The organism is Faecalibacter macacae, assembly GCF_003687725.1.
GTDB classification, from domain to species: Bacteria; Bacteroidota; Bacteroidia; order Flavobacteriales; family Weeksellaceae; genus Empedobacter; species Empedobacter macacae.
Genome location: NZ_RDOJ01000014.1, coordinates 1 through 57,671 on the forward strand (window position 1 = coordinate 1; position 57,671 = coordinate 57,671).

The 57,671-nt window shown below is 30.4% G+C and carries 47 protein-coding genes and 1 tRNA gene (1 of these 48 running past the window's edge); 24 read left to right on the plus strand and 24 right to left on the minus strand.

Annotated features, from left to right (window positions below; genetic code table 11):
* The 6 genes from EAH69_RS10130 to EAH69_RS10155 all read left to right on the plus strand — a co-directional run.
* Positions 1 to 745 (plus strand): FAD:protein FMN transferase (locus EAH69_RS10130; protein WP_147439129.1); only part of this gene is annotated, 745 nt, incomplete at its 5' end.
* Positions 746 to 784: 39 nt separating this feature from the next.
* Positions 785 to 1,234 carry a GNAT family N-acetyltransferase gene (locus EAH69_RS10135; RefSeq protein WP_121935093.1) on the plus strand — a complete coding sequence of 150 codons (450 nt, stop codon included), beginning with the start codon at positions 785 to 787 and terminating at the stop codon, positions 1,232 to 1,234.
* Between the two features lie 58 nt (positions 1,235 to 1,292).
* The gene (gene radC, locus EAH69_RS10140; RefSeq protein ID WP_121935094.1) at positions 1,293 to 1,994 is read left to right on the plus strand and encodes a RadC family protein; all 702 of its coding nucleotides are present in this window, start codon (positions 1,293 to 1,295) and stop codon (positions 1,992 to 1,994) included.
* Between the two features lie 104 nt (positions 1,995 to 2,098).
* Entirely contained in the window at positions 2,099 to 3,469 is a 1,371-nt protein-coding gene (hisS, locus tag EAH69_RS10145) for a histidine--tRNA ligase (protein WP_121935095.1), read from the plus strand.
* Positions 3,470 to 3,518: 49 nt separating this feature from the next.
* Positions 3,519 to 4,442 (plus strand): PfkB family carbohydrate kinase, encoded by a 924-nt coding sequence (locus tag EAH69_RS10150; RefSeq protein ID WP_121935096.1) that lies wholly within the window; start codon positions 3,519 to 3,521, stop codon positions 4,440 to 4,442.
* A 98-nt stretch (positions 4,443 to 4,540) separates the two neighbouring features.
* Entirely contained in the window at positions 4,541 to 5,005 is a 465-nt protein-coding gene (locus tag EAH69_RS10155; protein WP_121935097.1) for a hypothetical protein, read from the plus strand.
* Positions 5,006 to 5,041: 36 nt separating this feature from the next.
* Here the strand turns inward: EAH69_RS10155 and EAH69_RS10160 are convergent.
* A tRNA-Arg gene (locus tag EAH69_RS10160) sits at positions 5,042 to 5,115 on the minus strand.
* An 86-nt stretch (positions 5,116 to 5,201) separates the two neighbouring features.
* Complete coding sequence (locus EAH69_RS10165) at positions 5,202 to 5,801, minus strand: LURP-one-related family protein (protein ID WP_121935098.1); 600 nt, start codon at positions 5,799 to 5,801, stop codon at positions 5,202 to 5,204.
* Positions 5,802 to 5,890: 89 nt separating this feature from the next.
* Here EAH69_RS10165 and rraA point away from each other — a divergent pair, with 89 nt between their 5' ends.
* Positions 5,891 to 6,376 (plus strand): ribonuclease E activity regulator RraA, encoded by a 486-nt coding sequence (gene rraA / locus EAH69_RS10170; RefSeq protein WP_121935099.1) that lies wholly within the window; start codon positions 5,891 to 5,893, stop codon positions 6,374 to 6,376.
* Positions 6,377 to 6,388: 12 nt separating this feature from the next.
* On the plus strand, positions 6,389 to 7,228 hold the full coding sequence (locus EAH69_RS10175; protein ID WP_121935100.1) for an SDR family NAD(P)-dependent oxidoreductase: 840 nt from the start codon (positions 6,389 to 6,391) through the stop codon (positions 7,226 to 7,228).
* Positions 7,229 to 7,244: 16 nt separating this feature from the next.
* Here the strand turns inward: EAH69_RS10175 and EAH69_RS10180 are convergent, their stop codons facing one another.
* Positions 7,245 to 7,940 carry a YjjG family noncanonical pyrimidine nucleotidase gene (locus EAH69_RS10180; RefSeq protein WP_121935101.1) on the minus strand — a complete coding sequence of 232 codons (696 nt, stop codon included), beginning with the start codon at positions 7,938 to 7,940 and terminating at the stop codon, positions 7,245 to 7,247.
* Between the two features lie 52 nt (positions 7,941 to 7,992).
* Here EAH69_RS10180 and EAH69_RS10185 point away from each other — a divergent pair, with 52 nt between their 5' ends.
* The 5 genes from EAH69_RS10185 to EAH69_RS10205 are packed head-to-tail and all read left to right on the plus strand — an operon-like array spanning position 7,993 to position 14,340.
* On the plus strand, positions 7,993 to 9,249 hold the full coding sequence (locus EAH69_RS10185) for a lipopolysaccharide biosynthesis protein (protein ID WP_121935102.1): 1,257 nt from the start codon (positions 7,993 to 7,995) through the stop codon (positions 9,247 to 9,249).
* Positions 9,249 to 11,120, plus strand: a complete 1,872-nt coding sequence (gene asnB, locus EAH69_RS10190) for an asparagine synthase (glutamine-hydrolyzing) (protein ID WP_121935103.1) — start codon at positions 9,249 to 9,251, stop codon at positions 11,118 to 11,120. The genes EAH69_RS10185 and asnB overlap by 1 nt, the downstream gene beginning before the upstream one ends.
* A gap of 26 nt (positions 11,121 to 11,146) precedes the next feature.
* Complete coding sequence (locus EAH69_RS10195) at positions 11,147 to 12,298, plus strand: glycosyltransferase (RefSeq protein ID WP_121935104.1); 1,152 nt, start codon at positions 11,147 to 11,149, stop codon at positions 12,296 to 12,298.
* Complete coding sequence (locus EAH69_RS10200; RefSeq protein WP_121935105.1) at positions 12,291 to 13,550, plus strand: oligosaccharide flippase family protein; 1,260 nt, start codon at positions 12,291 to 12,293, stop codon at positions 13,548 to 13,550. Before EAH69_RS10195 ends, EAH69_RS10200 begins: the two co-directional genes overlap by 8 nt.
* Entirely contained in the window at positions 13,543 to 14,340 is a 798-nt protein-coding gene (locus tag EAH69_RS10205; protein WP_121935106.1) for a class I SAM-dependent methyltransferase, read from the plus strand. Before EAH69_RS10200 ends, EAH69_RS10205 begins: the two co-directional genes overlap by 8 nt.
* On the opposite strand, the gene EAH69_RS10210 is transcribed toward EAH69_RS10205, so the two are convergent.
* Genes EAH69_RS10210 through EAH69_RS10225 form a run of 4 tightly spaced genes read right to left on the minus strand, consistent with a single transcriptional unit; the run spans position 14,330 to position 18,982 of the window.
* The gene (locus tag EAH69_RS10210) at positions 14,330 to 15,577 is read right to left on the minus strand and encodes a hypothetical protein (protein WP_121935107.1); all 1,248 of its coding nucleotides are present in this window, start codon (positions 15,575 to 15,577) and stop codon (positions 14,330 to 14,332) included. The two genes, EAH69_RS10205 and EAH69_RS10210, sit on opposite strands and share 11 nt — an antisense overlap.
* Positions 15,578 to 15,610: 33 nt before the next feature.
* Positions 15,611 to 16,885, minus strand: coding sequence for a protein O-mannosyl-transferase family (locus EAH69_RS10215; RefSeq protein ID WP_121935108.1), 1,275 nt, complete (start codon positions 16,883 to 16,885; stop codon positions 15,611 to 15,613).
* 2 nt (positions 16,886 to 16,887) lie between these two features.
* A complete protein-coding gene (locus EAH69_RS10220) occupies positions 16,888 to 17,757 on the minus strand; it encodes a hypothetical protein (RefSeq protein WP_147439130.1) in 870 nt (289 codons plus the stop codon).
* Positions 17,750 to 18,982, minus strand: coding sequence for a polysaccharide deacetylase family protein (locus tag EAH69_RS10225; protein ID WP_147439131.1), 1,233 nt, complete (start codon positions 18,980 to 18,982; stop codon positions 17,750 to 17,752). Before EAH69_RS10225 ends, EAH69_RS10220 begins: the two co-directional genes overlap by 8 nt.
* 122 nt (positions 18,983 to 19,104) lie before the next feature.
* On the opposite strand from EAH69_RS10225, the gene recF reads away from it, so the two are divergent.
* From recF to EAH69_RS10240, 3 genes are read left to right on the plus strand one after another with little or no spacing between them, the layout of a single operon-like run.
* Positions 19,105 to 20,184: a DNA replication/repair protein RecF gene (gene recF / locus EAH69_RS10230; protein ID WP_121935111.1), complete on the plus strand. Its 1,080-nt coding sequence runs from the start codon at positions 19,105 to 19,107 to the stop codon at positions 20,182 to 20,184.
* Positions 20,181 to 20,483, plus strand: a complete 303-nt coding sequence (locus tag EAH69_RS10235; protein ID WP_121935112.1) for a DUF721 domain-containing protein — start codon at positions 20,181 to 20,183, stop codon at positions 20,481 to 20,483. The genes recF and EAH69_RS10235 overlap by 4 nt, the downstream gene beginning before the upstream one ends.
* A 9-nt stretch (positions 20,484 to 20,492) precedes the next feature.
* Positions 20,493 to 21,452: a YheT family hydrolase gene (locus EAH69_RS10240; protein WP_121935113.1), complete on the plus strand. Its 960-nt coding sequence runs from the start codon at positions 20,493 to 20,495 to the stop codon at positions 21,450 to 21,452.
* Between the two features lie 70 nt (positions 21,453 to 21,522).
* Here the strand turns inward: EAH69_RS10240 and EAH69_RS10245 are convergent, their stop codons facing one another.
* The 6 genes from EAH69_RS10245 to EAH69_RS10270 all read right to left on the minus strand — a co-directional run bounded on the left by EAH69_RS10245 (position 21,523) and on the right by EAH69_RS10270 (position 35,548).
* Positions 21,523 to 23,019, minus strand: coding sequence for a RagB/SusD family nutrient uptake outer membrane protein (locus tag EAH69_RS10245; RefSeq protein WP_121935114.1), 1,497 nt, complete (start codon positions 23,017 to 23,019; stop codon positions 21,523 to 21,525).
* An 11-nt stretch (positions 23,020 to 23,030) separates the two neighbouring features.
* Positions 23,031 to 26,027 (minus strand): SusC/RagA family TonB-linked outer membrane protein, encoded by a 2,997-nt coding sequence (locus EAH69_RS10250; protein ID WP_121935115.1) that lies wholly within the window; start codon positions 26,025 to 26,027, stop codon positions 23,031 to 23,033.
* Between the two features lie 422 nt (positions 26,028 to 26,449).
* Positions 26,450 to 28,009, minus strand: a complete 1,560-nt coding sequence (locus EAH69_RS10255) for a RagB/SusD family nutrient uptake outer membrane protein (RefSeq protein WP_121935116.1) — start codon at positions 28,007 to 28,009, stop codon at positions 26,450 to 26,452.
* Between the two features lie 11 nt (positions 28,010 to 28,020).
* Complete coding sequence (locus EAH69_RS10260; protein WP_121935117.1) at positions 28,021 to 31,041, minus strand: SusC/RagA family TonB-linked outer membrane protein; 3,021 nt, start codon at positions 31,039 to 31,041, stop codon at positions 28,021 to 28,023.
* A 373-nt stretch (positions 31,042 to 31,414) separates the two neighbouring features.
* Positions 31,415 to 32,797, minus strand: coding sequence for a DUF5689 domain-containing protein (locus EAH69_RS10265; protein ID WP_121935118.1), 1,383 nt, complete (start codon positions 32,795 to 32,797; stop codon positions 31,415 to 31,417).
* A 33-nt stretch (positions 32,798 to 32,830) separates the two neighbouring features.
* A complete protein-coding gene (locus EAH69_RS10270; RefSeq protein ID WP_121935119.1) occupies positions 32,831 to 35,548 on the minus strand; it encodes a carboxypeptidase-like regulatory domain-containing protein in 2,718 nt (905 codons plus the stop codon).
* Between the two features lie 74 nt (positions 35,549 to 35,622).
* On the opposite strand from EAH69_RS10270, the gene EAH69_RS10275 reads away from it, so the two are divergent.
* Both EAH69_RS10275 and trpA read left to right on the plus strand, forming a co-directional pair.
* Complete coding sequence (locus tag EAH69_RS10275; RefSeq protein ID WP_121935120.1) at positions 35,623 to 36,828, plus strand: endonuclease/exonuclease/phosphatase family protein; 1,206 nt, start codon at positions 35,623 to 35,625, stop codon at positions 36,826 to 36,828.
* Positions 36,829 to 37,593, plus strand: coding sequence for a tryptophan synthase subunit alpha (gene trpA / locus EAH69_RS10280; protein ID WP_121935121.1), 765 nt, complete (start codon positions 36,829 to 36,831; stop codon positions 37,591 to 37,593).
* A gap of 45 nt (positions 37,594 to 37,638) precedes the next feature.
* On the opposite strand, the gene tyrS is transcribed toward trpA, so the two are convergent.
* A complete protein-coding gene (gene tyrS / locus EAH69_RS10285) occupies positions 37,639 to 38,934 on the minus strand; it encodes a tyrosine--tRNA ligase (RefSeq protein ID WP_121935122.1) in 1,296 nt (431 codons plus the stop codon).
* 139 nt (positions 38,935 to 39,073) lie between these two features.
* Here tyrS and EAH69_RS10290 point away from each other — a divergent pair, with 139 nt between their 5' ends.
* The 3 genes from EAH69_RS10290 to EAH69_RS10300 all read left to right on the plus strand — a co-directional run bounded on the left by EAH69_RS10290 (position 39,074) and on the right by EAH69_RS10300 (position 42,116).
* On the plus strand, positions 39,074 to 39,973 hold the full coding sequence (locus EAH69_RS10290; RefSeq protein WP_121935123.1) for a CorA family divalent cation transporter: 900 nt from the start codon (positions 39,074 to 39,076) through the stop codon (positions 39,971 to 39,973).
* Between the two features lie 65 nt (positions 39,974 to 40,038).
* A complete protein-coding gene (locus tag EAH69_RS10295) occupies positions 40,039 to 41,037 on the plus strand; it encodes an NAD-dependent epimerase/dehydratase family protein (protein ID WP_121935124.1) in 999 nt (332 codons plus the stop codon).
* Positions 41,038 to 41,051: 14 nt separating this feature from the next.
* On the plus strand, positions 41,052 to 42,116 hold the full coding sequence (locus EAH69_RS10300; protein ID WP_121935125.1) for a diphosphomevalonate/mevalonate 3,5-bisphosphate decarboxylase family protein: 1,065 nt from the start codon (positions 41,052 to 41,054) through the stop codon (positions 42,114 to 42,116).
* Positions 42,117 to 42,143: 27 nt separating this feature from the next.
* On the opposite strand, the gene EAH69_RS10305 is transcribed toward EAH69_RS10300, so the two are convergent.
* The 4 genes from EAH69_RS10305 to EAH69_RS10320 form a co-directional block, all read right to left on the minus strand.
* Positions 42,144 to 42,884 (minus strand): DUF4184 family protein, encoded by a 741-nt coding sequence (locus EAH69_RS10305; RefSeq protein WP_121935126.1) that lies wholly within the window; start codon positions 42,882 to 42,884, stop codon positions 42,144 to 42,146.
* A gap of 86 nt (positions 42,885 to 42,970) precedes the next feature.
* Positions 42,971 to 43,714, minus strand: a complete 744-nt coding sequence (gene deoC / locus EAH69_RS10310; protein WP_121935127.1) for a deoxyribose-phosphate aldolase — start codon at positions 43,712 to 43,714, stop codon at positions 42,971 to 42,973.
* A 9-nt stretch (positions 43,715 to 43,723) separates the two neighbouring features.
* On the minus strand, positions 43,724 to 44,197 hold the full coding sequence (locus EAH69_RS10315) for an Lrp/AsnC ligand binding domain-containing protein (RefSeq protein WP_121935128.1): 474 nt from the start codon (positions 44,195 to 44,197) through the stop codon (positions 43,724 to 43,726).
* A gap of 25 nt (positions 44,198 to 44,222) precedes the next feature.
* Positions 44,223 to 45,260: an endonuclease/exonuclease/phosphatase family protein gene (locus EAH69_RS10320; protein ID WP_317124741.1), complete on the minus strand. Its 1,038-nt coding sequence runs from the start codon at positions 45,258 to 45,260 to the stop codon at positions 44,223 to 44,225.
* Between the two features lie 262 nt (positions 45,261 to 45,522).
* Between EAH69_RS10320 and EAH69_RS10325 the strand changes: the two genes are divergently transcribed.
* Positions 45,523 to 47,742, plus strand: a complete 2,220-nt coding sequence (locus EAH69_RS10325) for an NADP-dependent isocitrate dehydrogenase (RefSeq protein WP_121935130.1) — start codon at positions 45,523 to 45,525, stop codon at positions 47,740 to 47,742.
* A 67-nt stretch (positions 47,743 to 47,809) separates the two neighbouring features.
* Complete coding sequence (locus EAH69_RS10330; protein ID WP_121935131.1) at positions 47,810 to 48,268, plus strand: hypothetical protein; 459 nt, start codon at positions 47,810 to 47,812, stop codon at positions 48,266 to 48,268.
* Positions 48,269 to 48,478: 210 nt separating this feature from the next.
* Here the strand turns inward: EAH69_RS10330 and EAH69_RS10335 are convergent, their stop codons facing one another.
* The 6 genes from EAH69_RS10335 to EAH69_RS10360 form a co-directional block, all read right to left on the minus strand.
* Positions 48,479 to 51,862, minus strand: a complete 3,384-nt coding sequence (locus EAH69_RS10335; RefSeq protein WP_230466780.1) for a hypothetical protein — start codon at positions 51,860 to 51,862, stop codon at positions 48,479 to 48,481.
* A gap of 87 nt (positions 51,863 to 51,949) precedes the next feature.
* Positions 51,950 to 52,963 (minus strand): glycosyltransferase family 9 protein, encoded by a 1,014-nt coding sequence (locus EAH69_RS10340; protein ID WP_230466781.1) that lies wholly within the window; start codon positions 52,961 to 52,963, stop codon positions 51,950 to 51,952.
* Positions 52,964 to 53,206: 243 nt separating this feature from the next.
* Positions 53,207 to 53,911: an SDR family oxidoreductase gene (locus EAH69_RS10345; RefSeq protein ID WP_121935134.1), complete on the minus strand. Its 705-nt coding sequence runs from the start codon at positions 53,909 to 53,911 to the stop codon at positions 53,207 to 53,209.
* Between the two features lie 9 nt (positions 53,912 to 53,920).
* A complete protein-coding gene (locus tag EAH69_RS10350; protein WP_230466782.1) occupies positions 53,921 to 54,694 on the minus strand; it encodes a hypothetical protein in 774 nt (257 codons plus the stop codon).
* Positions 54,695 to 54,716: 22 nt separating this feature from the next.
* Positions 54,717 to 55,478, minus strand: a complete 762-nt coding sequence (locus EAH69_RS10355; RefSeq protein WP_121935136.1) for an SH3 domain-containing protein — start codon at positions 55,476 to 55,478, stop codon at positions 54,717 to 54,719.
* Positions 55,479 to 55,531: 53 nt separating this feature from the next.
* Positions 55,532 to 56,302, minus strand: a complete 771-nt coding sequence (locus tag EAH69_RS10360; RefSeq protein WP_121935137.1) for an enoyl-CoA hydratase/isomerase family protein — start codon at positions 56,300 to 56,302, stop codon at positions 55,532 to 55,534.
* A gap of 99 nt (positions 56,303 to 56,401) precedes the next feature.
* Between EAH69_RS10360 and EAH69_RS10365 the strand changes: the two genes are divergently transcribed.
* A protein-coding gene (locus EAH69_RS10365) for a T9SS type A sorting domain-containing protein (protein WP_121935138.1) crosses the window boundary here: on the plus strand, positions 56,402 to 57,671 show its 5' portion. It continues 833 nt past the right edge of the window; only the first 1,270 of its 2,103 coding nucleotides appear in the window; it begins with the start codon at positions 56,402 to 56,404; the stop codon falls past the right edge of the window.

Below are 57,671 nucleotides of genomic sequence, written 5' to 3' on the forward strand. Positions count from 1 at the left end.
AATAAAAGTTGATCGTGAAGTTTTTGAATTAACAAAACGAGCGATTGAATATTCAGAAATGACGGATGGTGCTTTTGATATTAGTTTTGCTGCAATGGACAGAATCTGGAAGTTTGACGGTTCGATGGAAGAAATTCCAAGTCAAGAAATTATTCAAAAAGCAATCGAAAAAATCGGATTCCAAAATATAATTTTAGATGAGAAAAATTCAACTATTTTCTTAAAAAAGACAGGAATGAAAATTGGTTTTGGTTCCATCGGGAAAGGTTACGCAGCAGATAAAGCAAGAGAAGTCATGCAAAATTTTGGTATTAATTCAGGAATTATTGATGCTTCTGGAGATATGACAACTTGGGGAATTCAACCCGATAAAGAACTTTGGAAAATCGGAATTACGAATCCATTTCATCGCTATAAACCGTCTGATATTTTAAAAATGAATAATGGAGCTGTTACCACTTCTGGCGATTACGTAAAATTCATTTTGATTGATGGAATTCGATATTCACATATCATCAATCCTAAAACAGGAATGCCTTCAACTGGTTTAACAAGCGTTACGGTAATTGGTCCAAATGCTGAAATTTGTAATGCATTTTCTACTTCGATTATGGTTTTAGGCAAAGAAAAAGGTTTAGCATTAATCAATCAACAACTAGATTATGCGGCTTTATTAATTACTGATAAAGGAAAAATTATTCGTTCAAAAAAATATAAAAAAATTAAAAAGAGTTTAAGAAATTAAGCTCTTTTTTTATGTAATTTAGTTTCAAATTAACGCCTAATGTTTCACATTATCAGAACCAATTCAGAACATCAAGATTTTCAAAAATTAGTACATCAGCTTGATCAATATTTAGCTGGCGTTAATGGAGATGCTAACGAATTCTTTGTTCAACACAATAAGATTGATTTAATAAATCATGTTATAATTATTTACGAGAATGAAATTGCGGTTGGTTGTGGAGCGATTAAATCATTTGATGAAAATTCAATGGAAATCAAACGCATGTTTGTACCTACTGCACATCGTAGAAAAGGTATTGCTCGAAAAATATTAGATGAATTGACTTCTTGGTCAAAGGAACTTGGTTATAAAACATGTGTTTTAGAAACGAGTAAAACAATGAATGATGCGGTGCAATTATATTCAAATTATGGGTTTACAATCATTCCGAATTATGGTCAATATCAAGAAATAGAATCAAGTGTTTGTTTTGAAAAAAGTATTTAATACTTTTTTTAATCAATTATCTACCTATTAATCAGCTGTTTTATTGTAATTTTTTGAGATGAATGATTACAATCAAATAAAACAATCAATCAAGAATTGGAATGAAGATGATCGTCCACGCGAAAAAATGTCTTTAAAAGGTAAAAATTCACTTTCTGATGCAGAATTATTAGCAATTATTATGGGAAGTGGAAACCGTGAAGAATCAGCTGTCGAATTAGCTAAAAGAATTCTACAATCTGCCAATAATAATTGGAACGAATTAGCCAAATATTCTATTCAAGATTTATGTCAATTTAAAGGAGTTGGCGAAGCGAAAGCTATTTCAATAATCACAGCATTAGAAATTGGCAGAAGACGAAATTCGCAAGAAGTTTTAGAACGAGCTAAAATAACTTCCAGCAACGATGCTGCACTGATTTTACAACAACAAATTGGCGATTTACCAATCGAAGAATTTTGGGTAATGTTCCTTAACCAAGGCAATCGAATCATTAAAACTGAACAAATTTCTCGTGGCGGAATTACTCAAACTTCTGTAGATGTTCGTATAGTTTTTAAACGAGCTATCGAATTGATGGCTACCGCAATCATACTTTCACACAATCATCCGTCAGGAAATTTAAACCCAAGTGAATCCGACAAAAATTTAACTCGAAAATTTTCAGAAGCAGCTAAATATTTAGATATCCAAGTTTTAGATCATATCATCGTTACTCAAAAATCATATTTTTCGTTCGCTGATGAAGGCATTATCTAAAATTACTTTTTTATAACTTATTATAATAGAATTCATATTCTAAAAAATCGGTTAAGAGTTGAATTTGATGTATTTTTGCATGTTTAATAATAAGAAGAACAAAAATGGCAGTTCAAAAACCATCGATTCCAAAAGGAACTAGAGATTTTTCTCCTTTAGAAGTGAATCGCCGTCAATATATCATCAACACAATCAAGAAACAATTCGTTTTATTTGGATTCTCTCCAATTGAAACTCCTTCATTCGAAAATTTATCGACTTTAACTGGTAAATACGGAGAAGAAGGAGATCGTTTAATCTTCAAAATTTTAAATTCTGGAGATTATTTATCTAAAGTTGATGAACAATTATTAACAGACAGAAACAGTCAAAAAGTAATTTCTCAAATTTCAGAGAAAGCTTTACGTTACGACTTAACTGTTCCGTTTGCACGTTACGTTGTGCAACATCAAAACGAAATTACATTCCCTTTTAAAAGATACCAAATTCAGCCAGTTTGGCGTGCAGATCGTCCTCAAAAAGGTCGTTTCCGCGAATTTTTTCAATGTGATGCAGACGTTGTAGGATCTGATTCTTTATTTCAAGAAGTAGATTTTGTACAATTATACGATACTGTTTTTACTGAATTAAAAGCACCAGTTGAAATTCACATCAACAACCGTAAAATCTTATCTGGTTTAGCTGAAGTTGCAGATATTTCTGCACAATTAATCGACTTTACAGTTGCTTTAGACAAATTAGATAAAATTGGAGAAGAAGCTGTAAAAGAAGAAATGCGTGGAAAAGGAATTTCTGAACAAGCAATTGAAATTTTATCACCTTTATTCCATATGAATGGAGATTATAAAACTCAATTTGCTCAATTAAAAGAAATTTTAGCGACTTCTGAAACTGGTTTAAAAGGAATTGAAGAATTAGAATTTGTTTTCGAAAACACAGAAAATATCGGTTTACAATCTGCAGAATTAGTGTTAAACTTAACATTAGCTCGTGGTCTTGATTATTACACAGGAGCAATTTTTGAGGTAAAAGCTAAAATCGGAGAATTCTCTTCATCGATTGGTGGAGGTGGTCGTTACGACGATTTAACAGGAATTTTTGGTTTAAAAGATATTTCTGGAGTTGGAATTTCTTTCGGATTAGACCGTACGTATTTGGTATTAGAAGAAAACAATTTATTCCCAGCATTAGAAGATTCTACTAACATTCAAGCTTTATTCATCAACTTCGGACAAAAAGAAGCTGGAGAAGCAATGAAATTAGTAAAACAATTACGCCAACAAGGAATCAATACAGAAGTGTATCCCGATGATGCAAAAATGAAAAAGCAAATGGGATATGCAGACAAAAAAGGAATCAAAAAAGTAATTTTAATCGGAGAAAAAGAAATCCAAGAGCAAAAAGCAACCGTAAAAGATATGGTTACTGGTGAACAAACTGAAGTAGCTTTTGCAGATTTGGTAAATGCTTTATAATCTGAAAATTACTTAATATATTTGCAAACTATTTAATTTACAAGATAAAATGAGTTTATTAACAGTAGGTACAGTTGCCTTCGATAAATTAGAATCACCATTCGGGAAAACAGATAAAATCTTAGGTGGAGCAGCAACATACATCAGTATGGCTTCTTCATTATTAGGAGTTGAAACAGGATTAGTTTCTGTAGTTGGTGGAGATTTCCCTGAAGAATACATTGATTTATTAAAATCAAAAAATGTTGATTTAGCAGGTTTAGAAATTGTAGCTGATGGTAAAACTTTCTTTTGGGAAGGGAAATACCACAACGATTTAAATACGCGTGATACGTTAACTACAGAATTAAACGTATTAGAAACTTTTAACCCAGTTGTTCCTCAGGATTGGAAAAACGCTGATGTATTAATGTTAGGAAACTTACACCCATTAGTACAAGCAGGTGTTTTATCACAAATGGAAAATCGTCCTAAATTAGTTGTTTTAGATACAATGAATTTCTGGATGGATTGTGCTTGGAACGAGTTAATGGAAGTAATCAAAGATGTTGATGTAATTTCTATTAACGACGAAGAAGCTCGTCAAATGTCAGGAGAATACAGCTTACGTAAAGCAGCTCGTAAAATCGCCTCTATGGGACCTAAAACGGTTATCATTAAGAAAGGTGAGCACGGAGCATTATTATTCCAAGACGATCAAGTATTCTACGCACCAGCTTTACCAATGGAAGAAGTTTTCGATCCAACAGGAGCTGGAGATACTTTCGCAGGTGGATTCTCTGGATACTTAGCAAAAACAAATGATTTCTCTTTCGAGAACATGAAACGTGCAATTATCTTCGGATCTGCTTTAGCATCTGTAACTTGTGAAAAATTCGGTACTGAATCTTTACAAAACTTAGATGTTGACGCTTTAAACGATCGTTTAAACGAATTCCGCGAATTAATGCGTTTCGAACAAATTGAATTCTAATTGATTTAATTTACGATATCAAATCCCTTCATATACTGAAGGGATTTTTTTATGGCTTAGATTTTGTTTATTTTTCTCATAAACCAATTATATAAACTATGAAAAATAAAATTATACTTGTTCTATTACTTGCATTTCTATCGTTGTTATCGGGAATATTAATTTCTAAAATGTCTTTATTAAGCAAAGCAGGAATTACATTTATTTACGATGAATACAGCATACTAAAATCTTGGTGGAAAACGGGATTAATTATGTTCGTAATTCAAATAATTATCTTTTTCATTTTAAGTTTTATACAAAAAAATACAGATAAAAAGGTTAGATATTATGGCTTTCCTTTAATTATAATCATAATTGGAACTGTGGGATTATATATGACTTATTTTAATTTTACAGAAACTTCCCATCGATTAATGAATAGTAGTTTTAAAATTGGATTTTATATTTTTTGGCTAACATGGATAGGAAATAGTCTTAGCTTTTTATTGAACAAAAAGCCAAATATTTTAAATAAAGAAAGTGTTGATATATTATCTGATAAAGAAAATATGAACCAATAAAAAAAGCTTATCAAAATTGATAAGCTTTTTTTATTGTGACCGAGACAGGATTCAAACCTGTAACCTCTTGAGCCGTAATCAAGTGCGCTATTCAGTTGCGCCACTCGGCCATTCCTAATAAGAAACCGTTGTCCTTATTTTGGACTGCAAATATAAGGCGAAATTCTAAAACTCCAAATTATTTATGAAATTATTTTTATCCTCTATTACGATCTGCTATCAAAAGCATCATATAAGACAATATAAACAACTCATATTGTTCAGGTTGAGCCTTAAAATTCTCTAATTTAAATTTTCTACCAAAGAATGATGGTTCTTTAGAAATCTCCATTAATTCTGTACCATTTAAGTCTTTTAGAGCGTATTTTGGATTAAAAACATAACCAGAAAAGAACCCAAGAACTGGAATTTCTCCAAATAATCCGTCCATCATTCTCACCATACCACTTCTTTCGTTAATCGTAAAAATATGGTTATCATTGGCGTCATAAATATGGAAAGTTGCTGTCCAAAAAGATTTCAACGTTTTACGTCTTGCTTTCCCTACTACTTCTCCACGACCATTTGTAATTGTAAATGTTTGTTGAAAATCAATTAATTTGTTTGAACGTAATTCATATAATAATTCAGATTTATTCGAATCTTTATACACTTTAATTACATCACGCCAAGAAAACATTTTTTCTCTCACATAAAAAATTGAGTTTCCATTTGCATCAGTTACAGAAAAATCATTAGAAAATGTAGCAATATGAAATTTAAAATCGATTGGAAATTGGATTTGATTGATTGACATTTTTTTAAAGTTATATAAATCAAAAATAAACAAATAAGTTAATAATAATCATTAAATTAAACTTACAAAACACAAAAAAACGATTTAATATGAATGACTTTAAAACTGCAGATCTATGTGATGATTACATTGATCTATTAAAAGTTGCTACTCCAATCGGATTGAATAATTATGGAGGAAAGACTTCTTTTCATGGCGAAATTGTAACTGTAAAATGTTTAGATAACAATCCATTAGTTCGTTCAACATTATCTAAAAATGGAAAAGATAAGGTTTTGATTATTGACGGCGAAGCATCTAAAAAGTGTGCATTAACCGGCGATAATATTGCTCAATTAGCTTACGATAATGAATGGTCGGGTATTATTATTAATGGTTGTATTCGAGATAGTGTTGCGATTTCTAAAATAAATATTGGTGTAAAAGCATTGTATACTAATCCAATAAAAAGTGGGAAATTAGAAAACGGAACTGTTAATATTCCGGTTTCATTCGCTGATATTACTTTTACTCCTGGCGAATATATATATGCTGATGAAGATGGAATTGTTATTGCGCAAAATAAATTACATTAAATCCATTCCTGAATGAAATACAACTTTAAAGACAAAGTCGTTTTAATCACTGGTTCAGCTTCTGGAATTGGAAAAATTATGACTCGAAAAGTACTTGAAAAAGGTGCGAAAGAAATTGTAATGCTTGATTATAATTTAGTAGGAATGAATCAAGTGATATCAGAATTTGTTCACTTTGGCAAAACTATTCATACTTACCAAGTCGATTTATCTCAACAAAATCAGGTTTTAACGGTAATTGAAAAAGTTAAAGCAGATATTCCGAAAGTAGATGTTGTTATTAACAACGCAGGAATTATTGTCGGAAAATATTTTACTGAGCATACGATTAAGGATATTAATAATACAATGCAGATCAATACACTTTCTTTGATGTTACTAACAAATGCTTTTATGCCAGATATGGTTAATAGGAACGAAGGTGTAATTTGTAACATTGCTTCAATGGCTGGATTAACTTCTACACCAAAAATGGCTGCCTATGTGACAAGTAAATGGGCAGTAGTTGGTTTTTCTGAAACGTTGTGGTTAGAAATGAAACAACTTAATAAAGATGTTATCATCAATTGTGTGATGCCTTTTTATATTAATACCGGAATGTTTGATGGCGTTAAATCTAAAGTTTTCCCTATCCTGGATCCTGAAAAAGTTTCAACAAAAATTATCTCGAATATCGAGAAAGGAAAATTTAGAACTCCAATGCCAGTACCTTATTGGTTTATACGATCGGCGCAAGCGTTATTACCAAATAAAATTTACGATTTTGTAATGGGGGATATTTTTGGAATCTACGATTCGATGGAAGATTTTAAAGGACGAAAAAAAATAAACATAAAAAAATCCGAAGGTTAACCTTCGGATTTTCTATTTATAAATAATTTCTTACTTCGTCTAAATGTACAATTGTTGGTACATCGTCCATCTTAAAATTATCATCTAAACGATCAAAGAAAATAGCCGACATCCCGAACGCTTTTGCTCCTACTGCATCTGCAATCCAATCATCACCAATGTAAATTGATTCCTCTTTCTTTGCTCCAGATTTTTCCATTGCAAAAGCATAAATTCTTGGATCTGGTTTTAAGATTTTAATTTCGTCAGCATAAGTAACCGTATCAAAATACCCGTTTAAATCTGAAGTTTCAATTTTACGTTTCGATACTTCTATAAAACCATTTGTAATGATGTGTAGCTTATAATTAGGTTTTAAATAATTCAATAATTCCATCGCTCCGTCAACTACTTCATTATAATTAGTGATGGTTTCCATGTATTCATGCTCAAAAATAGCCGCTAATTCATCATCATTGATTCCTAAATTATCAAAAGCTTCTTTAAAACGACGTGCGCGTAATTCTTCTTTTGTAATTTTTTTATCACGAATCAAAGCCCAAAGCCCTTCATTACTATCATGGTAAAAAGGATGAAACTCATCAAATGTAAAACCATAACGGTTTTCGACATCGTATTTAATATATAGTTCTTTTAATGCAAACCTTGCGTTTTTACGGAAATCCCATAAGGTATTATCCAAGTCAAAAAAGACATGTTTTATCGTGTTCATAGGCGCAAAGTTAACGATTATGATGTAGATTTGTGTTTAAGAAATTCTAAGATTGAAAAAGAGGTTAGAAAAATTTAAAACCAAGAATGCCAAAGGAGTACTTTCTTTATTGGCTGGAAATACAGTTGCCCAAATTATAATGATTTTAGGTGGTTTTGTACTTGGAAGATGGTATGGACCCGAACATAACGGAACCTATAATGTGTTTTTAAGCTTTGTGGCTATACTTTCTATTTTGACTACTTTTCGTTTAGAAAATATTTTTGTGATCTCGAAATCAACAAAAGCTATTCGGAATTTATTTTCAACCTTATTAGTAATTACTTCTTTAGCTACTTTAATATTCTTTATAGGATATGCAATTGCTGACGAAATTTTTTCGCTTAGAACTTCACTTTGGGTTATTCTTTTAAGCTCTATTGCTGGTTTATTTACCGCTTGGTATAATTTACAAACTTCGCTATTTACAAAGTACCAATTATTCAACATCATATCAAAAGGTTTTGTTTTAAATGCTTTGATTTCTGTTGGCTTTCAGTTTATTTTTTATTTCTTAGGATATAAAGAAAATGGTCTGATTTACGGAACAATTATCGGAACAATAGTTTCTTGTATTTTTTTCTTTTCGATCACAAAAGGAAGACTAAAAAGACCTAAGTTTAGCCTTTTTAAAAGCACTGTTGCTAAAAACAAAGAGATAGTAAAATATACGTTGCCATCTGATTCTTTAAATGCAATCGCGAATAATTTGATGCCTATTTTAATCGTCTTTTATTTCACGAAAATAGAAGTTGCTTTTTTTGCGATGTCAGCAAAAATGTTAGTTACTCCGTTGTTGATTTTGTCCAATGCAATGTCAAAAGTATTTTTCCAGAAATCGGCAAGTATGATTAATCATCAACCCGAAAAATTATACGATTTATCACTTAAAGTTATTTTGTATAATGTTGGCGCTATTGCTGCATTTTTATTGGGTATGAATGTTATTGGTGTATATATATTAGAATGGGTTTTAGGCGATGAATGGCAAGGACTGCATATTTATGTTTTTATCTTATCCTTTTGGATTATGTGCCGTTCAGCTATGAATCCTATTTCGCAAATCGTAGTTGTTATTCGCAAAAATCACTATGCGTTATACTTCAATATTTATTTGGTATTAATCACGATTTTTTCTGTTTTGATTGGTGGCACAAGAAAAGATATGATGGCTACGTTATATATTTATTCGTTATTCGCTGGAATCGGATATTTGATCCAATTATATTTCGTTTTAAGAAAATTACATCAATATAAAACCAATTATTAATGTGCGGAATTTCAGGAGTTTTTTCAAAATCTAATTTAACTCAAGATCACATCATAAATTCATTAGCAGCCATTAAGCATAGAGGGCCTGATAATACTATACATACAAGTTATTTAAACCAAGATTTACAGTTTTATTCGAGTAATTTATCAAATGATATAACGCGTAAAACTTTAAATAACGCTGAAAATAGTACCTCTACCAATTGGATTGGATTTAATCGATTATCAATTATCGATTTGTCTGAAAATGGGATGCAACCTTTTTATGATAAAGAAACGAAGGTTTCTTTCTTTATGAATGGAGAAATCTACAATTTCAAGTCTTTACGTCATGAATTCTTAAATGATGTTGAATTAAAATCTAATTCTGATTCAGAAATTGCCTTTCAATTGTATCTAAAATTGGGTGATGATTTCATTCATCATTTACGAGGTATGTTTGTAATTACGATTGTTGATTATGATAAAGAGATTGTTAACATTTGGAGAGATCGTTTCGGAATTAAACCTTTATACTATTATTTAAGTGATGACTTATTCATCTTTTCATCAGAAATTAAAGGTGTTTTTGCTTCAGGTTTAATTGATAAGAATATTAATTACGAGCATTTAGCTCATTCCATTTATCTGAATACCAATTTTGCACCCAATACAATTTACGAAAACATATATTCATTAGAAGCTGCAACCAAAATTGAAGTAAATTTTAAGAATTTTTCTCTTAAAAAAGACCACTATTGGAGTTTAGAGTATAATCCTGATCCAAGAGAAATTTCGGATAATGAATTTTTAAATGATATTAATGAAATTGTAGAATTAGCGGCTATTTCCGATGTTAAACAAGCGGTAATGATAAGTGGTGGATTAGACTCAGGTTTATTAGCTTATACATTAGGAAAACATCATACTGATATAGACGCTATAACTATTTACAACTCATTAAACGATGCGCAAAACGAATTAAATTTTGCAAAAAGCAACGCAAAAAATGCAGGTTTAACAATCAAATCTTTTGAGATTGATAATCAAATTGATTTAAATACAATAAAAGAATACGCAACCGCTGAAGAAGAGCCTAATATATCGCCAGAACCAGCATATTTTATTTCGAAAAAAGCGAATCAAGAAAGTTATGTGGTATTGCAAAATGCATTAGGTTTAGATGAATTGTTTTATGGGTATAATTATTATCATCAAGCAGAAAAATTACAAAAGATTAAACCTTTTTTAATTCCAGCTTTCAAGTATATTTTAAAAGGAAGTAAAAAGAGAAAATATAGTGAATTAACTTCCTTAGGATTAGAAACGATTCCTTTTGTATCTAGAAGTGTTTCAGGTTGGGATGAGATTAAAATTTTGTTTAAAAACTATAACAGTTCAAATTGGGAACATCCAGTTAAGAAACTAATGAAACAAGTCACTGACACTAATACAAAATTCAAGGATTTTCCGTTGATTAAAAAAATATCTTATTTAGATTTCTTTTATTACATCAGTTCACATCATTCTGTAAGGTCCGATATTCCTGCCATGAATTTTAAAATTGAAATGAGATTTCCTTTTTTAGATCATTTATTTATTCAGAAATATTTCAACAATACACAAACAAACGAAAATCTAACTCAAGGTAGTAACAAACCTTTTTTAAGAAAAAATGTAAAAAATATTTTACCTAAAGATGTTTTATATATGCCTAAAAAAGGATTTTCTATTCCAACGAATCAATGGCTAAAAGATGTTGATTTAGAAAAAGATTTTCCAATTTTGAATACATTTTTTGGAGATGATTATAAAAAATGGGGAGATACTCCAGAAAAAAAATGGTATTTAATTTCCATTTCATTTTTAAAATTTAATCCTAAATTATGATTCGTTAAAAAATCAATATAAGCAACTTGAAACCATCTCGTAAACATATACTTTTTCTTGCCTCTTGGTATCCAAGCCGTGTTTTTTTAGACAATGGCGATTTTATACAACGTCATGCCCAAACAGTTTCTATATTAAATGACGTTTCTGTTGTACATGCCATTAAAGATCCTGATTTAAAAGATAAAAACTTCGAAATATCCATTCGTGAACGAAATGGATTAAAGGAAGTGATTGTATACTTTAAACCTGCATTAATTTCTCCGTTTAATTTATTGAAGTTATTACAAGCATATTTGATAGGTATAAATCAAGTTGTTACATTTGATATCATCCATATAAATGTTGTTTATCCTGCAGGTTTAATCGGAATTTATTTAAAACATAAATATAAAAAGCCATTAATTTTAACAGAACATTGGACTGATTTACATGTAGAATATTTCAAAAATTTAGCAAAATATAAACAATTAGCTATCCGAAAAATATTAAATTTTGTAGATTTTGTTTTGCCCGTTTCTAATCATTTAGGAAAATCAATACAAAAAATTAACTCATCTCTAGAGTATGAAGTTATACCAAATGTTGTTGATTTCTCTAAATTCAAACCAATTTTTAAAAAGAGTAATTCTAAAATTACTTTTTTACACCTTTCTCACTTAGGTGATCAACAAAAAAATATAAATGGTATATTGAATGTTTCTAAACGATTAGCTAATAATGGTTTTATATTCGAATTACAAATTGGTGGAAACGGCGATTTAAAACCAATTGAAAAGTTTATCTCTGAAAACAATTTAGCTGAAACCGTTAAAACTTTTGGAAGATTAGAACATCACGAAGTGAACCAAAAAATGAACGAAGCAGATTGTTTTGTTCTATTTTCTCGCTACGAAAATCAACCTTGCGTACAAGCTGAATCTTTTGCAACTGGTTTACCTATTATTACTACAAATGTTGGCGGAATAAATGAATTTTTACCTGAAAATTTTGGAATTTTAATCGATTCTGAGAACGAAGATCAATTGTATCAAGCAATGATTGATGTGATTAAAGGTAAACAATTTGAACCTAAAAAGGAACTGACTGCTTACGCTAAAAAACATTTCGCTAAGGAAGAAATATCTAAGAAATTTGATGAAATATACAACAAGTTAATTCCTCCAACTGATGAATAGTTTTGTCAACTTTTTAAAAGATTTCTTCAAAAACAGAGGATTAATTGTGTTTTCTGCCTTTATAATTGAAAAATTAGTGATGTTAATCAACACGATTTTTATTGTAAAAATGATATCGCAAGAAGAATTTGGTCGTGTTACACTAATTGCATCTGTTTTAGCCTTTTTCGTTCCATTAAGTGGGTTCGGAACATTTTCGATGCTAATGAAATTTGGTTCTGAACAAAAAAGCGAAGAAGATAAACTACGATTAAGTCAAGAAATTTTCAGAAAAGGATTAAGAAATCAATTTATTTTAGCTTTAGGATTTATATTAATTTCGAGTATTTACACGCTAAAATTCGAGCATTTAACTTGGATTATTGCCATGTATGCCGTTCGATTAATTGGAGTTTTTCTTCAAGCACATCTTACAATCACACATAGAATTAATGGTAAAAACGAAAAATTCGCTACAATTAATATCATAGTCAATATCGTTGGCTTAATAGGAACTTTTATTTTAACTTACTTTTTTGGTGTAATTGGATACGTGATTTCGTTGGCAATTGCTCCATTTATTAGTTTGTTCTTTTACAATAAATCAATTGTTGAAAAATCTATACAAACTATTCAAAATCTAGATTGGAAAAAAATGTGGAGATATGGCTGGATGGAATCTATCGCTTATTTTTCATCAGAATTATTATTCTCAATCGATATTGCAATGATTGCTCTTTTTATGACTGATAAAGACATTTCCTTGTACAAAGTTGCTATCATTTTACCTTTGAATTTAATTTTCATTCCTTCTATGCTTTTCCAAACCGATATGCCCCGAATCATTCAAAACAGCAAAAACAAAGCATTTTTAAAACAATATATACTTAATTATTATCGCTTATTTATTCCACTTTCGATTGTAATTATTACAGGGAGTTATTTCCTAAAAGATTGGTTGATTAAATTATTTTTTAACGAAACTTATCTCCAAGGAAGTAAAGTCTTTTTTATATCAACTTTAGCCGTTGTTGCAACAATGTTGACACGAGTTGTTTTCATTAACTTAAATAGTGCTATTGGACAAGCAAATTGGAATGTTCGGATTTCTATTATTTCGATTATATTTTTGATTATTTTTGACTTAATTTTTATACCTAAATACGGTATTGAAGGTGCTGCTATAGGAATGATGCTTACTTTTACACTAATTGGTATTTATTCAGCCTATCTATTTTTAAATTATTTAAACACATTAAAATCCAATGAATAAATTAGAAAAATTAATCAAAGGAATACAAGTCTTAATAAATAAACCATCATTAATTAATATTCTTATTAATCAAAATGAAAATTGGAAAGAAAAGACTTCAGTACACTATCAAAAAGGATTTAATCAAGTTGATTTAAACCAATTATTCCCTGATTTTAATGGACATTTAGATACTGTAGCTTTTTTAGATGGTGGATCGATGATTACCGATTTGTTATTATTAAAAAATGCTTGTTTACAGTTCGAAAATTGTAAATATTTTGAGATTGGAACGTGGCGAGGAGAAAGTATTATCAATTTAGTAGACGTTGCAAAAGATTTAAACACTTTAGATTTAGGAAATGATGATTTCAAAACCTTTAATCTACCACAAGAATACGCTGACGCACATGGTTTTTTTATTAAAAATAATTCAAAAATAAAGCAATATTTAGGAGATTCTACACAATTTGATTATGCAGGTTTAAATCAGAAATTTGATGTTATTTTTATCGATGGAAATCACGAATATGATTTTGTAGTTTCAGACACTAAAAATGTATTTAAACATTTAGTACATGAAAATTCTATCGTTATTTGGCACGATTATGCTTTTTCACCAGAAAAAATTCGTTACGAAATATTAAATGCTATTTTAGAAGGCACTCCTTCTGAAAAACAAGAGTTTTTATATCATGTTGAAAATACCATGTGTGCGATTTACATTCCAAAAAGTTTTAATACTAAGCTAATGAAAACTTACGAAAATCCTCGTCGTACTTTTAATGTAGATATTCAACTTAACTCTTAGTAATAGAAGTCGCCGTTTTATTTACGAAATTTGAAAATTCAACATTATTTGGTTGAATCAATTTTCCGTTTTTTGTAAATATTATTTTAGCATTTTTTCCAAAAATTACTTTTGCTTGAGGTGCTAAAATTACAGGTTCGGAAATTGTCAATACAACATTATCTTCTAACTTTAGATTTGAATAAAATCGTTGTTTTTTAGACCAAATTTCACTTTTGTTAATGGAAAATGTATTTCCTAAAAATGAATCTTCTGTCACAAACTGAATTAAATTTGATTCGCGTAAATTTTTGTGTGCTTTTAAAACTTCGGTAGGCTGAAGATAATTTCTTGCATGCCCAGCAGCTTGCGACATAATACTATACTGACATTTATTTGCTCCATGATATTGATTATTATGTGATAAACCTAATGTATGTCCCAACTCGTGTGCAGTCCCAATTGCATCACCTAAATGCCAATTACGTGTCTCGCTCCACGAAGTTTTATGATCTATTGGCGCTTGATAACGATGCCACAAATACTTTAAATAACGATTAGGAATATTAACGCTAGAAGTACGTTCTAAATTTGTACTAGATGGAAATTGTGAAGCTTCAATCCCATTTAAGTGGAATCCTTTTCCTTTCGCTTTGTTCAGCTCATCAAAATTTCTCCCTTCCATAGTTAAATAAAGAAAAACACCTTTTGGAATTGACGGATCTGCTGCTAATTTTTTATCTAAATCACTTAAATACCAACTTTCAGACGGAGATAATCCATTGTATTTTTTTGCAGATAAATCTGCACCACTATTCATATAATTCCAAGCATAGGAATCTACCAATTCGATGTAATTAAATTTAAATCTTATTTTAGAATCTGGATAAAAATCCGTTCCTGTATAACAACCTGTTAAATCAGATGGATTTTTAAAATTATTCCAATAAGTATTCATTTTATCAAAATAATCTATCAATAATTGCTTTTCTTCTGTGTTTTTTAAGTCAAAATTTGTTTGACTTTTATTGTCTCTTCTTAAGACAATTACATTAACATTTAATGAAATTGGTTTTAAATCATTTGTAATCTTAAAATTCTCTATTGTAGAATTTTGTCCAGCTTGATTTATTATTTTGTTATTAGATTCTGATGAAATATTTCCATTTTGTTGATCTGGCATTGTTAAACCAATAGATTGATTTACAGCACATGAAACAAAACTTAAAAGAATTGAAAAATAAATGAATAACTTCATATTAGACTGTTTATCACTAATTTAATTAAAATATTATAATTTTTCTATTTCATTTATGCTCATTTTTGTCGAACGAAGTTCAATAAAATCTTCAACCGATTGAAACATCCAATCAATATCCTTTCCTTCCCCTTCATTATTTAAATAGACCTCAATTAATCCTTTGTTATTATTTAACCAAGGAACCATATAATAATCAAGCCCACCTTTGTATTTGTTTTCATGATTAAAATTATTACCCATTGTTGTCATTAAAGCTATCTCTCTTGCAGATAAATAGTATAATGGTATGGCTAAAACAAGAATCAAAAATAAAGTCTTAATCAATTGGTTTTTAGATGAAAAATCCGCAATTCCAAAACACAAAATGATAATATAACAGACATTAAAATTTAAGAAAAAGACATAATTATCACTGACCGCATAAATTGTCGAAAAACTAAATACCGGAATACAAATTATACCTAAATACAACAAAATATTGTTATTTAAAATTGTTTTAAAAGGAAGAAAAAATACCAATAAATTTAAAAACCAAAAATTATAAGCTAGGTAAAATATAGCTTTTGCAATATCGTTCAAATAAGCATAAATAGGCTTGTTATAGGTATCTGAAACCCAAGTTTGAGTTGATGATGATAAAACGTTTTTAATACTTTCTTGATTTAAAATCGGATAAATATATAAACAGCATAAAAATAAAATCGGAATGAAAATATAGAAAATACTACGTTTAAAATCTGTAGTTATTTTGTAATTAATAAAACAAAGAAAAACATAAGACGGAAGTAATAAAATCCCTTGAATATGGCTGAATAAACTTATACCTAAAATTATACCTGCATAAAAAAGATATTTACTTTTTTGTTCTTTAAAAAAACAAACCGAAAAGTAGATATAAGAAATAATCCACATCAATGAGAAAGTATAAACTTCAACATTTACTGTATTTTTCCAAAACGTAAAAGAAAAACCAAAAGCTAAAGTACCTAAAATAGCTGTGAATTGATCTTTAAAAATTTTTTCTATTGTCTTAAACAAAATTGCTAAAACTATAGCTGCACAAAAAATATTAACCCATCTTCCTATTTCAATAGGATCTATAAAGGGTAGTATTTTATAAACTAAAACAGTAAAATTTTGATATAAAAAATGCGTAATAGAATAAGTTTCCATGTTAAACTTATTGTTTTCTATATCTAAAATCTTCCCTAAAGAGTCACCAAATGTAATTTTGCTAAAGCTCGTAAATCTGTAAAGAATAATAAAAAAGGTGGTGATTAGAAGTAAGTAAATATTTTTCTTCATTATTAAAATTTAAGGTTCTGATATACTTTTAAATATCTATTTTCAGCTCTAAAACTTGAATTAAACTCATTCACTCCTCTGATTGAAGAGCCTTCAAAGTCTAAAATTAAGCCTTGATTTGTATTATTTTTAATCACATAATCTACGATAAACGTATTGAAGTTGATCGAATATCCATTCTTTTTAGCATTACACAATTGAATTAATCGATTACCCGAAACAATGTAAAAAGAACTTGCAATAACTTTTTTATTTTCTGAAATTGATATCGTTTTCCCAAGATTTCTATTCTGTATTTCAGTAACTAAAAGTTGTAATTTTTCGAGAGATAAATTATTTTCAATTTCTTGGTATTCTTCTTTTAAGATTTCAATAAAACTACGATCAATAGAAGATTCTTTCATAGAAAATCGTTTGTCTAAACCTTTTCTAATTTCTTGTTTTCTATTCTTTCTAATTTTAGAAATAAAGGCATCATACTCAAAAGTTAGAGGTAAAATTTGATTCAATTTTGAAGCATTTTCAATTTCAAAATCCAGAACATTTTGCTCGTTAAAACAATAATATCGAACAATTTTTCTTTGTAATTTTTTCTGAAATTTTAAAAATAATTCTGTTGAGATTTGAGTAGAATAAAACACTCCCAATTGCTGGCAATATATTGGTTGAGAAATAATTTTAACTCTAAATTTTTTCTGATAAGGCAAAGGCATTATCGCTTCGTAATCATTTAAAACGAAACAATCCCATTGCTGATTTGTTAAAACATCCAAATACCAATATTCAGCATAAATCCTATAGTTTACCGATTCAGCCAAACATCTTGAATATTTTTCAAGATCAATATCATTTCTTTTAAATCTTCTAATCATTAAAAATACTTTCGTAAACAACTTTCCAATCCGACCATTCTTCCTCAAAATTTGATTGATGAAACAACGTAATAAACGTTCCGTTTACATCTTTCGTAATTTGTTTTAATCTTTTCAACTCTAAGATTGCTTCTTCTGTTGTTAATTTCATATAATTTCTCAGCGTAACATCCATTGCTACAAAAGGATACGTTGTTAACAATGTTTGTTGATTTGTTGATAAATCAAACCATTTAAACGGTGTTGAAGTTCCGGCTCTAAAACCAGTTCTGTGCGCAAATCCTATTGTAAAATCTTCTTTAATTCCATTTATTAACAACTGTTGATAAGTAGAAGGAAAATTCAACTTTATAAAATGCTGTCGTGAAATTGTAACCTTTTTATTCAGAACATTTTCTAATCTTTTGATTTCTAAAGCTTGGGAGTGATTATTAAAATTCGAAAGATATGATGGATGAATTCCAACTTTAGCCCACTCAGTTGTTTCTCTAATTAAATTTGCTTGTTCCTTATTTTTCCAATTCAAATTTCGGTCAAATTCAGTTTTATCACCTAAAAGCCAAAAAAAGACAGTTTCAATATTATGCTTTTCAGCTAATTTTTTTAAATAATCAAATTTAGAATATGGATCAACTTCTCTATGATTTAAAACTCTCAATTGTTTTTTAAATTCTGAAAAATTTCCTTTCAATACTTTCTTACCAAGAGAACCCATAGTTTCATAAAAAGGTTTATTTAAATATTTCCAACTGAAATCAACATCGTGTGTATTGATTTGTCTAAATTCTCTTTTTTTAAATTGAAGTAATGGATATTTTTCAAGAATAATTTTCTGAATTTCTAAAGAAATTTGATCTACAATTGGCTTAGAATAATCTAAATCTGAACCTAAAAATCTATTGTGATTATCAAATTGATGTGGTTTCGAAATATATTCTTCATATCGACTCAACCAATAAAAACATTTCCCAACTTCTTTTAGATTATTATAATCAACATCATTTTGAATTCCGTTTTCAATTAAAACATCATCAACTTGAAAATTAATTTCATTATCAAAAAAATGATTCGAAAAATTAATTTTAGGCGAATTAGAGTTAAGAAAATCCTCTTTATTTGAAGTCAATTTAAAATCAATTCCAGAAAAATCACGCATTATAAAATCGAAAATATATTCAATTCTATTTGTAATTTGTTCTGTATAAATAAGGATAAATTGATTCAAAATCGTAGAAATTTGGTTCAAAAATAAAAGTAAACATAATTTACAATATTCCTTCAACTTCATTGGAATTAACCCTTCAAAAACCCAAATTAATATCTCTAAAATTATCGTAATTTTGTCGCATGTATTTAAAAGAACTTAAAGCAAGACAATTCAAGAATTTTGATGAAAAGGATTTCGAATTTTCACCAAAAATTAATGCATTTGTAGGACAAAATGGAAAGGGAAAAACCAACATTTTGGACGCAATCCATTATTTAGCTTTAAGCAAATCTTATTTGAATCATTCTGATGCGATGAATATCCAATTTGATTGTGATTATTTTACATTAGAAGGAACTTTTGATAAGGTTGAAAAAGAAGATATTATTTTTTGTTTAGTTCGATCTGGGCAAGCAAAACAATTGAAACGAAACTCAAAATCGTACGATCGTATTTCTGATCATATTGGACAATATCCGTTAGTTATGATTTCGCCTTACGATAGCGATTTAATCAAGGAAGGAAGTGAAGTTAGACGTAAGTTTTTAGACAATATTATTTCGCAATCAAATAAACAATATTTAGCCGATTTAATGCGATACAATAAAGTTTTGGTACAGCGAAATACATTACTTAAATACTTTGCTGCTAATAATACATTTGACGCTGTTACTTTAGAGATTTATGATGAAGAATTAATCCATTTAGGAAAGAAAATTCATGAAATACGTAAAGAATTTATAACAACATTTTTAGATGCATTTTTAAAATACTACAATGAAATTTCTGAAGGACGAGAAATTGTAAACATTGAGTATGTTTCTCAATTAAATGACGCGCCTTTTGAAGATGTTTTAAAACAAGCTTTGTTTAAAGATCGCTCAGCACAATACTCAACTGCCGGGATTCATAAAGACGATTTATTGTTTACGATCACGAATTATCCAATCAAAAAATTTGGTTCGCAAGGGCAGCAAAAATCATACTTGATTGCACTAAAATTAGCGCAATTAGATGTAATTAAAAGTGCTTTAAATCTTACACCCATCTTATTATTAGACGATATTTTTGATAAATTAGACGAACATCGCGTAACACAATTAATTAAATTGGTAAATGAAGAACGATTTGGTCAGATTTTTATCACCGATACACATTCAGACCGAACTGAAAATATCATTAAACAAATCAATACTGAAAGTAAAGTTTTCCGTTTATGAAAAAGTATCAAAAAAGACAAAATACTCAATCTATAGGTGATGCTTTTAGCCATTTTATGCGTGTAAATGGTAAGGAAGAATTGATGTGGGAAGTGAAAGCAGAAGAAGCATGGCGAACTGTAATGGGAAAGTTTTTTGAAAAATACACCGATAAAGTTGAAGTAAGACAACGTGTATTATATGTAAAAATAAATTCACCTGCTATGCGACATGAATTAACTTATGGTAAGTCTAAAATTATAGCAAATATTAACGAAGAAATTAAATCTGACTTCTTAATGGATGTCAAAATCTACTAATATTATCTTATGCCATTAATCGAAAACACAACCTATAAAGCCGAAGGTTTCTGGCGAAAAAATTCACATATTTCTACTATTCTTGGAACTAGATATAAGAAATATCCTGTACCGAATTATACTCGAGAAAAAATCATAACAGATGATGGAGATTTCTTGAATTTAGATTGGAGATTTCAGTTAAATAAAAAGAAGTTAGTTATCCTTTTTCATGGTTTAGAAGGTGATTCTAAAAGAACATATTTGAATAGTTGTTCTGATTATTTTTATGACAAAGGCTTTAATATTTTAGCCTGGAATCATCGTGGATGTGGCGGCGAAATCAACAATACCTTACGTTTATATCATCATGGTGTAATTGATGATGTAGACCGAATAATTAGTAAAGCAGTTGACGAAAAGTACGAGGAAATTTATTTAATTGGCTACTCTATGGGAGGTGCTTTAATCGTGAATTATTTGGGTGCTTATAATGTTCCAAAACAGGTAAAAGCAGCTAGTGTATTTTCAATACCAATTTCTTTAAAATCATGTTCAGATACGTTAAAAGTATTTCCTAATACGATTTATTTAAACAATTTTAGAAAAACATTAGTTCCGAAATTTGAAGAAAAAGCGAAACAATTTCCTGGAAAATTAAACGAAGAAATGATTCCTAAAATTAAATCTTTTGATGAAATTGACGAATATTTTACGGCTCCTTTACATGGGTATGAATCTAAAGAAGATTATTACTACAAAGCTAGTCCAGCTACTGTTTTAGATAATGTTAAGATTCCTACATTAATTGTAAATGCCCAAAATGATCCTTTTTTGGGTGAAGAATGTTATCCGAAAGAACGTTTTAAACAATATCCTCATATTTATTTTGAAGTTCCTAAGCATGGAGGACATTGTGCATTTCCTTTAAAAAACAATCCATTTTCTTGGTGTGAAATCCGAGCTTTTGAATTTTTAAATGATTATTAAGCTAAATTAATATAAAACAAAAATCCCCTCTGATGAGGGGATTTTTTTTATGATATAAAATAATGATTGATTAATAACCTGAAGTTTGAGTCATATTCGGGTTTCTATTTATAGTTCCTTGATCAATAGGTAATTGCCATTTATGACTTGATGGAGCTAATACTTGCCCAACAGGAGCCGCACCTAATCCATCAGCATAAAAACTATTTCCTGATCTTTTAACACCTTCTCTATATTCAGCAGGAACATTCACATTTTGTAATCTTTTTAAAGTGAACCATCTATCTCCTGTTTCAAAAGCCAATTCTTTTCGTCTTTCTAACAATATAGCATCAATAATAGCCGTTCCAATTTCACCACCTTGATAAGTAGTATATCGATTGTCTCTTAATTTATTTAAAGTAACTAAAGCCGCTGCCTGATTACCTGATAAATATTGTGCTTCAGCTAAATCTAAAATTGTTTCTTCAACTCTTAGGTAACGTCCATTATTTACTCCAGGAATATTCGTTGCTGGATTACCTAAAATATACTTATTAACAGCAATAGTTTGTCTACCATTTGCATTTGCAGGATTAAATAATTTAAAATTTGCAGCTATACGCTCTGGCTCTGTCTCTTGATTAAATAGTTCATAAAATCTTTTATCTACAGAATACTCCATATTAATATTAGCATCAGAAATACCTTGACTATAACTAACACCTATCGCTGGATCATTAGTTAATACAAATGGAATCTCAAATAAAACACCATTGCTATTAATTCCTTTCCACATGTTAGTTAATTGTCCACGAGTAACAGGATTTACTTGATTAACTACAGGCACTGCGTATTCAATAACTTTATTATAATCTCCAAGATATAAATATGTTCTAGCTAATAAAGCCTGAACAGTATTTACATTAATCCTATCTGTTCCATTACTTGTATTTAAGTTACTTAAAGCTTCTGTAAAATCTCTAATAATCTTATTGTACACAACCTGAATATTTTCTTCTCGTCCAGGGGTAGCAAATGGATCATAAGTATCAACATAAGGAATTCCTTGCGAAGCTAATGCATCTGCACTTTGTGTAGGAATTTTAGCATAAGTTCTTGCAACTTCTAAATGCACAAGTGCTCTTAATGCTAAAGCTTCACCTTTTATTTGATTTTTAAAAGAACCTTCTGATAAATTATCAATTTTTGCTAATATTAAATTAGCACGCATGATAATATTATATGAAGAGTTATATTTAGAAGTAGGCGTCATATTTCCATCATATTCCCATTCAGTAGATGCTAATCTATTAGCTTGACGACCATTTGTATTAAAAATTACATCATCTGCTAAAATATCTCCTAATACATTTATATCTGAAGACCCATTAGAAGCTGCGTAAAAACCTGATTGTTTAAAACCTTGATAAACTCCTAAAATAGCTCTAGTAAAGTCAGTTTGTGTTTGATAAAAATTCTCTACATCAGTACCTGTAGGAGAATCTTGCATTATATCATCATCACTACAACTATTAAATGATAATAATACTGTTAAAGCTAAAAATGTTATTTTAAATTTTTTCATTTTTTTTTGTTTTAGAAATTAACATTTAAACCTAATGAATAAGTTTGAGTATTTGGATAAGAAAATAATGAGTATGAATTTGCAATGAATCCTGCATTACCAGGAACAACATATCCACTACCTGCTGTACCTACAATTGGGTTTCCATGGAACTTAGTCCATAATGCTAAGTTTTGAATTTGAGCAAAAACCCTTACTCCTTTAATTCCTGTCCCTTTTAATAAGTCATCGAATGAATAACCTAAAGATAAACTTCTAAAGTTTAAATAATCAGATTTTTCTAAGAATTGTGTAGAATATCTAAATCCTGCAGAAGTAGGTCTTTGAAATTCAGACAGATCTCCTGGGTTTCTCCAATAATCATCCGCCTGTGTTGCTTTATTATTAGTAGTCGTTGGACTTGTTAATATCTGATATGTATTATTATACGTATATCCACCTGCACTAAAAACAAAATCAGCATTTAAATCAAAACCATAAAATCTAGCATTTAATCCAAATCCTCCTGTTAAAGTTGGCATTGGTGATTTTCCTAAAGCAACTGCATCATCAGCATTATATACTTCAGTTATATTCCCCTCTTTATCATAGTATTGAGCATTACCATTCTCTCTGTTGATTCCTGCAAATCTAACCATAAAGAACTGATAAGGCGACCCTCCATTAATATGTTTCATATCTTCAACTGCACCCGAAACTATTAATTCATCTAATCCGTTAAGATCATTAATTTTGTATTTCATTTTAGTTAAAGTACCATAAACTCCTAAACCAAAATCTTTTTTATTAATAATATCATAGTTTAACTCAACTTCAACACCACTAGAAACTAATTCTCCTGCATTAATAGTTGTCGTAAAAGATCCTGTTTCTCTAGGTAATTCTTTTGTAAATAAGAAATCTGTTCTGGTATCTTTAAAATAAGAAACATTACCTGTTAAGGTTCTATTAAGCAAAGCAAAATCTAACCCTACATTTAATTTTTTATTAATTTCCCATGTAGTATTAGGATTCGCAAGATTTAAAGAAGGAGATGCAATTCCTTGATTATTATACGTACCTGATAAGCCCATTAATGTTAAGTTTGAATATCTAGCTAAACCAGAATCATCACCTACTTCTCCGTAAGAAGCTTTTAACATTAAGCTATTAAAAAATTTACTTGTTTTCAGAAAGTCTTCTTTTGCTATATCCCAAGCTACAGATGCTCCCCAGAAAGTACCATATTTACTATCTAAACCTGCTAAAGACGTACCATCTCTTCTTATATAACCATCAACAAAATATTTTTTTGCATAATCATAATTAAGAGATCCTAAATATCCAAAACGAGTTACAGCCCAACGTGCAGTATTAGAAGTCTGCAACTTCGTAGTCGCTAAACTCTGAACATTTTGATGGTCATTAGGGTAACCTTGAGAACTTAATGAGATAGAATAACTACTTTCATTAATATACTCAGATGCAATAGTAGCTCTAAAATTATGACTATTAAATGATTTTATATAAGATAATTCATTTCTCCAGTTGTAATCAAAACGATCTAAACTTTGGTCATTTTTTGATCCTCCTGAACCTAAAATAGTCATTAAGTTCGATGAAGGTGCTGTAAAACTTTCTGATTGTAATCTTCTATAAGTAGCTCCAAACGTAGTTCTTGCAAATAAATTTTTAGCTAATTCATATTCAAAAAAAGCTGATCCATATAATCTAAAAGTTCTAGTTTCAGTATCACTATAATACATTTCATCTAATGCATTATATCCCATCGCATTAACTGATTGATTAAATGTAGGATCACCATTTGGCTTGTAAATAATCTCTCCATTACTATCTAATTTATAAACAGATGCATATGGTCTATTTTGTAATGCACTATAAAATGCATTTTGTCCATTATTTATATCTCTAGGTTCATCTAAACTTTGATAAGACCCATTAACATTAATACCATATTTCGCTCTATCAGATAATTTTGATGAAATATTTAATGTTGCTGTAATTCTATCTAAACCATTATAGTAATTAACAGCACCTGAATTCTTGTCATAGCCTAAAGAGAATGATTGAGAATCACCATCAATATTACTAGCCATATTAAAATAATGTGACATTGTTAATCCATTTTTAAAAAATGCATCGTTCCAGTCAGTATTAGTTTTGGCTAAATTTTCTATTTGTTCTGGTGTTCTTGATACTCCTCCAGCAACACCAGGAATAGAAGATAATCCATTTTGGTAATTAAGTAATTGTCTAGAATCCATAACATCCATATCATTCTGTTTCATCATTTCTGTGAAACCAATTCTAGATGAATATGAGAACGATTTTGAATTTCTCTTAGCTGTTTTAGTCTTGATAATTACAACACCGTTAGCACCTCTAGCACCATAAATAGCTAATTGAGATGCGTCTTTTAAAACAGTTACATCTTGGATATCTTGTGGATTGATTGTATTCATATCTGTAACAGACATGTAAGTCCCATCAACCACAAATAAAGGAGATTTATTTCCTCCTCCTAATCCCATTGCTCCTCGAATAGTAACATTAGAGGTAGCTCCTGGAGCTCCATTTTGAGCTTGAGATGTTAAACCTGATACTTTTCCTCCTAACATTTGGTCAACAGATAAAGTTGGGTTAAAATTCTCTAAACTTTCTCCAGAAACAATAGTTTGTCCTGATTTAGAAGGCGAATCGAATATACTCGTAATTACTACTTCATCTAAATCTACATTTTCTGAAGCTGATTTTAATACACCTAAATTGTTTGATGTAACAGTAAATTCTTTACCGTTGACAATTAATACATCACCAACTTTAGCATCGATATCGAATTTTCCGTTTTCATCAGTATAAACAACTTTATCAGTTCCTTTTACGATTACTTCTGCATCCATTTCTGGCAGATTATTCGCATCGTTAACTACACCTGTTACCTGAGCCATTGCTAGTCCTCCTAAACCTAGGAAAGCTACAAAGCTAAGGGAAGTTAATGTTCTCCTCATAGTCTAATTTTTATAACACTTTAGACAAAACTCTAACTTTTTTTTAAGAAAACCAAAATCTTAATTTTATTTTTTTGATTTTATACATTTTTAACACATTAAATACAATATTTGTCAAAAATCAATAAATAGAATATATATTTATTGATTTATCACTAATACTTAACATATATTAACTATAAAAATTTAACAATACACCTAAATTTAACGCATATATATACTGTTGTTTTAAAAAATCAATTAACCTTTTTTAACACAAGTAGAATCTACATCAAAAAAACTTTAACAAAATAGTAGAACCTCTTTATTCATAAGGGATACATGCATTTAATCATTTCTAAAAAACAATCAAAAACCAAAATATTAAACATAAAAAAAGCCCTCGAAAATCGAGGGCTTGGTATCTCTTAAATTACTAAATTTTAGTAACCTGGATTTTGTTCTACTGTTGGATTAGCAGAAATTTCAGCTAAAGGAATTGGTAAAGTATATTTATAACTTCCATTCTCTAAATTCTGAACCTCTACGATATCATCTGTTGCATTTCTATCCATTGATACACCTGCATCTACAGCTAAACGTTTTAAATCAATAAAACGGTGACCTTCTAACGCTAACTCTAATCTTCTTTCTTTTAAGATATCAGCTAAAGCTGCTTGAGTACCCGCATAAGTTGGTGTAGTTGCAGTTCCTAAATAGTTACGAGCAACTCTTACTGCTTGTACTAATTCGTTTGCTTTTGCTAAGTTTCCTAATCTAGCTTCAGCTTCTGCAGCGATAAAGTACATTTCAGATAATCTGAAAACTTTAATATCATTCTTTGTTGAGAAAGAAACTTTTCCTGGATATTTATCTATCACTAAAACATCTGTGTTTAACGGTGATGATGAAGTTTCGTAATTCTCATCAATTAAAGCAGTAGGATCTACGTATGATAAACGTCGAATATCACCTTCTGTTTCATTTAATAAATTGAATAAGTTACGTCCCCAAACCCACATTGGAACACCAGAGTAGTTAGAGCTGTTTGTATTGAAGTAAGATCCAATATTACCAGTTGGTCCTGCTCCTACACGTTGGAAAGCTGAAACAATTTCTCCACGATTAGTATCATTCCACATATTTCTGTAAGCGTTGAATGAACCAGCCGTTTTATAGAATTCTGCATTCCAAGCTTCAGTTCCGATTTCTTCCCCAGAAGCTTCGTTAGAAATTGGATTTGCTACTGTTAATTCTAATCCAGATTCGTTAATTACTTTGTTTGCATAAGTTTTTGCTAACTCGTAATTTCCTCTGTATAAATTATAGCGAGCGTTTAATGCATTAACGAAATCAATGTTTACTTTAAATTGATCTGCTCCAGCTCCTAAATTTGAAGCTGCGAAAGCTAAATCTGACTCAATTAAAGCAAAAATTTCAGCATTTTTTACACGAGGTAATTTAGTTTGTGTAGTAGGAACATCTGTTGATAAAATTACTCCTAACGCATTAGCATCTTTCATATCTGTAGAAAAATACACCGATAATTGTACGTAAGACCAAGCTCTTAATGCTCTAGCTTCTGCTAAAATTTGGTTGTATTTTTCAACTTCATTAGCTGCAGGAGTGATTTTTTCAGCCCCTTGTAATAAACGGTTTACTCTATTAATTAATTTATAGTGTTGTAACCATGTATTTTGAGTGTACTCTTCGTTGCTAGATAAGAAAAAGCGGTGTAATCCGTACTCTTGTCCTCCACTACGGTATCCTGGCTTAACCTCATCAGAAATTACTGCTGATAAGTAAATCTCGTTAGAAGGATCTGCTGAAGAATAAACATCACCATCTAAATACTTTTGTAAGTTAGAAACGCTTGTAAAAATTACAGCTTCATTTAACTCTCCTTCTTGTACAATATCTATGGCATCATTACAACTTGTCATGAAACTAGCTGAACCTAATAATGCACATAAAACGAAAGATTTTATTATATTTTTTTTCATTCTACTAAATTTTATAAACCAATATTAACACCTAAAGAAATTGTTTGAGGATTTGGATAAACCCCTAACGAATAATTTTGAACTGGTTCTGGATCGAAACCTTTCCAATCTGTCCAAGTCGCTAAGTTTTCTCCTGAAACGAAAACTCTAAAACTCTTAATTGGTAATTTTTCTAAATCTTTTTTAGATAATCCATATCCTAATGTGATATTTTTTAATCTAATAAAATCAGTTTTACTTAAGAATCTATCAGAACTTCCTTCAGTACCTAAGTTATAAGCTGTTACACTTGCAACATTAGTATCTCTGTTTTCTGGTGTCCAAGCATCTAATAAGTGATTAGATACATTGTATTGGTTAGCAGCAGAAGGATCCATTAACCAAGAGTAAATGTTGTCGTAAGACCATCCACCTGCTTGGAAAGAAAATAATACATCTAAGAAGAAACCTTTATAATCAGCATTTAATCCGAAACCTCCTGTCCATGGCGCAATAGAAGTTTTACCAGTTAAAACTCTATCGTCAGCAGTTGGTTCTTCAGTAATGTTACCGTTTCTATCAATATATTGTTGCTCTCCAGTTTCTTTATTAACCCCTACATATTTATATAAATGCCATTGATTCATCACACCACCAACAGCATTAACATTATCTCCTGTTAAATCTTGCACATTCATAAAAAGAATTTTATTTCTATTGTATGCTGCGTTAACAAAAGCAGATAAGTTAAACTCTTTGTCTCTTAAAATATTGAAACGTAATAAAGCCTCAGCACCTTTATTCTCCATTTCACCATTATTTCCTAAGATCGTATATTGACCTGTTACAGCAGAAATGTTGATGTTGTTGAATAAGTTCTTTGTCTTTTTGTAGTACGCATCTAACGAACCTGTTAAGAATCCATTGAAAAGATCAAAGTCTAAACCAACGTTAGTTTGTGTAACAGTTTCCCATTTTAAGTTTTCATTTGCTAATGCACCTAAAGTCATTGCTGGTAAACCTTGGTAACCTGTTCCTGTATTTCTGTATAATTGTCTTACTAATTGAGATCCTGTAAATAAAGGATTCATGTTATTAGCCGCAACTAATAAGTTTTGATTTCCTGTAATACCGTGAGAAGCTCTTAATTTTAACATACGAACACTAGTTCCTTGTAAAAATGCTTCTTTCTCTAAGTTCCAACGTGCAGAAACAGACCAGAAAGTTTCCCATTGATTTTCTTTTGAGAAACGGTAAGATCCATCACGACGAATAGTCGCTCCTAAACCGAAACGTCCATCGTAATCATAGTTCACTGTTCCGAAATATGCTAAAGTACCTGCATTAATTTTTTCTGCAGAAATAACTGGTGCATATTCGTTTGGACGAGCTGGGTTAAATGCTACCCAACCTTGCCCTGAACCTAATGTCCAGTTTGCTGGATTTAATCCATTTTGTTGTTGGTAATCGTAGATGTAATGTGCTTTTGTGTATTCGAAGAAAGCAGTAGCGTTTAAGCTGTGATCTCCAAATTTCTTATCAAACGTTACGTCTACAACATTATTAATTGTAACGTCTTTTGTGTTTTCGATACGATCAAAACCACCAAATTCGAAACCATTATTTGCTGCAACGTTTACAGATAAATATCCGTTTGGCGTACGAGCAAAGTTTCTTACAGACTCTTTGTAATCTACTCCTAAACGGTTTCCTACAGAAATATCATCTGTTAATTGGTAACGTGCATTAATTGTAGAGAATACAGAAGTTTCTGTGAAACGATTTACAATACCTCCATTAATTACATCCTGTAAGATGTGTGTATGAACGTATCTTCCTCCAATTTCATTGTACATTTCTCTACCATTAGCCCATCTATATGGATCTAAATTAGGCATTGCTAATAAATAACCAAATAATGGATTCTGAATAACGTTATTAGAAACACCGTCATTCGTTTCTTGATCTAATTGATGTCTTTTAGAGTATGATAACGCTACTTGAGCACCATACGTGAAACGACCATCTTCAGATTTACCGTTTAAAGTATTTCTAAAAGTTAAACGTTTAAAGTCTGTAGATTTTACATTTCCTTCACTCTCTAAGTATCCTAAAGATGAATATACGTTAACATTCTCACCTCCAAAACGTAATCCTAACGTGTGTTGTTGGTTAAATCCTACTGTATTGAAGAATTCTTTCTTCCAATCTGTATTTGTAGTCTGTGCAGCGATTTGTGCATCAGTCATGTTTGATAATCCAGCAGCTCTTTGAATATTTAAATTCTCCCAAGTGTTTGCTACACCATAGTGATCTTTAGGGAAAGTTGATAATGAAGTTAATCCACTATAATCAATCTGTAAACCAGAATTGTATTTTCCACCTTTTGTCGTAATAACAACAACACCATTTGCTCCACGGTTACCGTAGATAGAAGTTGCTTGTGCATCTTTTAATACAGAAATATTATCAATATCCTCTGAATTTAAATTTCTGAACTGTGTTGCAGAAGTTGCTACACCATCAATTACATATAATGGATCTGCAGATGCATTAATAGAATTGATACCACGAATTTTTACATTGATTTTACCAGAACCTGGTGATCCTGAAGCCGAGTTAATAGATAAACCTGGTGCTGTCCCTTGTAAAGAGTTTAACACACTAGAATTTGGTCTATTTGCTAAAGTTTCTGCTGAAACTGTTACTACTGCTTCATTTGATTTTGGTTTAGAAGCTGTTTTCCCATATCCTAAAACTACAACCTCTGCCAAAGCTTGTACTTCTTCTTGGTATTTTAATACTCCTAAATCATTACTTTTTACTGTAAATTCTTTTCCGTTAACTACTAAAACATCTCCTATTTTAGCATCAATATCGAATTTCCCATCCATATCTGTGTAAACAACAGTATTAGTTCCTTTTACTAAAACCTCTACATCAGATTCTGGAAAATTATCCGCATCATTAACTACACCTGTAACCTGAGCATAAGCTAAAGATCCTAATCCTAGGAAAGCTACTAAGCTCAATGATGTTAATTTTCTCCTCATTGTCTAATTTTTATAACACTAATTAGAACAAACTTCAAGGAAATTTTCGAGATTAAAAAGTAATTAATAAATAAATATTAATTTATCTAATTAAGACATTATTTACTTTTTTTTATCATAAATTAAGTTTTTTTAACCATTAAATGCAATATTATTCATCTTTTACAGTTTATTATACCCTTAATATTTAAACAAAACATTAAAATATTAAATTAAACATAATCGCAACATTAATATTAAGTAAATATTACAAGTGGAGACTTATCAAAATTTATCTTAATTTTTTAAAATATTTAATCAAATCATACCCAATAAAACAACAAAAAAAAGAGGCTCAAAACGAGCCTCTTTTTGTTAGATTTTATTTTAAATATTATTCGATAGTAATATTATCAATTAATAAATTATAGTTAGCATTATTACCTACACGGAAAGCAATAAAATTTCCTGCAGCGTTTGTTGTATTAATATCTGTTAAACCTTCTAAGTCTAATTGAACAACTTTCCACTCACCATTAGTATTAATTGTTCCAGTATAACTGTTATTTCCTCCGTTATTTTCTGTAACCAATTTATTTTCTGTCAAAGAACCAACATTAAATGAGTAATTTGAACCATCTGTTTTATATACATAAATATTTAATGATTTCGCAGCAGTTCCTTTAACCCAGAAGTGTAATTTTGTTGGATTAGCCGGTAAATTTGTACCCGTAGTACGTGTAGTAAATGCAAAACCATTCTGAGATCTTTGTCCTTCTAATAATAAAGCCCCAGACCCATCAATTCCTTGTCCTGCTGCTTCTTTCACTATAGGATCATACGCAAAACTATTCGCACTTGCTAAGAAATCTGCCCAGTTATTAAAATCAGCTCCTAAAAATGGATATTTAGCTGCAGAAGTTGGTAATTCAGCTTGACCTGGCTCAAAGCGATCTTGATCAAATTTAACATCATTTAAATCACGGATGTATAATTGATACCCTGAATTATAAATAGAAACTACTACTGTAATTTCTCCTGATTTAGTTGGTAAATTTTCTCTAGCAAAAGTTGCATATCCACTGTTACGTAAATCTACATATTTTCCTTTTCTATCCACTAATTGACGGTTAACTGTAGTTAAACCTACTGCATCACCATATGTTACATCTTCAGTTGGATTCGCGAACTGAACATTTTTAATTGTAACTAACGTGTTAATATTTTCTGGTTTTAAAGCTTCTGCAATTGTATTAACAACTTTTGGCGCTAAAGGCTCAACTGATTCACACGTTTTCTTCACGTTTGAAGTCGCTAATGCAGATGGCATACGACCTACGCGAGTTTCACCATTTTGAACATAAGTAGAACCTAACTTAATTACTCCTCTATCGTAACCTGCTACTAATCCATTTAATTGAACTTGAATCTTAGACCCTAAAGGATATTGCGTGTATAAAGAGTTTGCATCAATCTCGATTTGAATACCGTTAGTTGTAGGATTTGTTGGATGATCTTGAATAGAAATTGTTTTGAAAAAATTTCCTGTTTCATCACTTGAAATTACATACCCTTCTAATACATCATCCTCATTATAATAAACTAAAGCATTATCGTTATTAACCTTTGCTACTAACTGAGGAATAGTCATTGTAGTTGTTAAACCTGTACAATCCATTGGAGGAATCGAATAATCATCGTCCTGCACACAAGATTGTGTAAAAAATAGTCCACCCGTTAAGGCAAGCACTAAAGATATTTTATTGAATTTATTCATTTTTATATTTTTTAAATCGTGATTAATACCTAATTAGAATCTTAAATAAACATTAAAGAAGAACGTTCTTCCTGCTCCGTAAAACATTCTAGGTCCAAATAATGTTTGTTGATGTTGATTAATTGCGTTATCGTAATTTCCTAAACGTAATTGCTCAAACCCTCCAGTCACATAGTTTTTATTATCTAATAAATTATTAACAGTTAAACTTGTTCCTAAATAATATTGACCAAAACGGAAAGTTTTACCAACATTAAGGTTTAACATAAACTCATCAGATACACGCTCTTGCTTTAAAACTTCTCTTAAAGACTCTTCTGTAACTGTGCTTTGGGTATTCGCTATAAAGTTTGTCGTTCTACGGTAAGGAGCTACATCTAAATAGTTATTTGTTAAGTAATTTCCAGATACACCAACCCACCAGAATTTTGGATCACGGTATTCAACTCCTAAAGAGTAACCAGATTGAGGCCCTGTTTGTAATTTATAATCTTTTAAATAAGCGGTTCCATAGTTTTTGAAAGCTTCACCTCCGTCAACCATAAAGTCATCAGAGAATAAATAATAATTTGGATTATTTGTGTAAGTATATTGACCTAAAGCAGCTGCACCAGTCACTTTAATTGTAGGTGTAATTTGTGCTTCAATCGCTACCTCACCTCCTAAATATTGCTTATCAACACCAGTCATTACCTCTGCAACGAAATATTGCCCTTCACCACCATCAATGTATCCGAAACCTTTTTCAATTTCGTCTTCAATTTTAGTGTAGAAACCAGTTGCTCTTGCTTTAACACGTGGTCCACGGTAAACATAAGATAAATCTGTAGCTAAGATTTTTGCATTCACAATGCCTTCTTCAACAGTAATATCGTGTAAACGCGCATTTGGAAAAACCTCATCAGCAGTAGGAGCTTCTGTAGAATATTGTCCGTTTAAAGAAATAAAATTACGACCATCTAATTTGAATAAGAAATTAGATTTTACACCAAAATTTAAGAAATCATATGTTTTAGATTTTCCGAATGAATTTTCACGGTATAATCCATTTAAGAATTTACCATCACGATAAAAATCTGTATAAGAAGTTCTCATACCTACTGTTAAGTCTAAGAAACTTCCTTTAATTTTTGATTGGAAATATAAATCTGCATAGTTACGATTAATTTCGTAGTTATATTCATGACGATCACCAACTCTAGCTACGTAGTCTTTATTATTTTCATCAAAATAATATTTATTAAAATCATCGTAATTTAAAACGTAGTTACCTCCTAATAAATCTTCCACCTCGCGGAATAATTCAGATTTTACATTTTGATAAGTTGCTGCAACAACGATATCAATTTTATCTGTTAATTCAGTTTTAAAATTTGTATAGAAAGAGGCTGTTTTATCTTCATTAACGTCATTTGTTAAGTAGTAAACAGAATGTTTGTTAACATTTAAATTCGCTTGGTATAAACTATTCCAATTTAACTGAGATGCTGAACCATTGATCCAGTTTTCTCTCTGTCTTTCATACCCTTCTTGGTCATTGTTATATAAATACCAACTCGGCAAGTTTCTGTAATAATTTGGCGTTGCATTTGGCGCATTATACCAATCCAAACGAGAACCTTGCTCACGTCCTGTTTGGTAAGAAACAGTAGTTAATAATTTCGATTTTTCATTAATATTCCAATGATGTGATAATTGGTAAACCGGTTCGTAAGTTTCTCTTACACGCTCGTTACGTTTTTCACCATCTTGCCAACCCCAAAAAGAGTTGTAGTATATCCCTTTCATATCTACCATCTCCTGCGTATTTGCAGAACCTGTAGAACGACGGTTAGGAGCACCGAAAGTAGTAAAGTTTAATGTATGATTTTTATTAATTCTTTTTTCAACACCTAAGAAGTAACCCCAAGAATCGTGAAATGTACCTTCTACTAACCCTTCTTCTGCCCAACGACGAGACCCAGAGAACATAATTGCCCATCCGTTATCCATTAATCCTGTGTTATATGTTGCCATGACACGGTTACGATAAGATCTGTTCGTTGCAGAGTAAGATAAACTAACACCTTTTCTCATTGTTGAAGGACGAGTGTCGAAGTTGGTAACTCCACCGATATCACCAAATGCATAAGTAGATGGCTCTAATGCATAAGTTAATTCATCTGGTCTTCTAGTTACATCATTTAAACCTCCCCAGTTATTGAAAGTAGCACGTCCATTATCAATTTTATTCATACGAATACCATTAAAATGCACATCATTATACTTATTATCATAACCTCTGGGCTTAAACCAATATGAACCTAATTCAAACGCAGCTACACGAGCAAAAACATCTCTTGAAGACTGTAACAATCCTGCACTTGAAGAAGTTGAAGATTCATCAGAAGAAAGTTCATCATCATTTAATGTGATTAAACCTACATCTATATTGTTTGGATTATAAGTTAATAAAACCTCCCCTAATTCAATTTCTTTTTGCCCAGCTACAGAAATTGTCTTTTCGTATGGATCAAATCCAACACCGAAAACCTGCAGTTTGTACGTTCCATCAGGAACATCTACAAACTGGAAATATCCAATACGATCCGTTAGCACAGCATCGCTAGACATTCCATCCAATCTTACAGTAAGATTGTAAACCTCTTCGTTTGTTGCAGAATTCTTAGCTATACCCGAAATTTTCGTTTGAGCTTGAGCTACTCCTACCACTGCAGCAAAGAGAGAAATACTTAACAATAATTTATTCATTCAATAGAATTTTTATTTTTAAATTAGCCTTTTCAAAAGGACAACAAATTTAATGAATTCATAATTAATAACATATGTATAAATTTAAGAAATATTTAAGGTTTTTACTAATACCAATTTTACTTTTAACAATTAAGGTTCAAGCACAAACAAAATACGCTAGTGCTACTGTTGGTTTTTACAATGTTGAAAATATTTTTGACACGATTGAATCAGCTGGCTTAATTAATGGTCATTTAGAATTTAATGATCCTAATTATCATATTTCAATTCCAGTTACAGATATAGCAAAATATGACACTGTAAGTTTTAAGCAACAGTATACATATGAAAATATTAAAGGAAAAATGATTATACGCCCTATAATCTTACAAGACGAGTTTTTACCTAAAGGAAAAAAGTTTTGGAACAAAGAAAGATACGGGCAAAAAATTAACAATATTGGAAAAGTAATTTCCGAATTAGGAAGAGACTTTACAGGAACAGCACCTGTAATTGTTGGATTAAGCGAGATTGAAAACATCAATGTAATTCAAGATATAATCAACACATCTCACTTAAAAAATAACAATTACGGAATAGTTCATTTCAATTCATTTGATGCTCGTGGTGTAGATGTTGGTCTTATTTATCAAAAAAATAGATTCTTTGTAACAGAAGCTAAACCTCATCCTGTTTTTATTTATGATGCAGACGGTAAAAGAAAATATACACGTGATATTTTACAAGTAACTGGATTATTAGACGGAGAAGAAATTTCATTCTTAGTTAATCACTGGCCATCTCGTAGTGGTGGAGAAAAAGTATCTATGCCAGGACGTATGGAAGCTGCTAAAGTTGCTAAAGGTATTATTGATAATTTAAAAGCGAAAAATAAAAATGCGAAAGTAATTTTAATGGGAGATTTAAATGATGATCCTAATTCGCCAAGTGTTAAATTAACTTTTGATGCCGCAGGTGAAGCGAATAAAGTTAAAGACGGTGGTTTTTACAACCCTACTTTAGGTTTATTTAAAAAAGGTGTTGGTACTTTAGCTTATCGTGATTCTTGGAATTTATTTGACCAAATTATCGCTACATCTAGTTTAGCTACAGCAAACAAAGATTTCTCGACTTATAAAATATACAAAACAGAAATTTTTAACAAAGATTATTTAATCTCGAAAGAAGGTCAATACAAAGGTTACCCTCACAGAATGTGGAGTGGAGACACTTACAGAGCTGACGGATACTCTGACCACTTTCCTGTGTATACTATATTATTAAAATCAATTAAATAAATGAACGCTTTAGATTTAAAACTTCAAACAAAGAAGGAAAATCTAATCACAATATATACAACAGCAGGGTATCCAAACCTATTGGATACCCCTATTATTTTAAAACAATTACAAAATAACAAGGTTGATATAATTGAGGTTGGAATTCCATATTCGGATCCTTTAGCTGATGGACCAACAATACAAGCAACAAGCGAAAAAGCTTTAGCAAACGGAATGAAGTTAAATGTACTTTTTGAGCAATTAAAAAGTGTAAAAGACGAAATTCATACGCCAATTGTCTTAATGGGTTACTACAACCAATTATTAAAATACGGACCAGAAGAGTTTCTTAAACAATGTCAGGAAGCTGGAGTATCAGGATTAATTTTACCTGATATGCCTTTCCAAATTTACTTGGATCAACATAAAGCACTTTTTGAAAAATACGATCAAAAAGTTGTGTTTTTAATTACTCCTCAAACCTCAGCAGAGCGTGTAAAAGAAATAAATGATGCAACATCTGGATTTATTTACGTAGTATCTAATTCTGCTACTACCGGAGCAACAGAAGCGAATTATAACGAAGAATTTTTAACAAGTTTAAAAGATTTAGGTTTAACTAAACCTTATCAAATCGGGTTCGGTATTTCTACAAAAACAGATGTTGAAAAAGCGTGGAGCTATGCGAACGGAGCTATCATCGGAAGTGCTTTTTTAAGAGCTATTTCAGATACATCAAATATTAAAGAGTCAGTTGATCAATTCATCAACACAATCAAATAAAAAAAAGGAGCTTTAAAAGCTCCTTTTTTAGTTTTTATCTTAAGATTACTCAACAATTAAGATGAAGTAATTCTTTTTACCTTTTTGTAATAAAACGTATTTATCAGCAATTAAGTTTTCTGTAGTTAAAACAAAATCTTCCGTTACTTTTTCTTTGTTAACAGAAATTGAATTTGCAGTTAACTCACGACGTGCTTCTGAATTAGATTTTAAGAAACCTGATTTCTCAGCCAAAGCAGTTACAATATCTAAACCTGAATCTACATCAGCTTTAGCGATTGTTGCCTGAGGAACACCTTCAAAAACTGATAAGAAAGTATCTGCGTCTAATTCTTTTAAATCTTCAGATGTAGATTTTCCGAATAAAACTTGTGATGCTTTTTCTGCTTTACGTAATTCATCAACACCATGTACTAAAATTGTAATTTCAGTTGCTAACTTACGTTGTAATTCACGTAAATGAGGTTCTTGGTTGTGACGCTCGATTAACTCATCAATCGTTTCTTTATCTAAGAAAGTATAAATTTTGATGTAACGCTCTGCATCTGCATCCGCTTGATTTAACCAAAATTGGTAGAATTTATAAGGAGATGTACGATTTTTATCTAACCAAACATTCTCACCACCTTCTGATTTTCCAAATTTTGTTCCATCAGCTTTTGTAGTTAAAGGACATGTAAAAGCAAAACCTTCACCACCACCAATACGACGAATTAATTCTGTCCCTGTTGTAATATTACCCCATTGATCAGAACCACCCATTTGTAATTTAGCTCCGTATTGTTGGTATAAATGTAAGAAATCGTATCCTTGAATTAATTGGTAAGTAAATTCTGTAAAAGACATACCTACATTAGATTCTGATGATAAACGAGACTTTACAGAATCTTTTGCCATCATGTAATTTACTGTAATGTGTTTACCCACGTTACGAGCAAAATCAATGAATGAAAAATCTTTCATCCAATCGTAGTTGTTTACTAAAACTGCAGAGTTCCCGTTGTTAGAATCAAAATCTAAGAAACGAGCTAATTGCGCTTTAATACCAGCTACATATTTATTTAAAGTCTCTTCGTCTAATAAACTTCTTTCAGCAGCCTTACCTGTTGGATCACCAATAAATCCTGTTGCTCCTCCAACTAATGCAATTGGACGGTGTCCGTGACGTTGTAAGTGAACTAATAAGAAAATCGGAACTAAGCTACCTACGTGTAAAGAGTCGGCAGTTGGATCGAATCCCACATACCCTGAAGTCATTTCTTTAGACAATTGCTCTTCAGTTCCTGGCATAATGTTGTGAACTAGCCCTCTCCAAGTAAGTTCTTCAATGAATGGATTCATAATATGTATAATGTATTTCTTTTCAAATTTTACGAGGTGTAAAGTTATAAATTTCTATTCTATTATTTAAATACTAAAATATCTTATATCGTTAAAATCTATATCTTTAATAGAAAATCAATTAATTCTTTGATTAAACATGGAAGTCTTATTTCAAAATCAACAAGTAAAATGGATTAATCTTTACAATCCATCACCAACAGAATTAGAAGAAATTGCATTTCAATATGGATTTCTTAAACTAACAATCGAAGACAGTTTAGAACCAGGACACTTACCAAAGTTTGAATCAAGTGAAAATATATCTTTTTTATTGGTTCGATTTTTTCATAAAGAAAAAAGACTTTTAAAAAATATTGTAAGAGAATTTAGTCACAAAATCAGTATATATTTTGGTAAAGATTTTATCATTACAGTTCATCAAAAAGAAGCGAATATTTTTAATCGTGTAATCGAAAAATACATCAACAAAACTGAAATAAATAAAGTAACACGTAAAGGAATTATATATAACATTATTAATGAAACTTTAAAAACCTTCGAGACCCCTGCAAACCGAATGGATGAAGAGGTTAATATGTTAGAAGAATTAATTTTTAGTAATGATTTGGATAAATTAAGACTACATACCCTATACCATCTAAAAAGAGAAGCATCTGCTTGTCGCAAAATTTTAGATTACACTTTAGATGCGCTAAACGAATACACCTACACAAATAACAAAACAAGTACAATGCAAGATTTAAAAGAAGATTGCATTAAAATGCTGCATTTACACACGCAAATTGTAGATGATGTACAAAACTTATTATCGATTTATTTGTCATTAAACAGTCAAAAATCGAATGATATCATGAAGACATTGACCATATTTTCTGCCTTCTTTTTACCACTAACTTTTATCGTAGGGATTTATGGAATGAATTTTAATTACATGCCTGAACTCGCCTACAAATGGGGTTATCCGATTTGCATACTATCCATGTTAATTCTTGTCATTTTTATCTACGCTTGGTTTAAACGTAAGAAATATTTATAAAAAAGAACAAAAACAGACATACTCTATAAAAATTCATATTTTTGATAGCGTTTAAAAGAACAAAAATGATATTTGTAACAGGAGGCACAGGTTTAGTTGGGAGTAATTTATTATTACAATTAGTAGATAAAGGTGAGAAAGTACGTGCCTTAAAACGCTCTTCCTCTAATATTAGAGAAGTTGAAAAGTTTTTTAAACGAAATAAATCTCAAGAAATTTTTCATAAAATTGAATGGATAGAAGGCGACATCTTAGATGTAACTTTTTTACCAACCGCTTTAAAAGGTGTAAAAACAATTTTCCATACAGCTGCTTACGTAAGTTTTGACCCTAAAGAGGAAGAAAAAGTAATACAAATAAATGTAGATGGTACTGAAGCTTTAGTAAACGAAGCGATTGATTCTGGAGTTGAAAATATCATTTATGTAAGTTCTATTGCAGCAATGGACGACATTAACCCAATAAGTAAATTAATTGACGAAAAATCAACTTGGAATAATGATGCAAAACATTCTGCTTACGCTACTTCAAAATATCGTTCAGAAATGGAAATTTGGCGTGGTTCGCAAGAAGGATTAAATGTTATTGTTGTCAATCCTTCTATTATTATTGGTTCATATGACGGAAACCGCGAAAGTGAAAAATTATTCCAAGACAATTTCATTAATAATTACGCTCCGACAGGTGGTACTGGTTTTGTGGACGTTCGTGATGTGGTTAAAATCATCATCAACTTATATGACCAAAAGCTATACAATCAGAAATTTATTATCAATTCTGAAAATATAACTTACACTGAAGTTTTAGGACAAGTTGCAAAGAAGAAACAAAAAGAAGTTAATTCAATATCAAACAAAACTTTAAAAGGTTTACAAATCATTACTTCTTTTACTAAATTTTTAGGCACGCCAGCCTTAGATAGTGGAACATATCAAGCGCTAACAACGTTTACAAAATATGATAATTCTAAAATTATCGATACATTAAACTACACGTTCATTCCGGTTTCAGAAGCTATTGATTATCATTTTAAAAACTACCAAGAAGTTATTTCTTCTAAATAATTTAATTTTGCCCTATGGAAAAGCAATTTCAAACAACATTAGATACTATATATTTATTAAAAGAAGGTGAAGTTTCAGCTAAAAGTCCTTCAAATATTGCCTTAATTAAATATTGGGGAAAAAAGAAAAATCAAATTCCTACAAATAGTTCAATCAGTTATACATTAACAAATTCGTTTACTGAAACTACATTAAAATTCACTCCAAAACAAGAAGATGGTTTTGATGTAAAAGTCTATTTAGAAGGAGAATTCAAAGAAAGTTTTGCTCCAAAAATCATTACTTTTTTCGAGAGAATTACAGCTTATATTCCATTCTTAGAACAATATAGTTTTGAAGTTCATACCTCAAATTCATTTCCACACAGTTCTGGAATCGCATCTTCTGCTTCTGGAATGAGTGCAATGGCTTTATGTTTAGTTGAAATCGAAAAACAATTAGGAGCTAAGTTATCAGAAGACAAAGCGTTAGAAAAAGCATCATTCTTAGCAAGATTAGGATCTGGAAGTGCATGCCGTTCTGTTTACAAAGGTTTAGTTGAATGGGGAGGAAATAATTTCATCAAAGGAAGTTCAGATTTATACGGAACTAAATTTCCTGACGAAGAAATTCACGACGTTTTCAAAACTTTTCACGATACAATTTTATTGATACACGAAGGTGAAAAATCAGTATCATCAACAGTTGGTCATAACCTAATGAATGGACACCCTTATGCTGAACGTCGTTTTGATGAAGCAAATGAAAACCTTCAAAAATTAATTCCTATTTTAAAATCTGGAGATGTAAAAGCATTCGGAGAATTAGTAGAACACGAAGCGTTAACATTACATGCCATGATGATGATGTCTAATCCTGCTTTCATTTTAATGAAACCAAATACGGTAGCAGCGTTAGATAAATTATGGGAGTTCCGTCGCGAAACAGGAAATCAATTGTATTTTACTTTAGATGCTGGTGCAAATGTACATTTACTTTATCCTGCTGAAGATGCTGAAGCGATTGAAATTTTTATTGAAAATGAACTAAAGCAATTCTGCCAAAGCGGAAAATACATTAAAGACAAAGTAAATTTCTAATTAGATAAAAAAGCAAAGCCTCGAGTATTATACTTGAGGTTTTTTATTTGATACTATTTGAATAATCTTTGCTAAAATCAATCCCATAAATCCACTCATCATAGGAACTACAATTAAATTCCCAGTTGCGATTTCAATAGGAAATAAAACAAATCTTAATACTGAAATTGTTAGTATAAAAACAATTAACTTCATCCAAAACTGATAATCAAAAGAGTTATTAACAATTGTTGATTTTGGAATTTTATGAATCCAATAAAAAATATAAAGTAACCCAATGACTGAACTGAAATGTTGTAAAAATTTATAACCTTTCACTTCATATCCTACATCAAACCAAACACTTTTCAAAAGAGAAATTTGCTTTACAAAAAATCCCCATTCGTGTGTAAAAGCATCCCAAATTAAATGAGAATACGTTCCGATGATGATCGAAACAATTACTACAAACCAATTTTTCTTAAAATAATTCAACCAATCAAATTCTGTAAATTTCATCAATCTTGACTTGAAATACATTGGAAGTTTTTCGATTAAAATATCACGTAACAAAAGGTGAAATGCAAAACAATATACCAATGCAAGTGGTAAATCAAAATACAATGCACCTAACCAATCATGACCATAAGTAGCTAAGATTTTCATTCGAGAAAAATATTCTAAATCAGGCGACATAGATCCTACTACTAATCCTGTTAAAGAAATATATTTTCCTGAAATTTTATGAAAAGGTAAAAATATTGAGGCGTGAGATAAAGTAAACGGCATTTTAAATCTGATATAATTTAATAGAAAGGTATAAAAAAAACGTCTTTATCACTAAAGACGTTTTTTAAATTTATAGAGTCAAACCCTTAGTAACCTCCGTTAACTTGCTCTCCTTTTACGATTGCTAAAGCCGAAGATGTTCCAATACGTTTTACACCTAAATCAATCATTTTCTGAGCCTCCTCAATATTACGAACACCACCTGATGCCTTAACTGGTAAAGTTCCTGCGTTGTCTAACATCAATTTAATTACATGCTCATTTGCTCCGTTTGGTTCACCATTCGGAGTCTGAAAGAAACCTGTAGAAGATTTTACAAATACATTTGGCGCATTTTCTTCACCAATTTTGTTCATTACAATATCACGAATTAATTGCGTGATAGAAACAATTTCTTCATCCGTTAAAGCTGCAGTTTCAATAATCCACTTTACAACTTTACCTTCTCTTAAAGCTACTGTAGTACAAGTTTCAACCTCATCAGCAACTTTATCTACTTCACCTTTTTTGTAAGCTTCGTAGTTAATAACGAAATCTAATTCGTCAGCACCATCAGCAATTGCTTTTTGCGCTTCTCTTAATTTTTCATTCAAATCATAAGTTCCTTCGTGGAAACCAATAACAGTTCCTAAAACAACTTCAGATTTATTTTCGTCTAACAATTCACGAACCGAGCGCACATAGTCCGGGCGAATCATAACGGCATAGATTCCATTTTCCATCGCCTCCTGAGCTAATGCTCTTACCTGATCCAAAGTATCAGAATTAGATATTCCTGCTTGCTCTGGAGTTTTAAGATACGTCGAGTCTAAATATGTTTTAATACTCATCTTTATATATTAAAGTTTGATTTGTCTATTAATTGTTTGTTCTAAAGAGATTATAGTCTCTGTTCGAGTTACACCGTCAATTTGCTGAATTTTTTGATTTAAAACATTCATCAAATGCATATTGTCTTTACAAAGAATCTTTAAAAAGATTCCATAATTTCCGGTAGTGAAATGAGCTTCTACAACTTCTGGGATTGCTTCTAAAGATTTTATCACATTGATATATGATGATGATTTATCCATAAAAACCCCAACAAAAGACATAGTAGAATAACCCAAAAAACTTGGATTAATAATAGTCTTAGTCGAGTTAACTAGCCCCGAAGTTTCTAATTTCTTGATACGTTGATGCACAGCCGTATTAGAAATAGATAATTCTTTTGCCAATTGGGATACTGGTATATTAGCATCTTCCATAAAGGCATTCAGAATCAATTTATCAATTCCATCAAGTTCTACCTGACCGTTTTCATGAATTCTCACTTCTTTACTGTTTTATGGTGCAAATTTAATATTTAATTATGGCATAAACGGGAAAATGATCACTATATCCACCCAGATATTTTGAACCAATAAAGGTACGATTAGGAAAAGCCCCCATTTTATCAATATTTTGAGTCAAAAATGCTGAGTCAAAAATATCTATTTTTGTTAATTTAAACTTACTTTTTTCTGTTAAAAATCCTTTTGTAAACATTATTTGATCAAATAACATCCATTGTTTCTTATGCACTAACGAACCTCTTTGATAACTCATTAAACCTACCATTGGGTTATATAATTCTGTATTTTTAACTTCTTCAACCTTCGCTCTTGTATCAAGTTCAATTCTTATATTATCAGCTGTCGGCGTATCATTAAAATCTCCCATGACAATAATTTTAGCATCAGTATCTTTAGCTAAAATATCATCAATACGTTGTCTTATTTTACTCAATAAGATTTTACGTTTCTCTTGATTTACTTCTTGATCTATTTTTGACGGCAAATGAGCCACAAAAATGTAAAATTTTTCATTTTCAAACTCAGATTCTAAATACAAGATATCTCGCGTATACGACTTACTACCATAAGTATCCTTAAAAACCACTCGAATTGGTTCTGAATGTAAAATTTTGATTTTATCCTTTTGATAAATACAACAAACATTAATCTTTCTTTCGTCCAAAGATTCATAAAAAACAAAATCATAATTTGCTTTTTTTACCCGTGCATTTTCAATTAAGTCTTTTAAAACATCTTCATTTTCAACTTCAGCTAAACCAACAAAAAGTGGTAATTCTTCAGTCTCTTTAAAACCTATACGAGATATTGCATGAGATATTCTATCTACTTTAGTTTCGTAACGATTATCTTTCCATTTCGCATAATTACTAGGCAAAAATGAATTTTCCATTGAAGTCGTTTTTGCGTAAAAATTTTCTACGTTGTAAAACGCAAAAGTTACTTGTTGATATTCCAAAATGTTGATGATTTTTGCTAAAATAAAAAAATGAATCTGAAAAAGATTGTATTTTTTTTCATTTATCAGTGAATGAATATTCAAAATGCTACACAGAAAATGTCTTAAATTGATAATTATTACTTGCTTTATTTTTGAAATTCACTAAAAATCAAATCAAAAATTATCAACTTGAATGATTAATTCACAACTGTGAAACTTATCCTAAAATTGAAGAAAAACAATAGGTTACAACTTTCAAAAAACATTAAAAATCGTATATTTGCGCATCTCAATGCAACTGCATTGAAATACAATCGAAAAGTAGTATTTAAATTGACTTCATCTGAAGTCACAAAAATTTAAAATAATGTCAAAGTCAAAAATTATTTACACTCTTACTGATGAGGCGCCAATGTTGGCAACATACTCATTATTACCTATTGTTAAAGCTTTTACTTCTACAGCTGATATCGAGGTTGAAACTCGTGATATCTCTTTAGCAGGAAGAATCTTAGCAAACTTTCCAGAGTTTTTAAAAGACGACCAAAAAATTGGTGATGCTTTAGCTGAATTAGGAGAATTAGCTAATACTCCAGAAGCAAACATCATTAAATTACCAAATATCTCTGCTTCTATTCCTCAATTAGCAGCTGCTATTGCTGAGTTACAAGCTCACGGATACGCTGTACCAAACTACCCAGCTGACGCTGCAACTGAAGAAGAAAAAGCTATCAAAGCTAAATATGCTAAAGTTTTAGGTTCTGCGGTTAACCCAGTTTTACGTGAAGGTAACTCTGACCGTCGTGCACCTAAAGCTGTTAAGAATTATGCTAAAAAACACCCACACTCTATGGGAGCTTGGTCTGCAGATTCTAAAACTAAAGTTGCTCACATGGAAGCTGGTGATTTCTACGGAACTGAAAAATCAGTTACCGTTGAAAACGATTCTCAATTCAAAATCGAATTCGTTGGTAAAGACGGATCAGTTAAAGAATTAAAAGGATTATCTCCTTTAAAAGCTGGTGAAGTAATTGATTCTTCAGTTATGAACTTAGCTGCTTTAAAAGCTTTCGTAAAACAAACGAAAGAAGAAGCTAAAGCTGCAGGTGTATTATTATCTGCTCATTTAAAAGCGACTATGATGAAAGTTTCAGATCCAATTATTTTTGGAGCTGTAGTTTCTGTTTACTTCGAAGAAGTATTCGCTCAATTCGCTGAATTATTTGCTGAATTAGGAATTAATCCTAACAATGGTTTAGGAGAATTATACGCTAAAATTGCTGGTCACGCTCAAGAAGCTGAAGTAAAAGCTGCTATCGACGCTGCTATCGCTAACGGACCTGCATTAGCAATGGTAAATTCTGATAAAGGAATTACTAACTTACACGTTCCATCTGACGTTATCGTTGATGCTTCTATGCCAGCAATGATCCGTACTTCTGGACAAATGTGGAATGCTGAAGGTAACCAACAAGATACTTTCGCTTTAATTCCAGACCGTAACTACGCTGGTGTTTACCAAGCAACAATCGAAGATTGTAAAGCTAATGGTGCTTTAGACCCAACAACTATGGGATCTGTTCCAAACGTAGGTTTAATGGCTCAAAAAGCTGAAGAATACGGTTCTCACGACAAAACTTTCCAAGCTGACGCTGAAGGAACAATCCGCGTTGTAGATGCTGAAGGAAATGTATATATGGAGCAAGCTGTTGAAGCTGGTGATATCTTCCGTATGTGTCAAACTAAAGATGCTCCTATCAAAGACTGGGTTAAATTAGCTGTTACTCGTGCTCGTTTATCTTCTACTCCAGCTATTTTCTGGTTAGACGAAAACCGTGCGCACGATAGAGAAATGATTGCTAAAGTAAACAAATACTTACCAGAATTTGATACAACAGGTTTAGATATCCAAATCTTAAACCCAGTTGCAGCAACTAAATTAACTTTAGAAAGAATCCGTCAAGGTTTAGATACGATTTCTGTTACAGGTAACGTATTACGTGACTACTTAACAGATTTATTCCCAATCTTAGAAGTTGGTACTTCTGCGAAAATGTTATCTATCGTTCCATTAATGAACGGAGGTGGATTATTCGAAACTGGTGCCGGTGGATCTGCTCCAAAACACATCGAGCAATTCAAAGAAGAAGGTTACTTACGTTGGGATTCTTTAGGAGAATTCTTAGCATTACAAGCTTCTTTAGAACACGTTTCTCAAACTCAAGGTAACGCAAAAGCACAAGTTTTAGCTGATACTTTAGATGAGGCTAACGATAAATTCTTAGACACAGATAAATCTCCAGGTCGTAAATTAGGAACTATCGATAACCGTGGTTCTCACTTCTACTTAGCTATGTACTGGGCACAAGCTTTAGCTGCTCAGACTAAAGATGCTGAATTAGCTGCTAAATTTGCTCCAGTTGCTGAAGCAATGACTGCTGGTGAAGAAGCTATCAACGCTGAGTTAATCGGTTCTCAAGGAAAAGCACAAGAAATCCAAGGTTACTACCAACCAGATTTCGCTGCTACTTCTGCTGCAATGCGTCCTTCTGCAACTTTAAATGCAATCGTAGATGCCATCTAATTTTTAAATTAGATTCTAAATATAAAACCTCGCTCATTGAGCGAGGTTTTTTATACTTTTAAAACTTATGGCTGAATCTATTTTATATCAAAAATTTCAACAAATTGCTCTTTTAAATATAGAAGAACATTATAAAGATAAATTTGTTTATGCAATTCCAGAATGGGCTTATTTAACTACTGATCCTGAAATTATTGGAGCTGTTACTATTCATGGTAAAGAAGGCGTTTTAATAACTAAAAAACCCGTTGATTTTAATGTTGATTTTAAAAACATTATTTCTATTACGGAATATATTGATTTTTTAAATCAAAAAATGAATCAAGACTTACCTATTATTGGTTATATCGTATTCTTTAGTTATGTTTTAAGGGTAAAAAAAGATAAAGATTATTCTAAAAAATTATCACAATATCAATTAGATGAAATAGATAAATTTAATTCAAATAATAATGAGTTTACAATATCTCTTTTCATCTTAAATAAGGATTTAAAACGAGTAAATGATGTAGTAGAATTAGAATAACTTATAATTTTGAAACAAAATTTCTTACCTCATATTCGACTTTAAATTTTTCTTGACTAAAACTAATAATTGGCAAAAGAAATAATAGATTGAAATATTTCATAATAATGTTTTAATAAATATATAATTTAATTCAGGATCGCACTTAATGAGAAGCAGAAATAAATTCAGCTTGACAAAAAAAATCATCATTCATCATTCATCATTCCATTAAAACCTTGCTTGCAACTGAACACTTCCTGTATGAATTGCTTTATTCGCTTCCGTTTTACGGCCATCGTACGAAATGTTTAATTGTAAGAATGAATTAATTTGTCGTTGTACTTGCAATTGCCAAACCATATTATTTCCGGCACGTAAACCTTCCATCATTTGATTTCCGACAACCGAATCACCATTTCCGATAAAAGCATTTTTTACAAAAGAAAAACTTCCCAATAGACTCATTTTAGAAACTTCGTTCCATTGAATTTCAGTTCCTAAATCCGATTGTTTTAACTCTTCAATTCCAGTTATATTTTCTTTGTTTTGATACGAATAAAATAAAGAAGCAGAAAAACTTTTCCCGTATTGATACGTTAATTTTGGATTGATTTTATAATTCTCTAACTCAAATCGTCGTGAAGCAAAAAGATCCGAATTATTCTTGATTTTAGCCAAAGTAAATTCGTTCTGAATATGAAATGAAGGATTAATATTATAACGAACCAATAATGTATTTGTTTGCATATCTCGTGCTTCAGCACCAGTATACACGTATGTTTGATTCGCTTGTTGATTAAATGTATACGTCGCTAACCATTTGTAATTTGCACCTTGATTAAAATAAACCATCGAACGAACATTTCGAGTTTTTCCTAAGATTAAATCTGAATTCGTAAAAGGATTCCACTCCAATGCATCGTCTTCTTTACGTAACGAATTAGTTGCTGAAATAACCTGTTGAAAAGACCAACGCGATACAAATTTATTTTTTGATTGAAAGATTTGTTGTGGACGGATTCTTACCGAGAAATTAAATTCATTTTTATTCGTTTTTAAATACTGTACTGTATTTGTGTATACCCGAATATAATTCGCTTGATCGATGAATTCGGCGATTTCAAACTCATCCAATTGCTCAATTCCATCTCCATTATAATCCGTCCATTTATAGATTCCCATTCCGTCCGCAACTTTCACATACTGAAATTCACGTTGCGGTTCTACTCCACTTCCTAAACCATAATCTACATTCATGGTTAAACCTTGATGAAATAAAGCTTTGTACCATTTAACATTCCCAACCATAAACGCTTCGTTTGGCGAATTTTCATATTCATAATTTACTTTTCGATAATGAAAATTTAATCCTAATTGATGATCAGCTTTCTGAATCAGTTGAGAATTAAAGATAATTCCTTGACTGTTTTGCATACGAACCCAATTATTCAAACGGATAGAATCGTCCTTACGCGTATATAAAGTAACATCGATTTTACGACCAATAGAATCGGTCCAACCACCTTTCACTTGAAACTCGTTAAACTTAAAACTTATCGGAGATTTTGATTGCGTTTCGTGTAAATCAACTTCGTTATTTTCGCCATAAACTCGTATTCCAACCCAAAACTGATTCTTTTTACCAATCTTGCGCTGACCATCAAGATCGTATCGTAAAAAGTTTGAATTTTGATCAGTGGCTTCACTTGATAAATGATTCAAATTCGCCTTCCAATTATCTTTTTCTGTTTCAAAAGTTGAAATTAATTCATTTTTAAAACCTTGATAATAATCTTTATAATCTAAATAAGATAAACGATATGATGATTTGAATTTTTCTTTCCAATCTGTATTTAAACCGACTTTTGCTAAAGTTTGTCTTAAACCTAAAAACTCCTGACTGATATTAAAATCACGAGCAAACTCTACATTTCGTACTCCTTCTACCGTGTAATAATTTTGATTCATAAAATCAAATTCAGCAATTGGAGAAACTTTCCAATCTTTAAATTGAAAATCTTTTTGAGCTAAAATTCTACCCGCCAAACCAACATTATTTTCATCATCAATAGAAGAAAATAAATTAAAATCGTTGTTACTTAAGCCTCCATCAAATTGAATAAATCCATTTTTCTTGAAATCATATCTTGAATTTATCGTATAAACTTGAGATTTTTTTGGTGCAACTAATTGCTTAATTGGTTCATAATCTCCTTGTGGAATTCCGGCAATTGGCTCAACATATTCAAAGACTTTTCCATTTTGCGTTGCATTAATAGTTCGGTAATTTCCTTGATTATTTCCCATATACGTAAACGTAACTTGGTATAATTCATCGTCAGGATTTGCAGAATATTCGAAGATTTGATTCCCATTTTGATCAATTTTTCGATATAAAATCTTATTCGAATCAAAATCAGTTAAAACCGCAGAAACCGAATACATACGAGAACGATCATTTCCTGCATTTGCTAAAATTTCCTTTTCATCATCTGATAAATCAGAACCTAAGCTATTGTTTTTAGCATCTGATTGTGAATAAAAATGTCCTGCAATTTTGAAACGATCACGCTGATGACGAATACCTCCAAAAAGAAATATTTGCGAATAATTTCGACTATTATAAAGATATTCAATGTGTATACGCGTGTTAGAAGTAATTAATCGATTTGTTGTAAATGTAATTTCTCCCGTGTTATAATTAATTACATAATCATTTGTTTCTCCACGAATTAATTGAACTCCATCAATAAAAACCTTTTCAGATCCAGAAAGGACAATAACATATAATTCATTATTCTGCCCCGTTAATCGATAAGGCCCTTGATTTCCGTCTTGACCAATAAAATCTACTTCCTTAAACTCTCCACGAGTAACACTTCCTGTTGTAAAAATATCAGTCGACGAGTTTTCATTTTCTAAACGAGTTGAAAGTTGTAAACCTGTTACCTTTTGTGTAAATCTGTTATAAAAATCGTCTTGATGATTAATATCGATATGACCAGCTCTTACTTTTGAATTTTTGTTTGCAATTTCAATAAAAACTTTATCAAAATCTTGTAATTTTTGCGTGTAACCATCAGTCTCAATCGGAACATTATTATCAGAAATTGCAGCTTTTATCGTTAAATCTTCGGATAAATTTCCGCTTAATTCTAAATCTAAAGATGACTGAACCGAACCACTTTGATTATTACCAAATCGGATTCCACGTACCAAAGATCCTTTACTATTTAAACCTTTAAAAAAATCAGTATTTTGAAAAGTTTTATTTGGTATTATTTGATGAAATTCATCTATTTTTTGATTATTAAAAACAATCATTGAAGAATCTCTTTTTGCTATACTATTTTTTGCTAATTGTGGATTAATGAAGTAATTAATCGTAACATTTGTTCCCTTAAAAAGTGGATGAAAATAAATTTCGTTTCGAGAAAAATCAACTGAATAATTTGAATTAGAAATCAAGTTACCTTGCTCATCAAATACCTGAAATTTTTCGGTTAAAATTCCGAAATTATAAAGTTTTATTGTATCAGTAACAACATGATTTTCTTGTCTAAAATTAGGATTTTGCCAACCAAATTCCTGTGCTTGTAGATTTACAAACAAAAAGAAAAATAAAATTAGATATAGCAGTCGGTTGGTCACTTATAATTTTAATGCAAATTAATATATTTTAAACGCATTAAAATCAGTTTAATTTTGATTTTGTAAAATTTCCTTCATTTTATCAACCAAACCTTCCGAAGAAATATCTGTAACCAAAGCCATAGAATTTCCTTTTCCGTAAGGTTTATATTTTTCTGTATTTCCAGACTTAAACAAACCTAAATTACGAGTTGATGTCGCACAACCTAAATGCATCATTCCTGAATCGGCAGCAACTAATAAATCACAATTATCCATTACAGCAGCAATTTCACGAATATCTTGACTATAAAAAGCAGGTAATTTATGATTCAACATAGAAATATTTTCAACCGGAAGAATTTCTATTAAATTATATTCTTGATCAAATTCTTCTTTAAAGTCTACATAAAATTTATCCCACCAATCGCTAACATAACATTTACTACCTGTCGCATAAGTAAAAAATGCCAATGTTTTTTTAGATGGATCTTGAATTAAATCTGATAAAACACCTTTTCCGTATTCAATTTCATCAAGCGATAATTTAAGATCTAATTTTGGATACTCTGATTCAATTTTATGATCAGTTACATTCTCAATAAATTTTCTGAACTGATAAACTGGCATTTTCCCTAAATGAACTTGTTCATTACTATTAATGTCATTCAAAAATTCATTTCCAAACATTTTATATTTTGAGCGAGCTACTTTTGTTGAAATTCGTCCTGAAGCTGATTCTTCGTGGACGTTTATAACCAAATCATACTTATTTCCTCTCACTTTAATCCATACCTTTATATAATCAACCAACTCTTTAAAAGGCTTACGAGGAAGTTTAATAATTTGATCTATTTGTGGATAATTTTCAAAAACGACATGAGATACACCGCCTTTAACAAACAAATCGATAGTAATATTTGGATTAAATTTCACCAATTCTTGAACCAATGGAGTTATTAATAATGTGTTTCCTAATCGTTGATTAGGCCTTGAAATTAAAACTCGATCAATTTTTAAATCTTGATATGGAATCTTTTGATAAGATTCAGAGTTTTGAACATTGCCCGTTAACGATTTCATAATCGTACGGCGATAGTGGTTAATTTTACTTTTAAAACTCATTGTTCTAAACTGGAGTGTTTGTTATGTATGTTTGTAAAATCAAGATTAAAATACAACTTGATTTATGTAGTAAATTAACGACGAAGAATTGAATTTGTTATATAAAAAATCTATATACTTTATAATTTATTTTAATACTTATTAAGTACTCTTTTTTAGTTTATTTCAAAAAAAATAAGCTCATAAAGAGCTTATTTTAAATTATTTAGTTTTCGTAGGACGAACTTCTATTTTACTTGGTAAAACATTTGGGTTCATTTTTAATAAATCGACAACCATTTGACCTAAATCTTCTGGCTGAATTTTCCATCCATCTTCCTCATTTGGAACGTGCTCATTAAAGTGAGAAGTTACTGAACCAGGCATTATCGTTGTGCACTTAATATCGTAATTGCGTAAGTCTAACATTGCTGCTTGTGTAAACCCAACTACACCAAATTTTGACGCATTATAACCAGCTCCTTGAGGGAAAAAGTTTGTTCCGGCTAATGACGCAATCGAAATATAATAACCTTTCGTTTGCTTTAACTGTTCGACAGTTGCTTTCATTGTATGAAAAACTCCAGTTAAATTAGTATCAATCATCGCATTCCAATCTTCTAAAGACATTTTATCAACCGGTGCAAATTTTCCTAAACCTGCATTTGCAATGACAATATCTAATTGACCAAAAGATGCAACGATTTGCTCTACCGCTTTTACCTCATCATCAAAATTTCTTACATCTGATTGAATTGCTAAAACGTTTTCAGAACCTAATTCAGCTTTCGCTTTTTCAACATCTTCGATGTTACGACCAGAAATCACAACTTTAATTCCGTTTTCAACTAACGATTTTGCAATTCCAAAACCAATCCCTTTTGTACCACCCGTAATGTAAGCGACTTTATTTTCTATATTTTGCATATCTATTATTTATTCTTGTTGTAACCAATTCCATTTATTATTCTTCCAAAAAATATATCCGCCTCCACAAGCTTCAGCATTATGAACATAAATTGCATCGTAGTTTAGTTTAACTAATTCATTTTTTGGAACATCTTTCAATTCTCTAAAATCATCATCATAATTAGACCAAAGCGTAGTGCCTTTCGGAACTTTAGACAAAACCCCAAAATCATAATCATTAATAGAAAACGGATCTTTAAGACCTCCTAAACCGTAAATTTTACTACCATCTTGTTGATGATTTAGTATGATAATACGAACTGAACCATTTTCGTCAATCATTCGAAATAAATCATCTTGAATTCCATCACCAAAAAAATCGCCTTTTAATGCAAACACATTATAATCTTTTGCTAAATAATAATTTTTTAATGCTGAATATTTAGAGATAATTAATTCCTTTTCATTCAAATAATCTTCTAATGAAGTAATAAAACCATCAAATAGATACAATTTATCCAAATCATAAGAACTATTAAGGTCTTCATTAAATTCAAAATTCGAAGGATCTATTTTCACTTTCACCCAATTACCATCAATTATTTTTCCATTATCTGTAACTGAAAAAGCTGCTAACTTCTTTTCGACGGTTAATTTCGTTCCATTGAATAATTTTCCAACTTTTTTACCGTTTGGACTATCTCTTACTATTACACCATTTGGCGTATTTACAACAAATTCTTGTCCCATTCCAAGAATTGGAAAGAGAATCAAAAGGATTAATAATTGATAATTTTTCATAGGGTTGTTTTTAAATTGTATTCTACTTTAATAGATTCCACTTTTTACCATATCGGTAAAAATATCCACCATTATTTTTTAAATCATTCAAATACAAAGCATCATATGTAAATGTTTTAATATCATTTTTTGATACTTGATTCATTAATTTAGTTCCATTTCTATCAGCCCAAAATGGTGTGTTTTTAGGTACTTTATAAAAGTAATCGAAATCATAATCTAAGATTCCAAAAGGATCTTTTGGTCCTCCTAATCCATAAATATCACTTCCGACCGCTTTGTTATTAATTGCCATTACACGAACATTACCTTCTGGCGAAATCACACGAAAAACATCATCTTCAACACCATCTGCAAAAAAGTCACCTTTTATTGCAAAAACTTTATACGATGTTGCTAAATAGTAATCTTTTAACGCCGGATGCTTTGCTAATTTATCTTCTGCTTTTTTAATAAAATCTTTCTGACTCGTTAAATATCCATCAAAAACATAAACACCTTGCGGATCGTAACTTTCTTTAAAATTTGGGTCGATGATAATTTGCGTTGATTTTCCATCAACTTTTACCCAATTTCCACTGATCGATTTCCCTTCGTCTTTAATTACCAAAGGATCTGATTTTTCTAAAACTTTTACTTGATATCCGTACGGAATTTTACCAATTTTTTTCCCACTTACACTGGTTCTTACTGTTAAACCATCTACTGCATTTACATGATAAATTCCTTGAGCCGATGCAAATGCACTCATCGACATCAATAACATTAAAAGTTTATTTTTCATTTCTATTATTAAAATAAAAAGCTCCTTGAAAAGGAGCCTTTTTAACTAATTTCTTATTTAAAATTTGGTTTTCTTTTCTCTACGAAAGCTGTAGTTCCTTCTTTGAAATCATCTTCTTCAAAAAGGTAACCAAAACTAGCAATTTCGATATCAAATCCATTCGGTTTATCGTAAGAATTTATCGCTGTGATTGCTTGTCCAATTGCAATCGACGAATTTTTAGTGATTTTACCTGCGATTTCTTTTGCTCTTGCTAATAAATTTGCTTGCTCAACTACTTCATTTACTAAACCAATTTGTTCTGCTCTTTCTGCAGTAAACATATCAGCTGTCATAATTGCTTGCATCGCGCGACCTTTCCCAATTAATTTTGGTAAACGTTGTGTTCCTCCATAACCAGGGATTAATCCTAAAGTCACTTCTGGTAAACCTAATTTTGCATTAGTTGAGGCGATGCGGAAATGTGCAGACATTGCTAATTCTAATCCTCCACCTAAAGCAAATCCATTTACGGCAGCAATTACAGGTTTTGTACAATTTTCAATTTTGTTAAAAACACGTTCTTGTCCTTTTGCAGCTAATTGTTTTCCTTCTTCTGCATTAAAACTTGCAAATTCTTTGATATCAGCTCCTGCAGCAAACGACTTTTCACCTGCTCCAGTTAAGATAATTACTCGGATATCATCATTCGATTTTACATCATCAAAAAATGAAGATAAATCATCTAATATTCCTTTATTTAAAGCATTTAAAGCTTGTGGACGATTTAATGTTACAACTGCTATTTTATTTTCTACTTCTACTAATAAATTCTCGTAAGTCATTGTTATTTTTTTGTGTGTTTTACAATTTGATTTTATGGATTAAAAATAATGGTTTTTTATTAATTATTACATATTTTTACTCAACACTAATATTGAATTATGCTAAAATATTTCACTTTAATCTTAATTACAACTTCCAGTATTTTATTCGGACAAACCGATTCACAAACAGATAAAGATGCTATTATATCTTTATACTCAAAATTAAAACGATATCAAGATGGATATTTTAGTCGTCCTTTAAATCAAATATATGGACTAACTACTGAAGTAATTAATAACGAATATAGAGTTACAAAAATTGATTTACCGTCTAGCGTAAATATTACTAATGGTACAAACGTTTCTATAACTCAAGACTTAGTAACTGATTTACATTCAGATTTAAATCAATTAACTGAAATTAAAGAAATAATAATTTCACCTGAAGCTCGATATTCATCAATTGTTAACAATTCTAATTTTAATCAAGATTATAAAGTTGATTTTAATCAACTAACCAATTTACAAAAATTAGAAAAATTTGAATTTAATTCTTTTAATAATACGACTGCACCTAAAATAAATGTTATTATTCAAAACAGTAGCTCTATTAACTCTTTCCCTACATTAAAGATTTTAAATTTATCTAATCTAAAAGAAATTGAAATAAATACAATTTATAATAATATAAATGAATTAAAAATAAGTAGTTCTAAATATAATTATAGTCTTTTAGAGAATATTACTGGACCTATAATAAAAAGATTAGAATTAGATCTAGTAAATACAAATATGGAAAATATAGATTTTTACAGAAATTTTCCAATATTAGAAGATTTGAGTCTTAATAGGATTGAATCTATTTCAAATAATATTTATACAAATACGCTAAAAAAACTTAAACTTAGTGGTGATTTTTCAAACTTAAGTGATGACATTCAAAACGCATCTCAATTAAATTCTTTAGAAATAAAATCATATAATTTATATTATTTACCTAATTCGTTACACAATTTAAATAACTTGACATCTTTACACATTACAAGTTATAACGAAAACTTCATAGCTTTAAACAATAGCTTTTCACAAATACCTCAATTAAAGAATTTATATATTAACACTAATGGTTTTGTTGAAAACATAGCTCTTTTAAACAACTTAAACGAGCTAGAAACACTTAATTTATACATTCCTAAAAATTATGTCTCAAATATAGATTTTATTAACCATCCTAATTTAAGAGAATTAGATTACCTAATCAATTATGCTCAATTAAGTAATTTACAATATGATGATTACATTTTGCCCCTAAATATTGATCAATTACAACAATTAAAGAGATTATATTTAACTATTGGAAATTCGGCAAATATTAACTTCAATAATT

Bases quoted from the DNA above. Each gene is read 5' to 3' on its own strand.
- EAH69_RS10350 (WP_230466782.1), bottom strand. From the start codon at position 54,694: ATGAAAAATTATCAATTATTAATCCTTTTGATTCTCTTTCCAATTCTT.
- EAH69_RS10250 (WP_121935115.1), bottom strand. From the start codon at position 26,027: ATGAGGAGAACATTAACTTCCCTTAGCTTTGTAGCTTTCCTAGGTTTA.
- EAH69_RS10175 (WP_121935100.1), top strand. From the start codon at position 6,389: ATGAAATACAACTTTAAAGACAAAGTCGTTTTAATCACTGGTTCAGCT.
- EAH69_RS10295 (WP_121935124.1), top strand. From the start codon at position 40,039: ATGATATTTGTAACAGGAGGCACAGGTTTAGTTGGGAGTAATTTATTA.
- EAH69_RS10300 (WP_121935125.1), top strand. From the start codon at position 41,052: ATGGAAAAGCAATTTCAAACAACATTAGATACTATATATTTATTAAAA.
- recF (WP_121935111.1), top strand. From the start codon at position 19,105: ATGTATTTAAAAGAACTTAAAGCAAGACAATTCAAGAATTTTGATGAA.
- EAH69_RS10210 (WP_121935107.1), bottom strand. From the start codon at position 15,577: ATGAAGTTATTCATTTATTTTTCAATTCTTTTAAGTTTTGTTTCATGT.
- EAH69_RS10240 (WP_121935113.1), top strand. From the start codon at position 20,493: ATGCCATTAATCGAAAACACAACCTATAAAGCCGAAGGTTTCTGGCGA.
- EAH69_RS10245 (WP_121935114.1), bottom strand. From the start codon at position 23,019: ATGAAAAAATTTAAAATAACATTTTTAGCTTTAACAGTATTATTATCA.
- EAH69_RS10255 (WP_121935116.1), bottom strand. From the start codon at position 28,009: ATGAAAAAAAATATAATAAAATCTTTCGTTTTATGTGCATTATTAGGT.
- EAH69_RS10200 (WP_121935105.1), top strand. From the start codon at position 12,291: ATGAATAGTTTTGTCAACTTTTTAAAAGATTTCTTCAAAAACAGAGGA.
- rraA (WP_121935099.1), top strand. From the start codon at position 5,891: ATGAATGACTTTAAAACTGCAGATCTATGTGATGATTACATTGATCTA.
- EAH69_RS10345 (WP_121935134.1), bottom strand. From the start codon at position 53,911: ATGCAAAATATAGAAAATAAAGTCGCTTACATTACGGGTGGTACAAAA.
- EAH69_RS10290 (WP_121935123.1), top strand. From the start codon at position 39,074: ATGGAAGTCTTATTTCAAAATCAACAAGTAAAATGGATTAATCTTTAC.
- EAH69_RS10330 (WP_121935131.1), top strand. From the start codon at position 47,810: ATGGCTGAATCTATTTTATATCAAAAATTTCAACAAATTGCTCTTTTA.
- EAH69_RS10150 (WP_121935096.1), top strand. From the start codon at position 3,519: ATGAGTTTATTAACAGTAGGTACAGTTGCCTTCGATAAATTAGAATCA.
- asnB (WP_121935103.1), top strand. From the start codon at position 9,249: ATGTGCGGAATTTCAGGAGTTTTTTCAAAATCTAATTTAACTCAAGAT.
- deoC (WP_121935127.1), bottom strand. From the start codon at position 43,714: ATGAGTATTAAAACATATTTAGACTCGACGTATCTTAAAACTCCAGAG.
- EAH69_RS10355 (WP_121935136.1), bottom strand. From the start codon at position 55,478: ATGAAAAATAAACTTTTAATGTTATTGATGTCGATGAGTGCATTTGCA.
- EAH69_RS10260 (WP_121935117.1), bottom strand. From the start codon at position 31,041: ATGAGGAGAAAATTAACATCATTGAGCTTAGTAGCTTTCCTAGGATTA.
- EAH69_RS10305 (WP_121935126.1), bottom strand. From the start codon at position 42,884: ATGCCGTTTACTTTATCTCACGCCTCAATATTTTTACCTTTTCATAAA.
- EAH69_RS10155 (WP_121935097.1), top strand. From the start codon at position 4,541: ATGAAAAATAAAATTATACTTGTTCTATTACTTGCATTTCTATCGTTG.
- EAH69_RS10215 (WP_121935108.1), bottom strand. From the start codon at position 16,885: ATGAAGAAAAATATTTACTTACTTCTAATCACCACCTTTTTTATTATT.
- EAH69_RS10275 (WP_121935120.1), top strand. From the start codon at position 35,623: ATGTATAAATTTAAGAAATATTTAAGGTTTTTACTAATACCAATTTTA.
- EAH69_RS10180 (WP_121935101.1), bottom strand. From the start codon at position 7,940: ATGAACACGATAAAACATGTCTTTTTTGACTTGGATAATACCTTATGG.
- tyrS (WP_121935122.1), bottom strand. From the start codon at position 38,934: ATGAATCCATTCATTGAAGAACTTACTTGGAGAGGGCTAGTTCACAAC.
- EAH69_RS10135 (WP_121935093.1), top strand. From the start codon at position 785: ATGTTTCACATTATCAGAACCAATTCAGAACATCAAGATTTTCAAAAA.
- EAH69_RS10340 (WP_230466781.1), bottom strand. From the start codon at position 52,963: ATGAAATCGTTAACGGGCAATGTTCAAAACTCTGAATCTTATCAAAAG.
- EAH69_RS10220 (WP_147439130.1), bottom strand. From the start codon at position 17,757: ATGATTAGAAGATTTAAAAGAAATGATATTGATCTTGAAAAATATTCA.
- EAH69_RS10270 (WP_121935119.1), bottom strand. From the start codon at position 35,548: ATGAATAAATTATTGTTAAGTATTTCTCTCTTTGCTGCAGTGGTAGGA.
- trpA (WP_121935121.1), top strand. From the start codon at position 36,829: ATGAACGCTTTAGATTTAAAACTTCAAACAAAGAAGGAAAATCTAATC.
- EAH69_RS10235 (WP_121935112.1), top strand. From the start codon at position 20,181: ATGAAAAAGTATCAAAAAAGACAAAATACTCAATCTATAGGTGATGCT.
- hisS (WP_121935095.1), top strand. From the start codon at position 2,099: ATGGCAGTTCAAAAACCATCGATTCCAAAAGGAACTAGAGATTTTTCT.
- EAH69_RS10265 (WP_121935118.1), bottom strand. From the start codon at position 32,797: ATGAATAAATTCAATAAAATATCTTTAGTGCTTGCCTTAACGGGTGGA.
- EAH69_RS10205 (WP_121935106.1), top strand. From the start codon at position 13,543: ATGAATAAATTAGAAAAATTAATCAAAGGAATACAAGTCTTAATAAAT.
- radC (WP_121935094.1), top strand. From the start codon at position 1,293: ATGAATGATTACAATCAAATAAAACAATCAATCAAGAATTGGAATGAA.
- EAH69_RS10360 (WP_121935137.1), bottom strand. From the start codon at position 56,302: ATGACTTACGAGAATTTATTAGTAGAAGTAGAAAATAAAATAGCAGTT.
- EAH69_RS10165 (WP_121935098.1), bottom strand. From the start codon at position 5,801: ATGTCAATCAATCAAATCCAATTTCCAATCGATTTTAAATTTCATATT.